Below are 57,671 nucleotides of genomic sequence, written 5' to 3'. Positions count from 1 at the left end.
AATTATTGGATTTTGCGTAGGACTTGTACTATTTTTAGGATCATTACTAAGTAGTAATAATGAAAAAGTAAAATAGTTTTAGCTTAGTAGGTTATAAAAGTAGAGAAAATGGTGCTATATTAAGCTTAATAGAACTATACTTGATTTGCCATATACTAAGGTAGATAAGTAAAAATGGTGCCCTTTATTGGCACCATTTTTTTTATTTCTTCAATTTTAAAACGAGTTCTTCATCAGGTGTTACATAAACTGTATTGTTTTGTTCGTATATGACAAAACCTGGTTTGGAACCATTGGGTTTTTTAACATAGCGAATTTCCGTGTAATCAACTGGGACCGAGCTTGATTGACGTGCTTTACTAAAATATGCAGCGATAATAGCTGCTTCTTTAATCGCAGTTTCACTAGGATCCTTAGCACGAATGACAACATGGGAGCCCGGGATATCTTTTGTATGAAACCAAAGTTCGTCTCTACTTGCAAGTTTATTTGTTAAATAATCATTTTGTTTATTATTTTTACCGACTAATAATTGTTCACCAGTAGTAGAGATATATTCATCTAATGTAACTTTTTGTTTGTTAGACTTTTGGGCTTTTTTCGATTTTTTCTTTCTTATATAACCAGTCTCCACTAGTTCTTCTCTAATTTCTTCTAAATCTCGTGGTGAAGCAGACTCGATTTGCTGAATAACTGTCTCTAAATAATCATTTTCTTCTTTTGTTAATTTAATTTGTTCTTCAATATGTGCGACAGAATTTTTAAGCTTAGTATATTTGGTGAAATAAGCTTGTGCATTTTCAGAAGGTGTTTTTAATGGCGATAAAGGAATGACCATTGTGGCACCATTTTCGTCATAGTAATTAATTACTTCAATTTCTTTCATACCTTTTTGTAGTGCAAACATATTTGCAGTAAGCAATTCGCCTTGTAACTGAATTTTATCTGCTTTATCAGTATCTTCAAGACTTTTGTGTAACTTTTTAATTTTTTTCTTATTTTTTGTCAGTTCATTTTGTAACAGTTTTTCTAAATCTCCGCTTTGTTGTTTTACACGGTCACGTTCGGCTTTACCAAAGTAATAAACATCTAACAGCTCACTTAAGCTGTCGAAAACAGTTTGTTCGGCTTGTAAGTGAGTTAAATTTATGAAATAAAACATTTCTCTCGATTCTAAGCGGAAAAGTGAAGGAGTAAACTTTTTTAGTTGTATTTCATTCATGATTGTTTTAAATGAATTATACACATCTTCTTTTCCATTATAGACAATTTCATTTGCGAGTAATGGAGAGATTCCGGAGAAATGTTGAACAATTGCTTCGGATGGTGATTGATCACTTTGAATAATAAATTGATTAAACTCCTCTTTGGAAGTGATCTGAAATGGATCATGTTTTTCTTGATTAGGAGGAGAAATATAAGTAGCACCGGGTTGTACTATTCGATGGCGATTAACAGCCATGGGTACATGCTTTATACTATCTAATATTACTTGTTTTTCTTCATCAATTAAAAGGACATTACTATGTCTACCCATTAGTTCAATGATCAATGTTCGGTATTGTTCATCACCAATTTCATTTCTACTACGGACTTTAATGTTAACGATTCGCTCATGTTCTAATTGTGTAATGCTTTCAATGAACCCACCATTTAAATGTTTTCTTAAGAGCATTGTAAACATTGATGGTTCTGATGGGGTATCGTAGTTTTGATTTGTAAAATGGAATCTTGCGTAACTAGGGTGAGCGCTTATTATTAGTTTGTAATTGGCACCATTTGCCCTCACAGTAAGGAGTACTTCATAGTTACTTGGTTGTACAATTTTTGATATTCTTCCGGTTGTTAGTTTAGAAGCTACTTCATTTGTCATAGCTCCTGTAAAAAGTCCGTCAAAAGACATATGTATCACGTCCTACTCTTAAAAACACTATTTTTTTAAAAATTTAACTTTTAATCATGATCTATAAAATGATGAGGTTATGTGACTTAATAATCTCAAAAAAGTACGTTGATTTCTACTCTAGAATGGACGAGATATATGGAAACGAAAAAATTTTAAATTACAAACTTTAAAAGACCATACAAACGTATTTTTAAGGTTTTTCCTCTAAATAACGATCCTAAAGTTTCAATTAACTTATTCATTATATTTCTCAATTCAACATAATTCTTAAACTGGCTCATATCCATTAAATAAACAATCAAGAAATTTCTCATGGAATTCAATCATACAATATCTTGATTGGTCTTGTCACAATTCTAGTTGGTTAAAAGCTAGATTTATTTTCATCATTATATCATTTATTTGGACGAGTCTGAATATGCTTTTATGAGAGGTAAGGGGGACAACTTACCTAATGTTTAATTAGGGGTGAACGCGGGTATGAATTTTTATCGGATGAGAGCGGAAGAAGTCGTGCAAGTAACGAATACAAATGTTTCCTCCGGTTTAACTGATGAGGAGGTAAAGAAAAGGCGAGCAACTTTTGGGGCAAATGAATTAAAGGAATCAGAGAAAACTTCCAAACTCGTTTTATTTTTAAATCAGTTTAATGATTTTATGGTATTTGTTCTTTTAGGCGCAACGATTATATCAATCTTTTTAAAGGAAGTAGTAGATGCAGTTGCGATTATGGCAATTGTATTAATTAACGGGATTTTAGGATATTTTCAAGAAGCTAAGGCAGAGAGATCATTAGAAGCTTTGAAAGAATTGGCTGCTCCACAAGTAAATGTTTTGCGTGATGGGCAGTTTGTTAAGCTACCTTCAAGAGATTTAGTGGTCGGGGATATTATTAAGTTTTCAAGTGGCGATCGGATTGGTGCTGATATTCGCATAATCGAAGCATCAAGTTTATACATAGAAGAATCAGCGCTAACAGGTGAATCTGTACCGGTTCAAAAAAGATTTGAATCAATTCAGTCAGATGATATTGGTATTGGTGATCAAGATAATATGGGCTTTATGGGAACACTCGTTACGCGTGGTAATGGTAAAGGTGTTGTAGTTTCGACAGGAATGAAAACAGCGATGGGGCAAATTGCGAATTTACTTCAAAATACAGAAACCATTGTTACACCTTTACAAAGACGATTAGAACAATTAGGTAAAATATTGATTATTTTAGCATTATTTTTAACAGCTTTAGTTGTATTTATCGGTGTTTATCAAGGGAATGAATTATATCATATGTTTTTAGCGGGTGTGTCACTTGCAGTTGCTGCGATTCCGGAAGGTTTGCCAGCAATTGTAACGGTTGCTTTATCACTTGGTGTGCAACGGATGATTAAAAAGAAAGCAATCGTTCGAAAGCTTCAAGCGGTTGAAACATTAGGGTGTGCTTCAGTCATTTGTTCAGATAAAACAGGGACTATGACAGAAAATAAAATGACTGTTACAAATATTTGGTCGGGCGGATCTAGTTTTGAAGTATCTGGAAACGGATATGCAATCGATGGAGAATTTACGAATAAAGAGAGAACGATTAATCCGACTTTAAATAAACAATTATTTCAAACTCTTGTATTCGGATCTATTTGTAGTGATGCAGAATTAATTCAAAAGAAAAGAGAAATCGTACTAGATGGTGATCCTACTGAAGGTGCAATTGTTGTTGCAGGTTATAAAGCTGGGATTGATCGTGAATATGTAAATTCGAATTTTACTAGAATACATGAGCTTCCTTTTGATAGTACACGGAAAATGATGTCGGTCGTTGTAAAAAATCGATCAGGTGAACAATTTGTAATTACAAAGGGTGCACCAGACGTTTTACTTTCAAAATGTAATACAATTTTATGGCATGAAAGAGAAGAACAATTAAATACGTTTAGACAAAATTCAGTTGAAAGTACAATCGAAACATATGCAAATAATGCACTTCGTACGATTGCGATTGCTTTCAAACCATTAAATCCAAATTCGATCATTGATGAAAGGGAACTCGAAAGCAATTTAACTTTTATTGGTTTACAAGGGATGATTGACCCACCAAGAGCAGAAGTTGCACAAGCTGTTCAAGAATGTAAAGAAGCTGGTATAAGAACGGTTATGATTACTGGGGATCATAAATTAACAGCTTCTAGTATTGCTAGAAAACTAGGAATCTTAAGGGATAACGGTAGGGTTGTAGAAGGAAAAGAATTAGATGCACTTTCTATAGAGCAGATCCAGGAATTTGTTGAAGATGCTGCTGTATTTGCCCGAGTTTCACCTGAGCATAAATTGAAAATTGTAAAAGCACTTCAAGCGAATGGACATATTGTAGCAATGACTGGTGATGGCGTAAATGATGCACCAGCCATTAAAGCAGCGGATATTGGAATTTCAATGGGGATTACTGGTACAGATGTAGCAAAAGAAGCTTCAGCATTAGTTTTACTTGATGATAATTTTGCGACAATCAAATCTGCAATTAAAGAAGGTCGCAATATTTATAGTAATATTCGTAAATTTATTCGTTATTTATTAGCTTCAAATGTAGGTGAAATTTTAGTTATGTTGTTTGCAATGCTATTAGCTTTACCGCTACCTCTTGTTCCAGTACAAATTCTATGGGTAAATCTAGTGACTGATGGTTTACCTGCAATGGCATTAGGTGTTGATTCAGCTGAAGATGATGTAATGAATAGAAGTCCTCGTTCATTATCAGAAGGGATTTTTGCAAGAGGTTTAGGATGGAAAATTATTTCAAGAGGGTTTTTAATTGGATTTGTCACACTTTTAGCATTCATTATTTCCTATAATCAACATCCGAATCAACTAGAATACGCACAAACGGTAGCATTCTCTACTTTAGTATTAGCTCAATTAATTCATGTGTTTGATTGTAGGAGTGAACGTTCTATTTTCCATCGAAATGTATTTGGAAATTTATATTTAATTGGTGCTGTGATCGTTTCAATGCTATTAATGCTAGTTGTTATATACTACCCACCATTACAACCAATATTCAAAACGATTCCGATCGTGCCTAGAGATTGGTTCTTAATTGGAGGTCTTTCATCAATTCCAACTTTTATGCTTGCAGGTGCATTATTTACTAAGAAAAAATAATTTACGAACAAAATGGATAACCAACCTAAAATATGTTATAATTCCTAAAGGTAGTAGAGGTATGCTCTATTACCTTTTCTCTTTTACATATTGAATGAAATTTGGGTAATAAATTAGAGAGAAAATTAGTGTATTGGAAGTGAAACAATGGTCGTAAGTATGACAGGGTATGGTAAAGCCATTTTGTCAAATGAACAGTACAAAATACATATTGAAATGAAAGCAGTGAATCATCGATACTTAGAGACAATCGTTCGAATGCCAAGGCAATTATTAGCATATGAAGATGCAATTAAGAAAATTGTAGCTGAGTATACTAGTCGAGGTCGAGTTGAGGTTTTTGTTACAATTGAGGGCTTATTACAACGTACATTACAAATAGATGAAGGTTTAATTCAACAATATAAAAAAGCGATTGAAAATCTTTCGGGTGAAGAGCAAAATAAATCTTTTTATAATCCAATCGATTTATTAAAGCTACCTGAAGTTACTACAGTAAGTGAAGTAGAACAAATCAATCATAATTTTGAAGAATTATTATTAACGACTACTGAAAATGCATGTCAGCAATTTTTTGATGTTAAGTGCAAAGAAGGTGGACAACTTAAAAAAGATTTAATAGAAAGATTAACAGCAATTGAAGAATGTAAAAAACAGATTATTGTTCATTCTCCTCTTGTTATGAAATCATATCGTGAAAAACTTCAATCTAAATTAGCGGAAGTTGAATTAACAGCGGTTGATGAGCAAAGATTATTAACAGAAATTATGCTCTTTGCAGATCGATGTGACATATCTGAAGAATTAGTTCGACTAACTAGTCATTTAGAATTGTTTAATGAAACTTTACAAATAAAAGAATCAATTGGGCGAAAATTAGATTTCATCGTACAAGAAATGAATCGAGAAGTGAATACGATTGGTTCTAAGGCAAACTCATTAGATATTTCTAAACAAGTTGTTGAAATTAAAAATAATCTTGAAAAAATTAGAGAGCAAGTTCAAAATATTGAATAATGTAAAAGATTTGTTTATAGTTGCAAAGGTCCGGTAACAATGTGAAGTAGAAGACTAATTAATTTTTTATTAATTGACTCTGACACACAGGAAGTAACAGTAGATTGACCTTTAATAAATTAAACTGTCTAGAATTAGAAGGGTAGGGTCATAAATGAGGCATGAAAGAGGCTTATTAATCGTACTTTCTGGTCCATCAGGAGTAGGTAAGGGTACGGTGCGTAAAGCTATTTTTGATAATAAGGACTTAGATCTGCAATATAGTATTTCGATGACGACAAGAAATCCTCGTGAAGGTGAAGTACATGGAGTAGATTATTTCTTTACATCAAAAGAAGATTTCAAACAGAAAATAAATGAAGATAAGTTTCTTGAGTGGGCAGAGTTTGTAGGTAATTACTATGGAACGCCAATTGATTATGTTGAAAAAACATTAAGTGAAGGAAAAGACATTTTCCTAGAAATTGAAGTTCAAGGTGCCCTGCAAGTAAAAAAAGCTTTTCCTGAAGGAATTTTTATTTTCTTAGCCCCTCCGAGTATGAGAGAATTACAAAATAGAATTGTAACAAGAGGTACAGAAACTGAAGATGTGATTATGAATCGTATGAATGCAGCAAAAGAAGAAATTGAAATGATGGATGCTTACGATTATGTAGTTGAAAATGATCAAGTTGAATTAGCTTGTGACCGTATTAAAGCAATTATTTTAAGTGAACATTTAAAACGTGAACGAGTTGCAAATTATTATAAAAGAATGATGGAGGCTGAATAAACTATGTTATATCCTTCGATTGACCGTTTATTAACAAAATTAGACTCAAAATATACGCTGGTAACAGTTGCTTCAAAGCGTGCTCGCGAAATGCAAGTAACTAAAGATACTCGTGTTGAAAAACCAGTGTCTGATAAATTTGTTGGAAAAGCATTAGAAGAAATTAATGCTGGATTATTATCTTATAGAAAACTTGAAGAATTTAAAGAAGATTAATATTTAACTGTGTGATGAGGCTGTCCCAAAACATTTGCTAATTTTCCATATGACTAAAAAGGACAACGTGGTGTTTAACACCTCTCCTAAAAGTTTCGTGGTGATTAGAAATGGGGGCAGTCTTATTTTTGTGATAAAATGGCCGAGTAGTTTAATCGACGAAAAGTCCTGACTTTAGAAAATAGGATAAGTACAACTAAGCTTATGACTTTGACGATCAGCTCATTGGCGAGCTTTTTTTTAGAAGAGCCTATTACAGTTATTTCAATCATATTTGTGGTATCTTAGACATAGAACGTCCAAAAGACCTATTTTTTGACATAATACATAGAAAGAATAAAATTTGAAAGGGTGAAGGTGAGTGGAACAAAAAAAGATTCTCCTATGTGTTACAGGTGGAATTGCAGTCTATAAAGCAGCAGCACTTACAAGTAAACTAGTACAAGCAGGATATGACGTTAAAGTTATGATGAGCTTATCCGCTACAAAATTTGTGACACCTTTAACGTTTCAAGCTTTATCAAGAAATGATGTTTATATAGATACTTTTGATGAAAAAGATAGTTCAAAAATTGCTCATATCGATTTAGGTGATTGGCCTGATTTAATCATTGTTGCTCCAGCAACTGCTAATACAATTGGAAAATTAGCAAATGGCCTTGGAGATGAAATGATTCAGGCAACATTACTGGCTGCAACAAAACCAGTTTGGATCGCACCAGCTATGAATGTTAATATGTATAACCATCCAATTGTTCAAAAGAATATGAACACATTGAAAGAGATTGGTCATCGATTTATTGAGCCAAATGAAGGATATTTAGCATGTGGCTATGTTGGAAAAGGTAGATTAGCAGAGCCGGAAGAAATCGTTCAATTCGTGAATGAACATTTTCAAAGAGAAGAAGGTTTATTAAAAGGTAAAAAAATTATTATTTCTGCTGGCCCAACCGTTGAAAAAATTGATCCAGTTCGCTTTGTTTCAAATCATTCAACGGGTAAGATGGGTTATAGTATCGCAGAAGTTGCAGTTTCTTTAGGAGCAGAGGTAATTCTCGTTTCTGGACCAACTAATTTAACACCACCTAAAGGGTGTCAATTTATCCAAACCGAGTCTGCTGAGGAAATGTTTGAAGCGATTTGGTCTTATTATAATGAAGCGGATGTTGTAATAAAAACAGCAGCAGTTGCTGATTACACACCTTCAATTACTTATGATCAGAAAGTGAAAAAAGCTGATGGTGATCTTTCAATTGCTTTTAAACGTACGAAAGATATACTTCTAACTTTAGGTCAACATAAAACACATCAAATTTTAGTAGGGTTTGCTGCAGAAACTGATCAAGTAGATGAGTATGCAAAAAGTAAACTTTTAAAGAAAAATGCAGATATGATCGTTGCTAATGATGTAACAAGAGCAGGGGCTGGTTTTGGATCTGATACGAATATTGTAACCATTTTTAAGCGTAATGGTGAAGTTAAGCCACTTCCTATAATGAGTAAAAAAGAAGTAGCAGAAGAAATACTACTTGAAGTTCATCACTTATTAAATGAGGTAGAAAGATGACATACGCATCAGTTTTAGTTGATGTATCAGTCAGGCAAACAGACCGTCCTTTTGATTATAAAGTACCAACTAGATGGCAGGATGCAATACAACCTGGAATGCGAGTAATTGTTCCATTTGGACCAAGGAAAATTCAAGGATTCGTATTGTCTATAAAAGATACGACTAATTTAGAGAAGGTTAAAGAAATTGAAGAAGTTCTTGATGTCATGCCAGTTTTAACAGAAGAACTTCTTCTTTTAGGTTCTTATCTATCTCAAAAAACACTTTGTTTTTTCATTTCTGCCTATCAAGCAATGCTTCCGACTGCTATTAAAGCTGTATATAAAAAACATGTTCAAGTAACATCTGAAGAAGCTCTAGATCAATTAGTTCCTGAATTAGCAAATCTATTCTCGATCGTAAAAAGAAGAGAATGGACTGAAATAGAAAGTCTTGTTAGTAAAATTTCATTAGTTCAACGAGCAATTAAAGAAGGTTTGCTTGAAATTGAATATGAAGTAAAAAATAAAGCAAATAAAAAGACAGAACGTGTAGTTTCTCTATTAAAGGTATTAGACGAAGAATTACCTATAATCAAATCTCCACAGCAAAAAGACATTATTGAATACTTACGTATGAATGGTCAAACAAGTGTGAAGGAGTTAAAAGAATGTCTTGGTATCACTGATTCACCTATAAAGACATTGGAGAAAAACGAGGTAATTTCAATTAAAACAGTTGAAGTTTATCGTGATCCTTATGAAGGTAGGGAAATTGAACGATCTAAGCCTTTACCACTAATAGAAGAACAACAGATTGCATTTGAGCAGATCGTTTCATCATTTCATGAAAGAAAGAATAAGATCCATCTTTTACATGGCGTAACAGGTAGTGGAAAGACAGAAGTTTATTTGCAAGCCATTCAAGAGGTCCTGTCTGTTGGGAAAGAAGCAATCGTATTAGTACCAGAAATTTCACTTACCCCACAGATTGTAGGTCGTTTTAAAAGTAGATTCGGAAATGATGTTGCAGTTCTACATAGTGGTCTATCTATTGGTGAGAAATATGATGAATGGAGAAAGATTCAGAGAAAAGAAGTTAAAGTAGTAGTGGGTGCCCGTTCAGCAATATTTGCACCATTTGAAAACATTGGAATGATCATCATTGATGAAGAACATGAGACCACTTATAAACAAGATGAACATCCAAGATATCATGCAAGAGATATTGCAATTTGGAGAGGAGAATATCATCATTGTCCAATCGTTTTAGGAAGTGCGACTCCTACACTAGAATCATTTGCTAGAGCTAGTAAAGGTGTTTATGAGCTAAATACGATGTCAAAAAGGGTTAATCAAGGCCCATTACCCGAAGTGGAAATAGTCGATATGAGAGAGCAGTTAAGAATCGGTAATCGTACGATGTTTTCTACAGCTTTACATGAAAAAATAATAGATCGATTAGAGAAGAAGGAACAAATCATCTTATTTTTAAACCGTCGAGGCTATTCTTCATTTGTAATGTGTAGGGATTGTGGTTACACAATTCAGTGCCCCCATTGCGAGGTTTCCTTAACTTATCATAAACATAACCATCATCTAAAATGTCATTATTGCGGATATGAAACCTATATGCCAAAACAATGCCCATCTTGCCAAAGTGAACATATTCGATTTTTTGGAACTGGAACGCAAAAGGTAGAGGAAGCTATTACAAAAACCTACCCAGAAGCACGAGTCATTAGAATGGATAATGATACGACTAGTCGTAAAGGTGCCCACGAAAAAATGCTTAAGCAATTTGGTAACGGTGAAGCTGATATATTATTAGGCACTCAGATGATTGCAAAAGGACTTGATTTTCCAAATGTTACATTGGTTGGTGTATTAGCAGCAGATAGCTCACTTCATTTACCTGATTTTAGAGCAAGTGAGCGAACATTTAGCTTATTGACACAAGTAAGTGGAAGAGCTGGTCGTCATGAAAAACCAGGTGAAGTAGTTATACAAACATATTCACCAGAGCATTATAGTATTGAATTAGCTAAAACACAGGACTATGTTGCGTTTTATGAAGAAGAAATGAAAATAAGACGCTCATTTCGATATCCACCTTTTTATTATTTAGTTTTAATATCAATAGCACATAATGATTTGATAAAAACAGTAAAAGTAAGTGAACAAATTGCAGGCTATTTAAGAGAGTACTTATCAGAAGGATCAATTGTACTCGGCCCAGTAGCATCACCAATCGCAAAAATAAAAGACCATTTTCGTTATCAATGTGTGATAAAATACAAATCTGAACCTGCACTCTATGACGTACTAAATCGAATCCAACAATACTACCAAGACGAAACGGACAAAGGCAAACTACAATTAACAATCGACTTTCAACCTACTATGTTTATGTGAAGAAAAGTGGAAGGCGTTTGCTCAGCCCCGACAAGCATAAGACAAAGACCGAGAAAGGTTGGTTTTTAACCTTTATTGGGCTTTGGCTTATGACCTCGAGGGGCTAACGCCTGGAACTAGACAGTACGAAAAGCGGAAGGCGTTTGCTTATCTCCGAAACCTCGAGAGGCTAACGCCTGGAGCTAGACAGAACGAAAACAGGAGGCGACTAGTCAGCCCCCAACAAGCATAAAACGAAGGTCGTTTTTAGAAATTAAATTTTAACGTACAATCAAGATAGGAGTTGTGAAATTGGCTTTATTAAATATAGTAGAATATCCAAATGAAGTTCTTGAAACACCTTGTGAAAAAGTGACGTCATTTGATAAAAACTTAGTAAAACTTTTAAATAATATGTATGAGACAATGCTGGCAGCAGATGGTGTTGGTTTAGCAGCTCCACAAGTTGGTATTCTGCAGCAAGTAGCTGTTGTTGATGTTGAAGATGAGAATGGAAGAATTGATTTAATTAATCCGATCGTAATGGAAACAAAAGGCGAGCAGACTGATGTTGAAGGTTGTTTAAGTTTCCCTAACTTATATGGTGATGTAACAAGACCTAGCTATGCAAAAATCAAAGCACAAAATAAACGTGGAAAATATTTTATTATAGAAGCCCGTGGATTTTTAGCTCGTGCACTTTTACATGAAATTGATCATTTAAATGGAGTTTTATTCACTTCTAAAGTCTCGAAATACTATGAAGAAAGTGAATTAGAAGGGTAGGCAAAAAAATGACAAAGATTGTTTTTATGGGGACGCCAGATTTTTCTGTTCCTGTTTTAAGAAGATTAATCGAAGAAGGATATGATGTAGTAGGTGTTGTAACTCAGCCAGATCGCCCTGTTGGTCGAAAAAGAGTGCTAACTCCACCTCCTGTTAAAGTAGAGGCTTTAAAACATAATATCCCAGTTTTACAACCTGAAAAAATTAGACTTCCAGAAGAAACAGAAAAAGTATTAGCATTAAAGCCAGATTTAATTGTAACTGCAGCTTTTGGACAAATTCTTCCTACAGATATTCTTGAAGCTCCTAAATTTGGTTGTATAAATGTACATGCTTCATTGTTACCAGAATTACGAGGTGGGGCTCCAATTCACTATTCGATTATTCAAGGAAAGAGTGAAACTGGTGTAACAATTATGTATATGGTAGAAAAGCTAGATGCTGGTGATATGTTAGCCAAAGTCGTTGTTACGATTGAAGAAAAAGATCACGTTGGAACGCTTCACGATAAATTAAGTATTGCTGGTTCAAATTTACTTTCAGAAACAATTCCACCATTATTAAAGGGTGAAATTAATGCAGTGAAGCAAGATGAAAGTAAAGTTAGCTTTGCAAAAAATATTAAGCGTGAGGAAGAACAAATAAATTGGTCAAAAACTGGTGAAGAGATTTATAATCACGTAAGAGGTTTACACCCTTGGCCAGTAGCTTATACTACATTAAACGGAGAAGTTTTAAAAGTTTGGTGGGGTGAAAAAGTAAATACGAATCAAAATTCTACACCAGGTGAAATAATTGATGTTTTAAACGATGGCATATTAGTAGCGACAGGTAATCATACTGCTATCAAAATTACTGATTTACAGCCTGCAGGTAAAAAGCGTATGGAAGCGAAGCAATATATTAATGGTGCAGGTTCTTTTATTGAACGTGGAATGAAGTTAGGAGAATAACATGAGTAAAAATGTACGAGAGATTGCCTTGGAGGCTCTTCTTTCAGTTTATAAAAATCAATCATATAGTAATTTGTTAGTAAATAACTATATTCAAAAGAATGATTTATCTTCGGCTGATTCGGGACTATTAACAGAATTAATCTATGGAACAATCCAAAGAGATCAATTATTGGATTTTTATTTAGAACCATTCATTAAAAATCAGAAGAAATTAGAAGAATGGGTTTATATATTAATAAAACTTTCATTATATCAATTGCATTTTTTAGATCGTGTACCTCCTCACGCAGTTTTAAATGAGGCTGTTAATATTGCTAAAAAGCGCGGACATAAAGGAATTGCTTCTTTAGTAAATGGGGTATTAAGAAATATTCAAAGAAATGGTTTACGATCAATCGATGAAATAAAGGACCCGATCGAAAAGCTTTCAATTGAAACGAATCATCCAAAGTGGTTAATTGAACAATGGGTAAAAGAATTCGGAGAAGAAGAAACGAGAAAAGTTTGTGAAGAGAACATACTTCCACCGTTTCAAACTGCAAGAGTCAATACAATGAAAGCAACAAGAAAAGAAGTACTTAAAATGCTTGAAGATGAAGGAGTCCAGGTTAAGGAAGGAAAACTGTCTCCATTTGCAATAGAAATCCAAAAAGGAAATGTTGCTCATACGAATGCATTTAAAGAAGGTTTCCTTTCAATTCAAGATGAAAGCTCGATGTTAGTTGCACAAGCACTTGGAGTTGAAAAAGGTGAAGATATATTAGACACATGTGCAGCACCTGGAGGGAAATCAACACATATTGCTGAGTTGTTAGGCGGTACTGGATCAGTTACTTCATTAGATTTACACAAGCATAAAGTAAAGTTAATAAAAGAACAAGCTAATCGTTTAGGGTTAGATAATATAGAAACAAAAGCTCTAGATGCAAGAAAAGCACCTGAAGAGTTTGAAGGAAGATTATTTGACAAAGTATTAGTAGATGCTCCGTGTTCTGGTTTAGGGGTTATTCGTCGTAAACCAGATATTTTATTAAAAAAGAATGCTACTGATGTAACGAATTTACAAAGAGTTCAGAAGTCTATTTTAGACGAAGCTTCAAAGTTAGTTAAGCCAGGTGGAACTTTAGTATATAGCACTTGTACAGTTGGACATGAAGAAAATATTGATGTGGTCGAAGCTTTTTTAGATGAGCATCATGATTATGAATTAGATCATTCATTAATTGATCATGTTCCGGAAAAATTAAATGAAAATAAATTGGTTCAAAAAGGGTATGTACAGCTACTACCACATTATTTTGGAACGGATGGATTTTTTATTGCAAGATTAAGGAAGAAGGTGTAACGTTGAAATTAGAAAATACTACAAATTCAGTCAAAATAGAAAAAACTCATAAACCCTCAATTTACTCGTTAAAAGTGAGTGATATAGAGGATTGGTTAAAGGCGCAAAAGCAGCAGGCTTTCCGTGCAAAGCAAATTTATAATTGGCTATACGTTCAACGAGTTGAAAGCTTTGAAGAAATGCAAAATATTCCAAAAGAGCTACGTATGTTACTTGAAGAGAATTTTACAATAACGACATTAAAAACATTGGTTAAACAAACCTCTTCAGATGGTACGATGAAATTTTTATTTGAATTACATGATGGATATTCGATTGAAACTGTTTTAATGAGACATAATTATGGCAATTCTGTATGTGTAACGACACAAGTAGGTTGTCGAATTGGATGTACTTTTTGTGCATCGACTCTTGGTGGTTTAAAACGAAATCTTGAAGCAGGTGAAATCGTTGCACAAGTATTAGAAGTACAACGTGCTATTGATGAAGTTGAAGAAAGAGTTAGCTCAATCGTAGTTATGGGTATAGGCGAACCATTTGATAACTATAATGGTTTAATGGATTTCTTAAGAATTGTTAATTCTGAAAAAGGTCTTAACATTGGTGCAAGACATATTACAGTATCAACAAGTGGAATCATTCCAAAAATCTATAACTTTGCCGATGAGGGACTTCAAATTAATTTCGCGATTTCATTACATGCTCCTAACAGTGAGTTGCGTTCTAAATTAATGCCAATTAATCGTGCATACAAATTACCGGATTTAATGGACGCTGTTCGTTACTATGTTGAAAAAACAGGTAGACGTGTAACGTTTGAATATGGTTTATTCGGTGGTGAAAATGACCAAGTTGAGCATGCTGAAGAACTTTCTAAGTTACTTAAAGGAGTTAAATGTCATGTTAATTTAATTCCAGTTAACTATGTACCTGAAAGAGATTACGTAAGAACACCTAAGGAACAAATTTTTGAATTTGAAAAAGTACTTAAAAATAATGGTGTTAATGTTACAATTCGTCGTGAACAAGGTCATGATATAGATGCAGCTTGTGGACAGTTGCGTGCAAAGGAGCGTAAAGAGGAGACGAGGTGAAACAATGCAAACTTTTTTTCAAACTGATACGGGGAAAGTTCGAGAGCATAATGAAGATAGCGTAGGTATATTTACGAACGATTCAGGAATCGTATTAGCTGTAGTTGCTGACGGTATGGGTGGCCATTTAGCTGGTGAGGTTGCAAGTATGATGGCGATCAATTTCCTTGAAGCAGAGTGGAAAAATACTAGTAATTTTGAAACACCGGTAGAAGCCGAATCATGGCTAAAAAATATTGTAGCACAATTAAATACAAACTTATTAGTTCATTCTGAGCAAAATGAAGAGTGCAAGGGTATGGGGACAACCCTTGAAGCGATTATTTGTACTCCTTTATTTTTTACGATTGCACATATAGGTGATAGTAGAAGTTATTTGAGAAATGATGAAGGGTTTAAGCAAATAACAGAAGATCATACTTTTGTCGCTGAACTTGTTAAATTTGGGCAAATTTCTATGGAGGATGCAGAAATTCATCCTCGTAAAAATGTTATAACGCGAGCACTTGGTACTGAGGAAACAGTTGATGTTGATATTAAAACTTTAACTTGGGAAGAAGATGATTTAATCATTTTATGTTCAGATGGTTTATCGAATAAAATATCAAATGAACTATTTAATGAAAAATTAAATGAAAATCTACCAATCGATCTTCTCGGTAACCAGTTGATTTCAATCGCAAATGATCTTGGTGGAGAAGATAACATCACGCTTGCCATTATTAAGTTTGAGCCTAGAAATATAGAGAAAGGGTGATGATGAGCGTGATGATTGGTAGACGCCTAAACGACCGATATAAGATCTTAAAATTAATTGGTGTTGGCGGTATGGCAAACGTTTATTTAGCCCGTGATATGATTTTAGATCGAGATGTAGCAGTAAAAATGTTAAAAGCTGATTTTTCAAACGACCCTGACTTCTTAAGAAGATTTCAACGTGAAGCATATTCAGTTACTTCGCTATCTCATCCGAATATCGTAAGCTCATATGACGTTGGGGAAGAAGATGGATTGCAGTACATCGTCATGGAATATGTTGAAGGTGAGACTTTAAAGGAGTATATTCAGCATCATACACCTATAAAGCCAAAAGAAGTATTGAGGATTATGGAACAATTAGCCTCAGGATTAGCTCATGCGCATCATTTTCAAATCGTTCATAGAGATGTAAAACCGCAAAATATTTTAATCAATAAAGAAGGAAATGTAAAAATTACTGATTTTGGTATTGCAACAGCTTCGACAGCTGCAACAATTACACAAACAAATTCAGTACTTGGTTCTGTTCATTACCTTTCACCTGAACAAGCAAGAGGTGGAGTTGCGAATAAAAAGTCAGATATTTATTCTTTAGGAATTGTAATGTTTGAGCTTTTAACTGGAAAACTACCATTTTCTGGTGAGAGTGCAGTAGCGATTGCATTAAAACATTTGCAAAGCGAAGTTCCACCACCAACAAAATTTAATCCAGAAATACCACAAAGCCTTGAAAATATCGTTTTAAAAGCTACTGCTAAAGATATCTTTTATCGATATGATACTGCAGATGAGATGAAGCTAGATTTACAAACTGCTTTAGATAGTGATCGTTTGAATGAAAAACCTTTTGTGATTCCTACAAATGATGATGAAACGAAGATAATTCCGATCATAAAGGATATTCCTGTATCAACTAATGATGATACTGTTGTCGTACCAACAAAGAAAAAAGCAAATAAAGAAAAAGAACCTAACAAAAAAGAAACTGTCAAAAAAGAACCTATCAAAAATGAACCTGATAAATTAAAACGGAAGAAGAAAAATTCTTTTGCAAAGTTTATTATAGGTACATTTATTGCACTTTTAATTGGTGGTTTATTAGCGATAACATTGATACCTGCATTATTTTTGCCTGAAGACGTAGAAATTCCAGATGTTAAGGATATGACATACGAAAGTGCGGTTACGTTGCTTGCTTCAAAAGGGTTAAAAATAAGCGATCCTAAAGAAATTTTTGATGATGAAGTTGATGAAGGAAAAGTAGTTAAAACTTCTCCTAATATTGGGGAAACTGTTAAAGAAAATTCATCGATAACGATTTATAAATCAAAAGGTAAAAAAAGTAACGAGATGGAAGACCTTAAAGGGTTCCAATACAACACGATAAAATCTCGATTACAAGACGATTATCGCTCTGTTACAACGCATTTTATCGAAAGTGATGAACCAGAAGGTGAAATAATCGACCAATCTCCGAACGTTGGGGCTGAAGTCGTTCCATCAGAAACGGATTTAAATGTATGGATTAGTAAAGGGGCATCTACGATCACTCTTCGTGACCTAAAAGGATGGTCTAGAAAAGATGTTGAAACCTATGCAGGTGACAATAACCTAAAGCTTAACGTAACGAAAGAAGATTCTGGAACAGTTGCTGAAAATCGTGTTATTTCTCAATCTCCATCTGCTAACGTTGCAGTAAAAGAAGGGGATACATTAAATGTCGTTATTTCTTCTGGAAAACAAAAAGAAAAGACGAAAAAAGTAACAATCAATATACAAGTACCATATACCCCAACCAATCCTAGTGCACCTCAGCTAATTGAGGTATATATTAGAGATAAAAATAATAATGGTGAAAATCCTGCAATTTCAAAATCGATCACCGAAACAACTACTATACCAGTAGAAGTGACAATTGATCCTGGACAAACTGCTTCCTATAAAATTGTTAAAGATGGTCAAGTTATTGCAGAAAGAGATGTACCTTATCCATCGAATTAAAGAGCTGTAGGAGTGAGTATATGCCAGAAGGCAAAATCATAAAAGCATTGAGTGGATTCTATTATGTCGAAACAGATGAGACAGTTGTTACTTGTCGTGGTAGAGGAAATTTTCGTAATAAGAAAATAACACCTCTAGTTGGAGATGAAGTAGAATATCATATCGAAAAAAGTGGAGAAGGTTATCTACTTGAAATTAAAAAGCGAAAGAATGAACTTGTTCGACCTCCCATTGCAAATGTTGATCAAGCAATTTTAGTTTTTTCAGCAGTAGAGCCCGATTTTTCTCCAATATTATTAGATCGATTCCTAGTATTAATTGAGTTTAATGAAATTAAACCTTTAATTGTAATTACAAAGATTGATTTGTGTCCAGAAGCACAATTAAAATTAGTGTATGAATACGTTTCTTATTATCGCCAAATTGGATATGAAGTATGTTTAACTTCTTCAAAAACTGAGGAAGGATTAGAAAAAGTACTTCCACATATGTCAAATAAAATATCTGTATTTGCAGGACAATCTGGCGTTGGTAAGTCAACTTTACTAAATGCAATTAATCCAGAGCTAGATTTAAAAACGGGAATTATTTCCTCTCATTTAGGTCGAGGAAAACATACAACTAGACATGTTGAATTAATAAAAATTGGACAGGGGCTGGTTGCAGATACTCCTGGTTTTAGTTCATTGGAATTTATGGGAATCGAATCTGAAGATTTATCGTATTGTTTTGTAGAAATGAGAGAAAAAAGTCAAGAATGTAAATTTAGAGGTTGTACCCACTTAAAAGAACCAAAGTGTGCTGTAAAAGCTGCGGTTGAAAGTGGGGAAATTTCTCCTAAACGATATGATCACTATGTATCATTCATAGAAGAAATAAGAGATAGAAAGCCGAGGTATTAATCATGGTTAAAATTGCACCATCAATCCTTTCAGCGAATTTTGCTAAACTTGGAGAAGAAATTTTAGATGTAGAACGTGGAGGAGCAGATTATATTCACGTCGATGTAATGGATGGTCATTTTGTACCAAATATTACAATTGGACCACTAATTGTAGAAGCAATTAGACCAGTGACGAAGCTTCCACTTGATGTACATTTAATGATTGAAAAACCTGATCAATACATAGAACAATTTGTAAAAGCTGGAGCGGACATTATTACGGTTCATGTTGAAGCTTGTACACATTTGCACCGCACGATCCAAACAATTAAATCATTTGGTATTAAAGCAGGTGTAGTTCTTAATCCAGCTACTCCAGTTTCAACAATTGAACAGATTATTGATGATGTCGACATGGTCCTTTTAATGACAGTAAATCCTGGCTTTGGCGGACAGAAATTCATTCATTCAGTTGTTCCTAAAATTAAACAAGTTGCTAATTTGATTAAAGAACGCAATTTATCAGTTGAAATCGAAATAGATGGTGGCGTTGACGAGCATACGGCTAAAATTTGTATAGAAGCAGGTGCTACCGTATTAGTAGCCGGTTCAGCAGTTTATAATAAGGAAGACAGAAAAGAAGCTATAGAGAAAATTAGAGGATAATGTGATCATCTAAAATTGCATTGAAAATCTAATTATGAAACAAAAAATGCAATCGACATTCGATTGCATTTTTTTAAAGGTGGAAAAAAAGTTGATTATACATATTGTAGGTGCAGGACCGAAATCGAATACAATTACTGAAATTACTCAGAAAGACGAAAATCAGTTACTGATTGGCGTAGATAATGGAGCTCATTACTTAATTGAAGAAGGATTAATTCCAGAGGCAATATTCGGTGATTTTGATTCTTTAAGCGATGAGAATTTAGAAAAGATAAAAAGGCTTGTCCCAAATGTTTTTATTTATCCCCCTGAAAAAGATGAAACAGATTTAGAACTTGCTATTCAATGGGCAATTAAACAAAAACCAAAAAAAATTTTTATCCATTGTGTAACCGGAAAACGTTTAGATCATGAATTTGGCAGTATGTCATTATTAATAAAATTTATGAATTCTGGTGTTCCAATAAAAATCGTGGATGAATATAACGTAATATATGTCATTCAGGAAGGTACCCATTTCATTAGTAAACTGCAGCATTTTAAATACGTATCCTTTTTTTCTTTAGGTGCTAAAGTAGAAAATTTAACTTTAAAGGGCTTTAAATATCCACTAACTAATCATTTATTGGAGATTGGATCATCACTATGTGTAAGCAATGAACTGCTAGAGAGTGAAGGGTCTATTTCATTTAGCGAAGGCATAGCATTAGTAGTAAGGAGCAAAGATTAACAATTTCATGTCATAGTTTTCGCTCATCGCAAGTAGAATGTAATAGGATTAATCTTTTCCTTAAAAATGCTAGAAAGCTTGTAGGAGGGAAAGCATGAGATTTTATACGATTAAATTACCTAGATTTCTTGGCGGACTTGTTCGCGCCATGCTGAGTACATTTAAAAAAGACGCTTAGCTTAATTGGAGTAGAGTTTTTTTGTTAGAGGCAACAGGCATCATAAAAAAAAGTAAAAAAGCATAGCGGGTCGCTATGCTTTTTAGTACGTTAATAAATTAAACGCGCTCAATTTTACCTGATTTTAAAGCTCTCGCTGAAACGTAAACACGCTTTGGTTTACCGTTTACTAAAATACGAACTTTTTGAAGGTTAGCACCCCAAGTACGTTTTGAAGCATTCATAGCGTGAGAGCGACTGTTACCAGAACGAGACTTTCTTCCTGTGATTACACAAACACGAGCCATCTATTTCCCTCCTAACAAAAAACGGAATAACATTTCAATGATTATTTTCATTCAAACACTACTATAATTTATCATACCGCTCTGCTTAATGCAACAGTTATTGGTAAGTTGTTCAAGAAAAAAACCTTGACATCGAAATGTATGATATACTAATTATTAAAGAGGGGCCTCCAGACTTATTGAAAAGAAATTCAGTAAAAATTGTATTTTCTATAATTAACCATGAATATTATTGAAATGCTAATAATAGTAGTGAGTCAATAGAATTATTTTGGAAAAAGGTATACAATAATAAGTAAGTAGTATAACTAACTATACTTGGATTATCCAATAAGGGGGACCAAATTATGTCATTAGAAATGAAAACTCAATATGGAACAATCGAGATTGGTACAGATGTGATCGCTACAATTGCTGGTGGAGCTGCCATTGATTGTTACGGTATTGTTGGAATGGCTTCTAAGAAACAAATTAAGGATGGTCTTACAGAAATCCTAAAAAAAGATAACTTTACAAAAGGTGTTATTGTTCGCCAAGTAGGTGAGGACGTTAATATCGATATGTACATAATTGTAAGCTATGGTACGAAGATTTCTGAAGTTGCTAATAACGTACAAAATAAAGTGAAGTATACTCTTGATCAAACATTAGGCTTGTCAGTTGACTCAGTTAATATTTTTGTTCAAGGTGTGAAAGTAGCTAACCTGTAAAGACGCATTAAGGAGGAGAATTTGTGTCGATAAAACGTATTGACGGTAAATTATTTGCAGATATGGTGATTCAAGGTGCAAATAACTTAACGAAAAATGTAAAATTTGTAGATTCATTAAATGTATTCCCAGTACCAGATGGTGATACTGGAACAAATATGAATCTTTCTATTACTTCTGGATCAAAGGAAGTAAAAGAAAAACCAAATAGTCATGTAGGGAAAGTTGGTCAAAGCTTTGCAAAGGGCTTATTGATGGGGGCGCGTGGAAATTCTGGTGTAATCCTTTCTCAATTATTTAGAGGTTTTTCTAAATCAATTGAATCAAAGGATACAATTTCAACAACTGATTTTGCTTTAGCATTAGAAGCAGGGGTAGAAACTGCTTATAAAGCTGTTATGAAGCCTATTGAAGGAACAATTTTAACAGTTGCACGAGAAACAGCAAAAAAAGCAGTTGTCATAGCAAAAACACATGAAGAATTTATTCCTTTTCTTGAGGAAACAATTATTGAAGCAAATGCATCATTAAACCGTACGCCAGACTTACTGCCTGTGTTAAAACAAGTTGGTGTAGTCGATAGCGGAGGTCAAGGTTTAGTACTAGTCTATGAAGGATTCTTAGCATCATTAAAAGGTGAAGAAATTTCCCTAGAAGGTGCTGAAGCGACTCTTTCACTTGAGGAACTTGTTGAAGCAGAACATCGAAATGTACAAAGTATGTTAAATACTGAAGACATTGTTTACGGATACTGTACTGAATTTATGGTGCGATTTGAAAAAGATAAATTAAATAAACATCCTTTTGACATAGACACTTTCCGTAAAGAGCTAAGTGCATGGGGTGATTCTTTATTAGTAGTTGCTGATGATGAAATTGTAAAAGTTCATATTCATGCTGAGTACCCTGGGGAAGTATTTAATTTAGGTCAACGATTTGGAAGCTTTTTAAAACTAAAAGCTGAAAATATGCGCGAACAACATACTAACTTACTACATGAAGAGGTTTCAAATGAATCTCCTTCTAAAAATGAGTCAACACCATCTACTGAAAAACAAGAATTTGGTATCGTTACGGTAGCTATGGGATCAGGGATTAAGGCATTATTTGAAAGTATTGGGGCAACTGTTGTAATTGAAGGCGGTCAAACAATGAATCCTAGTACAGAAGACATTGTAAAAGCGATTGAACAATGCAACGCAGAAAATGTTATTGTACTTCCTAACAACGGAAATATCGTGATGGCTGCTGAGCAAGCTGCATCTGTTACAGAATGTAATGTGGCAGTTGTAACGTCTAAAACAGTACCTCAAGGTATGTCAGCTTTATTATCATTTAATCCTACTGCATCATTAGATGAAAATAAATCAGGAATGCAAGATGCATTAAAGACAGTTAAAACAGGTCAAATAACTTATGCGGTTCGAGATACTGAAATTGATGGTGTAGAAATAACAAAAGATCATTTCATGGGAATCCTTGAAAGTAAAATTGTTACAACAGACGCAAATCAATTAGAGGCAGCAAAGAAATTATTACAAGATATGATTGATGAAGATTCTGAAATATTAACAATCTTATATGGCCAAGATGTATCAGATCAAGAAATTTCAAAATTAGTTGAATTTGCCGAAGAGAGCTTTGATCATTTAGAAGTTGAAGTTCATAACGGAAATCAGCCTTTATATTCATATATTTTTTCAATTGAATAAGATAAAATATAGCAAGATAAAAGAGGAAGTGTGATCACTTCTTCTTTTTTTTTGTACTTTATTTAAAGACTAATGTAAAATAACGTAGAACTCTGTAGAATTTCGTATTACACTATAAGGTGGACATTGTTTTGTCCATAATACCAACTTTTTATATAAATGATTTGTTGTAACAAAACAAAAACTAAATATAATACGCTTTTACAATAACGTATTGGGGGAAACGTAATGAAATATAAAAGTGTTTTTGACATAATTGGTCCAATTATGATTGGCCCTTCTAGTTCACATACAGCGGGAGCGGCTAAAATTGGTCGTGTAGCAAGAAATCTTTATGGAAAAGAACCAAAAAAGATTTTGATTTCATTATATGGTTCATTTGCTAAAACATATCGTGGACATGGTACAGATGTTGCGCTTATTGGTGGACTATTGGATTTTGATACGTTCGATGAGCGTATTCCAGAATCATTAAATATTGCACAATCAAAAGGGATGTCAATTGATTTCGTTGAAGAAGATGCAGTAACGGAGCATCCAAATACAGTGAAAATTTCAATTCTCGATGATGACCAACCATTTGAATTAGTGGGAATTTCAATCGGTGGTGGAAAGATTGAAATTATTGAATTGAATGGATTTGAACTTAAACTTTCGGGTAATTATCCTGCAATCCTTGTTGTTCATAATGACCGTTTTGGTTCGATTGCTGGTGTAACAAATGTCCTAATGAAATATTCTGTAAATATTGGCCATATGGAAGTTTCACGTAAAGAAGTCGGACAAATTGCTTTGATGGCAATTGAGGTCGACCAAGATCTAGATGAAAAAATTATTAAAGAAATTGAATCTTTACCACATATCATTCGCGTTACGAAAATGGTTGATTAAGGAGAGGGGGAATTTAAATGTTTAAAAATGTTGCTGAATTAGTTGAATTAGCTGAATCAAAAAATGTTAAAATTTCAGAAATAATGATCCAACAAGAGATGTTTTTTACAGGAAGAAGCCGTGAAGAGATTATTGGTAAAATGGAGCAAAATCTTGTTGTTATGGAAAAGGCAGTTGAAAGAGGTCTTGCAGGTGTTCACTCGCCAACAGGTTTAACAGGAGGGGACGCTGTATTACTTCAAAATTACATTGCAAAAGGTAATTTCCTTTCAGGCCATTTACTTTTAGATGCTGTTAGTAAAGCGGTTGCTACAAATGAAGTAAATGCTGCAATGGGTACGATTTGTGCAACTCCTACAGCAGGTTCAGCTGGAGTAGTTCCTGGAACTCTTTTTGCAGTAAAAGAGAAATTAAATCCTACTCGAATGCAAATGATTGAGTTCTTATTTGCATCTGGTGCTTTCGGTTTTGTTGTAGCTAATAATGCATCAATTTCAGGTGCTGCAGGGGGCTGTCAAGCGGAAGTAGGCTCTGCAAGTGGTATGGCAGCAGCTGCGATCGTTGAAATGGCTGGTGGTACTCCAAGTCAAAGTGCTGAAGCATTTGCCATTACATTAAAAAATATGCTTGGTTTAGTATGTGACCCGGTTGCAGGTTTAGTCGAAGTTCCATGTGTTAAGCGAAACGCAATGGGTGCTGCTAACGCAATGGTAGCAGCAGATATGGCATTAGCAGGTATTACAAGTCGAATTCCATGTGACGAAGTAATTGATGCTATGTATCGAATTGGACAAACAATGCCATCTGCGCTAAGAGAAACTGCAGAAGGAGGACTAGCGGCAACGCCAACAGGACGTGAATTGGAAGCAAAAATATTTGGTGTTTCGCTAAAAAAATAGTGAGTATTGAACTTGAACAAAAAGTATCTGTATTAAGTGGTGTCGGTGAGGAAACTGAAACACAATTAAATGATATGGGTATTTTTACTATAAATGACTTAATCGAATATTTACCGTATCGATATGAGGATTTTCGAAATAAGGATTTATCAGAAGTGAAGCATGAAGAGCGCGTGACTGTCGAGGGGATTGTTCATAGCGCTCCTCTTCTTCAATTTTTTGGCAAAAATAAATCACGACTAACATTTCGACTTTTAGTTGATCGATACTTAATTACTGTTATTTGTTTTAATCGACCGTATTTTAAAACAAAGCTAAACTTAAATGAGCATGTAACTGTTTCTGGCAAGTGGGATCAACATAAACAAACCATTTCATTATCAGACCTTGTATTTGGGTCTCGTACGAATAGTCACGAAATTGAGCCTGTCTATTCAATTAAGGGGAAAATGTCTATAAAAACAATGCGTAAATTTGTTGAGCAGTCTTTTAAAAAATATGGACATTTAATAAATGACTTAGTGCCAAACGAACTAATTCAAAAATATAAACTTTTAAATCGTTCAGAAACAATGAGATTACTTCACCACCCAATTGATGCGAATAGTCTAAAACAAGCTAGAAGAAGCTTTGTTTATGAAGAGTTTTTTCTTTTTCAACTAAAAATGCAAGCACTTCGCAAAATTCAGCGTAATCAATCAAAAGGCATCCCAAAAACATTAAACATTGAAAAAATTCAACAACTAATCCAATCCTTACCATTTCCTCTGACATCAGCTCAAAATAGAGTTGTACAAGAAATATTCACAGATTTAGAAAGTCCTTATCGAATGAATCGCTTATTACAAGGTGATGTTGGGTCGGGAAAAACCGTTGTCGCTACCATTGCATTATATGCATGTACACTTAATGGTTATCAAGGTGCATTAATGGTGCCTACAGAAATTTTAGCTGAGCAACATTTTGAATCTTTAGCCAAAATGCTACAACATACAGAAGTAAATGTTGAGCTTCTTACAAGTTCTGTAAAAGGTAAAAAGCGTCGTGAAATCCTAGAACGATTAAAAAACGGTGAGGTACATATTTTAGTCGGTACCCATGCATTAATTCAAGATGAGGTTCAATTTAATAAATTAGGCATTGTTATAACAGATGAACAACATCGATTTGGTGTTGGTCAAAGAAGAGTTTTAAGAGAAAAAGGTTATTTCCCTGATGTTTTATTTATGACAGCAACTCCAATCCCAAGAACTTTAGCAATAACAGCTTTTGGTGAAATGGATGTATCGATTATTGATGAATATCCGGCTGGTCGTAAAAAAATAGAAACGTATTGGGTTAAACAAGAAATGTTTGATCGCGTTTTAGATTTTATCGGTAAAGAAATTAAAAATGGACGACAAGCATATCTAATCTGTCCACTGATCGAGGAGTCAGAGAAATTAGACCTTCAGAATGCATTAGATTTACATAGTGTTCTATCTTTTCATTATCAAAATGTGGCGAAGGTTGGATTGATGCATGGAAAGCTTTCATCAACAGAGAAGGATGACGTGATGAAGGCATTTGCAGCTAATGATGTTCAAATATTAGTATCAACGACAGTTGTAGAAGTAGGTGTAAATGTACCAAATGCAACTGTGATGGTTATTTATGATGCAGATCGCTTTGGACTATCACAATTACATCAGCTAAGAGGACGAGTTGGACGAGGTTCAGAACAATCTTATTGTATTTTAGTTGGCGATCCAAAAAGTGAAGTAGGAAAAGAAAGATTAACAATCATGACAGAAACAAACGATGGTTTTGAGCTAAGTGAAAAGGATTTAGAACTTAGAGGACCAGGAGATTTCTTTGGAAAACAACAAAGTGGTGTGCCCGAATTTAAAATGGCTGATATGGTACATGACTATCGTGCATTAGAAGTTGCTCGAAATGATGCAACATTATTAGTTAATTCAGATGTATTTTGGAAAGCTAATGAATATCAAGGATTAAGAATGTACTTAGACAGAACGGGATTATTTAATTCAGAAAAATTAGATTAGTACTAGGTATTAAAAGTTTGTCAAAAAACTATTGTAATACATGGATTTTTAATATAAACTGTATTTAATACCTGGTCACAAATTAGTAGTTGAGGTATGTAATATGAGAAGAAATAAAAAAGATCGTCATGAATTGTTAAAAAAAATTATAAAAGAAAATCCGTTTATTACAGATGAAGATTTAGCTAATCAATTATCTGTGAGCATACAAACTATTCGTCTTGATCGTCTTGAATTATCTATTCCTGAGTTAAGGGAACGCATCAAAAATGTTGCCACTCAGCAATTAGAAGATGTAAAATCACTACCAGTAGATGAAATAATCGGTGAAGTTATTGATATTCATTTAAACGAAAGTGCCATTTCTATATTTGACGTTAAGGAAGAGCATACTTTTAGTAGAAATGGAATTGCCCGAGGTCATCACTTATTTGCCCAGGCTAATTCTTTAGCAGTTGCAGTTATTCATGATGATTTAGCTCTTACAGCTAAATCAAATTTTGTTTTTATTAAACCAGTAAAAACAAATGATCGAGTAATTGCGAAGGCAAAGGTTTTACCGCAAAAAGAAGATCCGAGGCGTACTACAGTTGATATCAATGGCTATGTTGAAAAAGAACATGTATTCCATGGCTTGTTCGAAATGTACCACCGAAGTATTGAAGAATAGGAAGTGAACAAGATGAAATTAGCGATCGATGCAATGGGTGGAGATCATGCCCCAAAAGCAATCGTTGAAGGTGCGATGCTTGCAGTTGAAAAATTGAATGATATACATATTACTTTAATTGGTGATGAATCAAAAATTAAACCATTCTTAACGAATGATAAAAATATAACGATTATCCATACAGATGAAGTAATTGAAGGAACTGAAGAGCCAGTTAGAGCGGTTAGAAGAAAAAAGAATGCCTCTATGGTCTTAATGGCAAACCAAGTAAAAGAAGGTAATGCTGATGCATGTATTTCTGCTGGAAATACTGGAGCATTAATGACAGCGGGACTATTAGTTGTTGGTCGCATGGAAGGTGTAGAACGACCTGCACTTTCACCAACAATGCCTACTTTAGATGGAAAAGGCTTTGTTTTCCTAGATGTAGGTGCTAATGTTGATGCAAAAGCAACTCATTTACTTCAATATGCGATTATGGGGTCTGTATATGCCCAAAAAGTAAGAGGTATACATAATCCGACTGTAGGATTACTAAATGTCGGTACGGAAGATAAAAAAGGTAATGAACTTGCTAAACAAACTTTCCAGTTACTAAAAGAAAGTAATTTGAATTTTATAGGAAATGTTGAAGCTAGGGACTTAATGAACTCAGTAGCAGATGTAGTAGTTACAGACGGGTATACTGGAAATGTAGCTTTAAAAGCGATTGAAGGTACTGCACTTGCAATGTTTTCATTAATTAAAGAAGCGATGCTTACTAATTTTACATCAAAGCTTGCAGCAGCTGTATTAAAACCAAACTTAAAAGGTGTTAAAAAGAAAATGGATTACTCTGAGTATGGTGGAGCAGCGTTATTTGGCTTAAAATCACCTGTTATTAAGGCTCATGGAAGTTCTGATGCTATGGGTATTTTTAGTGCAATTAAGCAAACGCAAACGATGGTTGAACATAATGTTGTAAAACTAGTAAGTGATTATATGGAGAAAATCGAATCAAATGCATAAGGGGGTCACTCCAATGGGTAAAGTGGCGTTTATTTTTCCTGGACAAGGATCACAAAAAGTTGGAATGGGTAAAGATGTAGCTGAGAGCTATAATGAATGTGGATCTATTTTTGAAACTGCTAACGAACAAATTGGTTTTAGTCTTTCTGAAATTATTTTCAATGGAACTGATGAAGAGTTAACTGCTACATATCATGCACAGCCAGCGATCTTAACAACTTCAATTGCTATGCTTGAGAAGATTAAATCAGCTGGAATTAAACCAGACTTTGTCGCTGGTCATAGTTTAGGTGAGTTTACAGCGCTGGTAGCAGCAAATAGCATTACATTTGAAGCCGGTGTTAGATTAGTACATAAACGTGGTCAATTAATGGAGCAAGCTGTACCAGTAGGACAAGGTGCTATGGCAGCTGTATTATTTTTAGCTCCAGATAAAATTGAAGAAGTTATTTCTGAAGTGAATAAAAATGGTCATTCTGTAGGCATTGCAAATTATAATTCTCCTACACAAGTAGTTATTACTGGAGATGCAGAAGGCGTACAAATTGCATCTGGTTTACTAAAAGAAGCTGGAGCTAAACGTGTATTACCTTTAAAAGTAAGTGGTCCATTCCACTCATCTTTAATGAAACCTGCAAGCGAAGAATTCCAAAACGAGCTTGGTAAAATAAATGTAAATGATTGTGTAACGCCATTAATTTCAAATGTTACTGCTAAAGTTGTGACAGATGCAAATGAAATTAAGGAATTATTAGTTAATCAATTATATTCTCCGGTAAAATGGAACCAATCTATTCAAGAATTAGTTGACCTTGGTGTTGATACATTCGTTGAAATTGGTCCTGGAAAAGTTTTAACTGGATTAGTAAAAGCAATCTCTCCATCATCAAAATTAGTAAATGTTTATGATGTTGAAACATTAAACCAATTTCTAAATGAATGGGAGGAAATTAAATCATGCTAAATGGTAAAGTTGCATTAGTTACAGGTGGATCTCGAGGTATCGGACGAGCAATCGCATTATCTTTAGCAAAAAATGGTGCGAATGTAGTTGTTAATTATTCTGGGAATGAAGCGGCTGCTCTTAAAGTTGTAGAAGAAATTACAGCTCTTGGAGTTAAAGCTATTGCATATAAAGCAAATGTATCAAATGGTGAAGAAGTTGCTGCATTAGTAAAAAATACTGTTGATGAATTTGGTAGTATTGATATACTAGTAAACAACGCAGGTATTACAAGAGACGGTCTTTTATTACGTATGAAAGATGCTGATTGGGATGATGTAATTGATACAAACTTAAAAGGCGTATTCAATTGTATCAAAGCAGCAGCGAAGTTTATGACTCGTCAACGTAATGGCCGCATCATTAATATTAGTTCAGTTGTTGGACAAATTGGTAATCCAGGACAAATGAACTATGTAGCTGCAAAAGCTGGCGTATTAGGTTTAACAAAAACAGCAGCAAAGGAATTAGCTTCTAGAAATATTACAGTTAATGCAATTGCACCTGGTTTTATTGAAACTGATATGACAAATGAATTAAATGAGCAAATCAGAACACAAATGTTATCGAATATTCCATTGCAATCTTTTGGTCAACCAGAAGATATTGCAAATGCAGTAGTATTCTTAGCAATGGATGCAAGTAGATACATTACTGGACAAACAATCAATGTTGATGGTGGACTTGTAATGAATTAGTTTGGCGTTTGCCACATTTTTATGTATAATGCATAAGTAGACAATCTTTGGGGGGAGGTGAATAATAATGCAAGATGTATTAGAGCGCGTATCAAAGATTATTGTTGACCGTTTAGGTGTAGAAGAATCTGAGATCCAAATTACAAGCCGTTTCAAAGAAGATTTAGACGCAGACTCATTAGACGTAGTTGAATTAGTAATGCAATTAGAAGATGAGTTTGAATTAGAAATTTCTGACGAAGATGCTGAAAAAATCGTCACAGTTGGTGATGTTGTGAACTACATAGAGAGCAACATGTAATGAGAAAAGTCCCGTATTTTATACGGGACTTCTCATCATTTTCTTGACTAGTAGGTTTAGCAGCATATCAAACTGCTTTTTAGTTGGAGGTAAATATGCCGCATTCAAGAAGAGTAAGAGAATATAAACTTTCTGATGTTGAAATAGAGAATTTTGTAAAATTACAAAAACAAATAAATATTATGTTTAATAATGAGGGCTTGCTAATTCAAGCGTTTACACATTCATCCTATGTGAATGAGCATCGTAAAAAACCATATGAAGATAATGAGAGATTAGAATATTTAGGGGATGCTGTTTTAGAGCTTACCGTTTCACAATATTTATTTCAAAAATATATTACTATGAGTGAAGGCGAGTTAACAAAATTACGTGCCGCAATCGTTTGTGAACCATCACTTGTGAAATTTGCGAATGAATTAGATTTTGGTCGATATATATTACTTGGTCGCGGAGAAGAATTGACAGGTGGTCGAACACGTCCAGCATTACTTGCGGATGTTTTTGAAGCATTCATTGGATCATTATATTTGGACCAAGGATTACAAACAGTTATTAACTTCTTATCTCTTCATATATTTCCAAAAATAAACGATGGTGCTTTTTCGCATGTGATGGATTTTAAAAGTCAATTACAAGAGTATGTACAAAGAGACTCCACAGGTTCAATTGAGTATAAAATACTTCAAGAAAAAGGACCAGCTCATAACCGAGAATTTGTTTCAAAAGTATTATTAAATGGTGAAACATTAGGAATCGGTAGTGGTAGATCTAAAAAAGAAGCAGAGCAACAAGCAGCTAAAGAAGCATTATTAAAATTAAAAGAGTCAAGTAAATAGATTAACTAATAAATCTAGTAGAAACTTGTCAATTAAACGAACAAACTTGATTTTTAGACTGATTGCAAGCGCTTGACTCTTGAGTGTTGAAGCCTGTTGAGGAGCTTAAGTTCCCTAAGGCGGAAAAGAGTACCGTTAGACAGGTGAAGAAACGAAGAAAGCGAGCGTTTGGCGGGCAGTCTGCTCCCCCTTTTATGGGGGAGTTTTTGTGTATATAATTAAATCAAAAAGGGGGAATTCAGTTGTTCCTCAAACGACTAGATATAATTGGATTTAAATCATTCGCTCAGCGAGTTACGATAGATTTTGTAAAAGGTGTTACAGCAGTTGTAGGACCAAATGGAAGTGGTAAAAGTAATATTACAGATGCCATTAGATGGGTTCTAGGCGAACAGTCAGTCAAATCATTACGAGGAGCGAAGATGGAGGATATCATTTTTGCTGGTAGTGATGGAAGAAAGCCTTTAAATTATGCAGAAGTTACGCTGACTTTAGATAATGAAGATCAACAATTACCACTTGAGTATAGTGAAGTAAGTGTAACCAGACGTGTTTACCGTTCTGGAGATAGTGATTTTTATATTAATAAACAATCTTGTCGATTAAAAGATATTGTTGATTTATTTATGGATTCTGGGCTTGGAAGAGATGCATTCTCTATTATTTCTCAAGGGAAGGTTGAAGAAATATTAAGCAGTAAGCCAGAAGAACGAAGAGGAATTTTTGAAGAAGCAGCTGGAGTATTAAAGTATAAAAACCGAAAGAAAAAGGCTGAAGCAAAATTATTCGAAACGCAAGAAAACTTAAATCGAGTTGATGATATTTTATTTGAATTAAGTTCCCAAATTGAACCATTAAGAATGCAAGCTTCAATTGCAAAGGAATACATAGAACATAGAGATGAGCTAGAAAAGGTTGAGGCAGCTCTCTTAGTATACGAAATTGAATCGCTTCACCAGAAATGGGAGGGACTTAAACTAGAAATTGCCCAAAACTCTGATCTAGAGATTGCGTTATCGACAGAGATTTCGACTGAAGAATCAAAACAACACGAATTACAAGAGAAATTAAATGCAATAGATGAATCAATCGATCAATTGCAGCAAGTTTTATTAACCGTTACGAAGAACTTGGAAAAATATGAAGGTCAGAAAGAGCTAATGAAGGAGCGAAAAAGAAATACTTCAACTCAATCTGAACAATTAAGAAAACAAATTGATGAAGTTACTAAACAAATAAATGAGACATCTAAATTAATCGAAACAGAAAAAGAACAAGAAAAACTTTCTCGCCAAAATGTAAACAAAACGAAAATAAATATTGTTGAGATCCAAAATGAGATTACATCTTATGAGGGTGATATAGAAGAGCAAATCGAATTAATAAAATCTGACTATATTGAGCTTTTAAATAATCAAGCATCGATTAAAAATGAAAAAACGATGCTTGAAAAGCAAAGCCAACAATACTCAGTAAAATCGAGTCGATTAGATTTAGAAAACGAAAAATACATTCGTCAACGAGAGCAATTACAGAATAGAAAAACTGAATTGCTTAATGAGAAAGAACAATTTGATTTAACATTTAAAGAGTTAAATGAAAAATTTGAAACTTTGAATAAGCAACATGATGAAACCTCAACAGTTTTAAAGGAAAAAGAAGAATTACTAAATAAAGCTTATCAGTTTATTCAACAAACAAAATCAAGAAAAGAAACACTTGAAGAACTTCAAGAAGATTTTGCTGGTTTTAATCAAGGTGTTAAAGAAATATTGAAAGCAAGAGGCACAAGATTAGAAGGTATTAAAGGTGCAATTGCTGAACTAATTACAACAAACAAACAATACGAAATTGCGATTGAAATTGCACTAGGTGCAGCTACACAACAAATTGTTGTTGAAAATGACGAGCATGCTAGAAGAGCAATTCAATTTTTAAAGCAACAACGATTAGGCCGAGCTACATTTTTACCAATGAATATTGTTAAAGCGCGTTTTGTACCCGCTAATGTTATTGAAGGATTAAAAAGAAATTCTTCCTTTATTGGAGTTGCATCATCACTTGTTAGTTATTCAGGCGAGTATGAGCAGGTGATCCAAAACTTACTTGGAACTGTTTTAATCGCACAAGACTTAAAAGGTGCTAATGAACTGGCTAAACTCGTTGGACATCGCTATCGCTTTGTCACGCTTGAGGGTGATGTAGTTAATCCTGGTGGAGCGATGACTGGTGGGGCTGTCCGAACAACGAATTCTTCACTTATAGGAAGACAGCGAGAGTTAGAAGAAATCACCGTAAAGCTAAAGGATATGCAAGAAAAGACGAACGCGCTTGAGAGTGAGGTTCAAATCCTTAAGGCTTCAAATCTAGAAAGTTCTACTAAAGCTCAAACATTAAATGATGAAATTCAAAAGGTTAAGCAAATAATTGTTTCAATTATGGAACAGCTAAAAAGTATCGAATTTGAAGAAAAAAATATAAACGATGCTTTAGCAATCTATGATTTAGAAATGGGAAGTTCAGCAAGTGATTTATTAAAAGTTAAAGACCGTCTAGAGGAATTATCATCGTTAAATGCTAATGTGAAAAATGAGATCATTTCAAAAGAACAAAAGATCAATGAATTAACTGAGCGGAAACTAAATCAAAAGGAAATTAAAGATGAATTACAATCAAAGTTAACTAGTCTGAAAATTTCTCTAGCACAAGAAGAGCAAAAGTTAAGTTATAGTAACGAAAGAATCCGCCAGTTTGAAGAAAATTCTATCAAACAAAAGCAAATTCTTGAAGAAACGAAAGAAAAAATCATCTTCTTATCAAGTGAACTTATGACGAATGAAAATGGTAAGGAAGAGCTCGAGAAAATAATTTCGGATACTCGAATTGAATTTTCAAAAACGACAGAAATTATTTCGAAACGTCGAGAGCAACGAATTGCTTATCAAACAGAGCTAGAAGATTATGTTCAATCATTACGTGAAAAGCAACGTCAATATAAGTCACTTTCTGATTTACTAAAGCAGCAAGAAGTAAATAGTAATCGACTTGATGTAGAACTTGAAAATCGTCTTGAACAACTGAATGTAAAGTATATGACTACTTACGAAGCGGCAAAAATGAAATATACACTAGAAATGACAGTTGATGATGCAAGTAAACGAGTTAAACTATTAAAGCGTTCAATTGAGGAATTAGGAACTGTTAATATTGGTGCAATTGATGAGTATGAACGTGTATCTGAACGTCATGATTTCCTTCAAGAACAAAGAACTGATTTAAATGAAGCAAAAATCACACTTTACAATGTAATTAGTGAGATGGATGAAGAGATGACAAAACGTTTTGAAACAAGTTTTAGTGCAATTCGTGAAAAATTCCAAGTCGTCTTTACTCAGTTGTTTGGTGGAGGTAGAGCTGATTTAGTTCTAACAGATGAGGAAAATTTATTGTTAACAGGTGTGGATATTGTTGCTCAGCCACCAGGTAAAAAGCTTCAAAATTTAGGTTTATTATCAGGAGGCGAACGAGCGCTTACGGCAATCGCGCTACTTTTTGCGATTTTGCAAGTACGTCCAGTACCTTTCTGTGTACTTGATGAGGTTGAAGCGGCACTTGATGAGGCCAATGTAGCTCGATTTGCAAAATTCTTAAAATATTTTAGTGAACAAACTCAATTTATTGTTATTACACACCGTAAAGGTACAATGGAAGAATGTGATGTATTATACGGTGTTACAATGCAAGAATACGGGGTTTCTACGCTAGTATCAGTTCGTTTAGATGAAGGCGAAGCATTATTATCGAATGGTAATTAGAAAGGATTGAAATTATGAGCTTTTTTAAGAAATTAAAAGAAACAATCTCGAAGCAAACGGAGTCAGTGACTCAAAAATTTAAATCTGGATTAGAGAAATCAAGAAATAACCTGACAGAAGGGTTAAACGATTTATTTGCTAGATACCGTAAAGTAGATGAAGATTTTTTTGAAGAACTTGAAGAAATTCTAATTATGGCTGATGTTGGTGTAAACACAGTAATGGAATTAGTAGAGGACTTGAAATTTGAAGTTAAACGAAAAAATATTCAAGATCCAAAAGGTGTACAAGAGATTATTTCTGAAAAATTAGTTGAATTGTATAAAGGTGATGATTCAACTGATGATTCATTCGAGTTAAATTTAAATCCTGATGGTTTAACAGTTGTTTTATTTGTTGGAGTTAACGGAGTAGGAAAAACAACTTCAATTGGTAAAATCGCTCATAAACTAAAAACTGAAGGTAAAAAAGTACTACTTGCTGCTGGTGACACATTTAGAGCCGGAGCAATTGAACAGTTAGAAGTATGGGGTCAACGTGTTGGTGTAGATACAATTAAACAAGGTGAAGGATCAGATCCAGCTGCAGTAATGTATGATGCAGTTCAAGCTGCAAAAGCTCGTAAAGTAGATGTTTTACTTTGTGACACAGCTGGTCGCCTACAAAATAAAGTAAACTTAATGAAAGAACTTGAAAAAGTACGTAATGTCATTGCTAGAGAAGTACCTGGTGCACCTCACGAAGTATTACTAGTAATTGATGCAACAACGGGCCAAAATGGACTTGTTCAAGCAAAAACATTCTCCGAAGCTACAAATGTTTCTGGTATCGTTTTAACGAAACTAGATGGAACGGCTAAAGGTGGTATTGTTTTAGCAATCCGAAACGAACTAAAAGTACCAGTTAAATTCGTTGGACTTGGAGAACAAATGGACGACCTACAACCATTCCAAGCAGAACAATTTGTATATGGCCTATTTGGAGATTTAATGAATAAAGAAGCATAATTTAAAAATTATGAAATGACGTGGATATGTTTTAAATTGAAAGACATATCCACTTTTTTAAAATTGTGTGAATAGAGAGATTAGTAAGACCAAGATGAATGCAGGGATGGCCCATAAAAAGGATGCACCCCACAGTTGAAATTAACTAACAAATAACGAGAATTTCAACTTTGCTAAGTTAAAACAATTAGGATAAAAGTTCAATTTAATTATGCTGTTTTGATTTTTATTAATCGTCAAGTAAAAAACTTGACAGATATTTGTGTATTAGGTAAACTAGCATATGTAAAGGCAATTCACTTAACAAAGGAGTGATAGTTTTGGCAGATCATACAATGTTAGATAAGACGATGAGAATCAATTATCTATATGATTTTTATCATTCTCTTTTAACTCCAAAACAACAAAGCTATATGTCATTATATTACTTAGATGACTATTCTTTAGGTGAGATTGCGGAAGAGTTTAACATTAGTAGACAGGCGGTTTATGATAATATAAAACGTACTGAAGCTATGTTAGAAGAATACGAAGAGAAATTATTACTTCTAAAAAAATTTCAACAACGAAATGAACTTTTAAATCATTTGAAAACTTATGCTAAAAAAGGTAAAGTTGTAGATGACGAGTTTCTTCGAGAGATCGATGCGTTAGAGAAATTAGAATAATAAGGAGGACGGTTTTATGGCATTTGAAGGATTAGCCGACCGACTTCAAAAGACATTACAAAAGGTTCGAGGCAAAGGTAAAGTATCTGAATCTGATGTCAAGGAAATGATGAGAGAAGTTCGTCTTGCTTTACTAGAGGCGGATGTTAACTTTAAAGTTGTTAAAGATTTTGTGAAACGTGTTTCTGAACGAGCTGTAGGACAAGAAGTATTACAAAGCCTAACGCCTGGTCAACATGTTGTAAAGGTAGTTCAAGAAGAACTAACGGCATTAATGGGTGGAGAACAAAGCAAAATTGCTGTTGCAAATCGCCCGCCGACTGTTATTATGATGGTTGGTTTACAAGGTGCTGGTAAAACAACAACGACAGGTAAATTAGCGAATTTACTTCGAAAAAAGTACAATCGTAAGCCACTTTTAGTTGCAGCAGATATATACCGTCCTGCCGCGATTAAACAGCTTCAAACATTAGGTAAACAAATAGATTTGCCAGTATTTTCATTAGGTGATCAAGTAAGTCCGGTTGAAATTGCGAAACAAGCAATTCAACACGCTAAGGATGAACATCATGACTATGTCCTAATTGATACTGCAGGTCGTTTACATATTGACGAAGGTTTAATGGAAGAACTTGCACAAATTAAAGAACTTTCAAAACCTGAAGAAATCTTCCTAGTTGTTGATGCAATGACAGGACAAGATGCAGTCAATGTGGCACAAAGCTTTAATGATCAATTAGGTTTAACTGGAGTCGTTTTGACGAAGCTTGATGGCGATACTCGTGGTGGTGCAGCATTATCAATTCGTGCAGTGACGAATACTCCAATTAAATTTGTTGGACTTGGTGAAAAACTAGATGCAATTGAGCCGTTCCATCCAGAACGAATGGCATCACGTATTCTAGGAATGGGTGATGTGCTTACTTTAATTGAAAAGGCACAAGAAAACGTAGACCAAGAAAAAGCAAAAGAGATGGAACAAAAATTAAGAAATGCATCTTTTACTTTAGATGATTTCTTAGACCAACTTTCTCAAGTTAAAAAAATGGGACCACTTGGTGATATTTTAAAAATGATGCCAGGTGCAAACAAAATAAAAGGATTGAATGATGTGCAAATTGACGATAAACAAATCGCTCATGTAGAGGCAATTATTCAATCAATGACAAAGCAGGAAAAGCTTACACCAGATATTATTAACTCAAGTCGCAGAAAGCGAATTGCTAGAGGTTCTGGTCGCCCTGTACAAGAAATAAACCGTTTATTAAAACAGTTTGAAGAAATGAAAAAAATGATGAAAATGATGGGCGGCATGCAAAAAGGGAAGAAGAAAGGTTTTAAATTTCCGGGCTTATTCTAACCTATTTGTATAATTTTCCAGCATTTAAACATCATTTAATAAAAAATTATGCTGTTAAGAAATTTTACTTTACAAACAGTATTGGTTTTTGATAATATATAAATCGTTGTAAATATTTTCGGAGGTGCTTTAAAAATGGCAGTTAAAATTCGTTTAAAACGTATGGGAGCTAAAAAATCTCCTTTTTACCGTGTAGTAGTAGCAGACGCTCGTTCTCCTCGTGATGGACGTTTCATCGAGGAAATTGGAACTTACAATCCAGTTGCTCAACCAGCTGAAATCAAAATTAACGAAGAAGCAGCATTAAAATGGTTAGGAACAGGTGCTAAACCATCTGATACAGTTCGTAACTTATTCTCTAAAGCTGGTATCTTAGAGAAATTCCACAACGCTCGCAACGGCAAGTAATTATGGAAAAAAAGATGAATACACTCATAAATGCAATTGTTTCAAGTCTTGTAGATCATCCAGAGGATATTTCACTTCAAGTTAAAGAAGATGAGAATAATCTATACTTTCATTTACAGGTAAATCCTGAAGATGCTGGTAGAGTGATTGGCAAACATGGTAAAATTGCTAAAGCGATTCGTACGGTTGTATATGCAGCAAGTAATGAACACGCAAAACGTATTCACTTAGATATTCAGTAATGTAAAACGGTCCTTGGCTATAGCTAAGGGCCGTTTTCAACATTACAGAGATTTACGGGAAAGCCAATAAAATGTGGTGTGTTAGTCCCTATTTATGAATAGATGTAAGACGTTTGGGCAAGTGGTAGCTTTTTTGATGCTTTAATGATTTTAAGATATGCTATACTTGGTATTAGGTAAGCTGTTTTAACCGCCTATGGTCTCAGGTAGACATATATACAATCGAAATGGTCAAACTAAAAATGAACATAGAAATTTTAATATAGAGGTAAAAGAATGAAAAAATATTTAAATGTCGGAAAAATTGTAAATACACATGGAGTTCGAGGAGAGGTTCGTGTTATTTCTAGAACTGATTTTCCAGAAAAACGTTACGTAAAAGGTAATACATTATATTTCTTTAAAGAAAATGAATCGACACCAAATGAATTAATCATAACAAGTCACCGTGTACATAAAAATTTTGATTTACTTACATTTGAAGGGTATGAGTCTTTAAACGCTGTAGAACCACTTAAAAATGGGATTTTAAAGATTACTGAAGATCAATTACACGAGCTAGATAAAAATGAGTACTATTACCATGAAATTATAGGTTGTGTTGTTGAGACAATTGATGGAGAAGAAATTGGAAAAATTAAAGAAATATTATCTCCAGGTGCAAACGATGTTTGGGTTATTCAAAGAAAAGGTCAAAAAGATGCCCTTATTCCTTATATCGAGCAAATTGTGAAAGAAATAGATGTAGCGAATAAAAAAGTTAAAATCGAATTAATGGAAGGTCTATTATGATGAAATTAGACTTTTTAACTCTTTTCCCAGAAATGTTTGAAGGAGTTTTAAATTCTTCTATTTTAAAAAAAGCACAAGAAAAAGAGGCTGTTAAGTTTCGTTGTGTAAATTTTAGAGATTTCTCTACGAATAAACATTCAAATGTTGATGACTATCCATATGGTGGTGGCGCTGGTATGGTACTAGCTCCACAGCCGATTTTTGATGCAGTTGATGAATTAGTATCAAAAAGTGAAAATAAGCCGAGGGTAGTCCTTCTATGCCCTCAAGGAGAGCGATTTAATCAACGTAAAGCTGAAGAGCTTGCAAAAGAGGAGCACTTAATCTTTATTTGTGGACATTATGAAGGCTATGATGAACGAATTCGTGAACATGTAGTGACGGATGAAATCTCAATTGGGGATTATGTATTAACAGGTGGAGAACTTGGTGCTATGGTCATTGCTGATAGCGTTGTTCGTTTATTACCTGGGGTACTTGGTAATACTACTTCAAAAATTGAAGATTCATTTAGTACAGGATTATTAGAGCATCCTCATTACACGAGACCTGCCGAATTTAGAGGCCATAAAGTACCTGATGTTTTATTATCAGGAAATCATGCGAAAATCGAAGAATGGCGAACAAAACAATCTTTTAAACGAACGATAACGCGTCGTCCAGATTTACTCGAAAACTACTCTCTTTCTGAAATAGAGTCAAAATGGATGGATCAAGTAAAAGAAGAATTAAAACAAGAAAACTAGTTGCGTGCACTAATAGAATATGTTAATATAACTTGTGGCTTGAGTAAATACTTAAGCCTTTATTCTCGGTGTTCCGCTGCGAGTCACTAAATCTTGTAAGAGCATCGGTTGGAAAAGGAGAGCATACATTATGCAAAATTTAATCAACGAAATTACAAAAGAACAACTAAGAACTGACTTACCAGCATTCCGTCCTGGTGATACTGTACGAGTTCACGTTAAAGTTGTTGAGGGTACTCGTGAGCGTATCCAATTATTCGAAGGTGTAGTTATTAAACGTCGTGGTGGCGGAATTAGCGAAACTTTCACAGTTCGTAAAATTTCTTACGGAGTTGGTGTTGAACGTACGTTCCCAATTCACACTCCAAAAATTGCTAAATTAGACGTTGTTCGTCGCGGTAAAGTACGTCGTGCTAAACTTTACTACCTACGTGCACTTACTGGTAAAAAAGCAAGAATTAAAGAACTTCGATAGTCTTTTGAAAGGAGCTTGTATTAAACAAGCTCCTTTTTTTCCAATATTTGTAGATTATGGATATAATAAAAAGTAAAATAGAATACATAAATAAAGTTATTAACTTAACTGGTTAAAACTGCAAAACGTATGGTTATAAAATGGAGGGATTAGGTTGAAAGAAAGCAATAGTGGTGGAATTTGGGAATTAGTTAAAACAATTTTTATTGCGCTTGTACTTGCACTTGGTATTCGAACATTCCTTTTTACACCGGTTTTAGTTGACGGTATCTCAATGATGCCAACACTACAGGATCAAAGTAGAATGATTGTAAATAAAATCGTATACAAACTACATGAACCTAGACGTTTTGATATTGTAGTCTTCCATGCTACAAAGGAAAAAGATTATATTAAACGAGTTATTGGCTTACCTGGTGACACAGTAGAATATAGAAATGATGTCCTATATGTTAACGGTAAACCGTATAAAGAACCATATTTGAACGAATATAAAAAAGAAACGACAGATGGTCCTCTAACTGAAGACTTTAAGTTAGAAGAGATTACGGGTAGAAAAACTGTACCTAAAGGACAAGTATTCGTTTTAGGTGATAATCGTCGTTTAAGTAAAGATAGTCGTATTATCGGAACAGTTAGTCAAAAAGAAATTTTAGGCCGAGCAAGTTTTGTTTTTTGGCCGTTATCTGAGGTTGAAATGGCGAAATAAAAGCCAAATTAATCTTGATTATTCAATGTATAAGAAGGTGGCAACATGACGATTCAATGGTTTCCTGGCCATATGGCAAAAGCTAGAAGACAAGTTACTGAAAAGCTATCATTAATTGATGTTGTAATTGAATTAGCGGATGCAAGGGTACCTGCAGCTTCTAGAAATCCAATGATCGATGAAATAATTTCAAATAAACCAAGATTGCTTTTATTAAATAAAGCAGATTTAGCAGATCCAAGAATTACTCAGCAATGGTTAGCGCATTATGAAAAACAAGGCGTAATGGCAATTGCTATTGATGCAGCATCTGGACAAGGGTTAAAAGCGATAATTTCTTCCTGTGAAATACTTGTAAAAGAGAAATTTGATAAAATGAGATCAAAAGGGATTAAACCTCGCGCAATTAGAGCGTTAATTGTTGGGATCCCGAATGTTGGAAAATCGACCTTAATCAATAAGCTCGCACGAAAAAATATTGCTAAAACTGGTGACCGTCCAGGCGTAACGCAAGCACAGCAGTGGATAAAAGTAGGGAAAGAAATTGAACTGCTTGATACACCGGGTATATTATGGCCTAAATTTGAAGATCAACTTGTAGGTCTTCGTTTAGCTACTACAGGAGCAATAAAAGATAGTATCATTAACCTACAAGAAGTAATGATTTACGCGATTAAATATTTAAGAGAGTTTTATCCAAATGTATTAAAAGAAAGATATGACATGAATGAGGAAGTTTTATTTTCTGAAGAAGTCGTTGATATTTTTGATCATATTGGAAAGAAACGAGGATTACTTATGTCAGGCGGAATTATAGATTATGATAAAACATCTGATTTATTTTTACGTGAGCTAAGAGCAGGGAAATTAGGAAGATTAACTTTCGAAAATCCATCAATGCTTGAAGTAACAACTGATGAAATATTAGAAGAAAGTGCGCAAGAATAAGCGTACTTTCTTCTTTTTTAATGAAATTTTATGGTCTAAACAGAACACGTTATAAAAGGAGTTCAAAATTATGCCTCTGAAAATAGATGAAATAAAAAATATACTAAGTGAATTAACTGACCCAACGAATGAACTCTTAAAAGAATTTGAAAGTGATCAAAGAATTGGTGTACAAAAGCTAGTAGCTAAATGGTATAGAGAACAAGAAAAAAGAGATTTAGCTAGAGAGAAATTCCTTAAAATGATGGAATATGAACAGAATCTTTATAGCCAAAATATAAAGTTAATTGCAGGAGTAGATGAAGTTGGTAGAGGTCCATTAGCTGGTCCTGTTGTAGCAGCGGCAGTAATTTTAGCGGAAAATACTGAGCTAATTGGATTAGATGATTCCAAAAAATTATCTAAAGAAAAACGACAGTATTTCGTAAAGCGAATCAAGGATGAAGCAATTTCTTATGGGGTTGGTATGGCCAGTTCAACTGAAATAGATGAAATCAATATTTATGAAGCGACTAAATTAGCGATGAGACGTGCGATCGAACAACTTACTCATTCGCCTGAACATTTATTAATTGATGCAATGAAACTTCCGCTGGATATTTCTCAAACATCAATCATTAAGGGTGATGCAACGAGCATCAGTATAGCAGCTGCATCTGTACTTGCAAAAGAAACAAGAGATTCTTTAATGTGCGAACTTAGTTTAAAGCATCCGAACTATGGATTTGAAAAGCATATGGGATATGGAACTAAGGAACATTTAAAAGCGATCGATGAGCATGGAATTATTAATGAACATAGAAGATCCTTTGCACCAATCAAAGAAAAAGTTTGATTGTAAAAATAATTGGTAATTAGATTACATCAATTTACTGAAGTGGTCTAAAATATATTAGATTAACGGCGTTTAAAATTACATAACATTTTAAGTTTGTATTAAATAGTTAAATGAATCGAAATGATGTAAACCTAAAATCAAAATGATACTAATTGTCGTTAATCTATTTTTAAAGGATAAAGATAAATTATTGGTAAAATAATATTGTAATATGATAAACTACATTAACTATTGTATATGAAAGGGTTTTCTATATAAAAACATAGAATATTTAATTCTTTTCTACTAAAGTATTTACAGTATATTCTGTAAGAGATACAATAGGTATGTGTTTTAATTTGTCTTGTTCTAAAAGGGGAGGATGGATCATGAATATCCATGAGTATCAAGGGAAAGAAATCCTACGAAGCTATGGCGTAAAAGTACCAAATGGTAAAGTTGCATTCACAGTTGAAGAAGCAGTAGAAGCAGCTAAAGAATTAGGTACAGCTGTATGCGTAGTAAAAGCTCAAATTCACGCTGGTGGCCGCGGTAAAGCGGGTGGCGTAAAAGTAGCGAAAAATTTAGATGAAGTAAATACATATGCTAGTGAAATTCTAGGTAAAGTATTAGTTACTCATCAAACTGGACCAGAAGGTAAGGAAGTTAAGCGCTTACTTATCGAAGAAGGCTGCGATATTAAAAAAGAATATTATGTTGGTTTAGTTTTAGACCGCGCTACTTCACAAGTTGTATTAATGGCTTCTGAAGAAGGTGGAACTGAAATTGAAGAAGTAGCTGAAAAAACACCTGAAAAAATCTTTAAAGAGTATATTGATCCAGCAGTAGGTCTACAAGGCTTCCAAGCTCGTCGTATTGCGTTCAATATCAACATTCCAAGCAACTTAGTAAACAAAGCTGTTAAGTTCATGATGGGCTTATATAGTGCGTTTATCGAAAAAGATTGCTCAATCGCTGAAATTAACCCATTAGTAGTTACAGGTGATGGAGAAGTAATGGCATTAGATGCAAAGTTAAACTTTGACTCAAATGCTTTATATCGTCATGCAGACATTTTAGCTTACCGTGACTTAGAAGAAGAAGATCCAAAAGAAATCGAAGCTTCTAAGTATGACTTAAACTATATTTCTTTATACGGAAATATCGGATGTATGGTTAATGGTGCTGGTCTAGCAATGGCTACAATGGATATCATTAAACACTACGGTGGAGATCCCGCTAACTTCCTTGATGTTGGGGGCGGTGCTACAGCTGAAAAAGTTACAGAAGCGTTTAAAATCATCCTTTCTGACCAAAATGTTAAAGGTATTTTCGTTAATATCTTCGGTGGCATCATGAAGTGTGATGTTATTGCTGAAGGTGTAATCGAAGCAACTAAACAAGTTGGTTTACACTTACCATTAGTTGTTCGTTTAGAAGGAACGAATGTTGAATTAGGTAAGAAGATTCTTAATGAGTCAGGCTTAAACATTGTTGCAGCAGATTCAATGGCGGATGGCGCTGAAAAAATCGTTGCACTTGTAGGCTAAGAAAGGGAGGATAAAAATGAGCGTATTCATTAATAAAGATACAAAAGTCATTGTACAAGGTATTACTGGTTCACAAGGCTTATTCCATACAACTCAAATGTTAGAGTATGGTACTAAAATCGTTGGTGGTGTAACTCCTGGTAAAGGTGGAACTGACATTGCTGGCGTACCTGTATTCAATACAGTTAAAGATGCAGTTGAAGCTACTGGTGCTAATGCATCTGTAATCTACGTACCACCAGCATTTGCTGCTGATGCAATCATGGAAGCAGTTGATGCAGAATTAGATATCGCGATTTGTATTACAGAAGGTATTCCAGTACTTGATATGGTAAATGTTAAAAGGTACATGGAAGGCAAAAAGACTAGATTAGTTGGTCCTAACTGCCCTGGTGTAATCACTCCAGATGAGTGTAAAATTGGTATCATGCCTGGTTACATTCATAAAAAAGGTCATGTAGGAATCGTATCACGTTCTGGTACATTAACTTATGAGGCTGTACATCAATTAACTCAAGCTGGTATTGGTCAATCTACAGCTGTAGGTATTGGTGGAGACCCTGTAAATGGAACAAACTTCATCGATGTATTAAAAGCATTCAATGAAGATCCAGAAACTTATGCAGTTATTATGATTGGTGAAATCGGTGGAACTGCAGAAGAAGAAGCTGCTGAGTGGGTACAAGCTAATATGGCGAAACCAGTAGTAGGATTCATTGGCGGTCAAACAGCTCCAGAAGGTAAACGTATGGGACATGCTGGTGCAATCATCGCAGGCGGTAAAGGTACTGCTAAAGAGAAAATGGCTACAATGGAAAGCTGTGGCATTAAAGTTGCACTTACTCCAGCAGTAATGGGCGAAACTTTAATTGGTGTATTAAAAGAGCGTGGCTTATATGAACAATGTAAGACACATGAAGCTTTAGTATAAGAATAATAAAACAAGTAGCCTCCGTTAGGAGGCTACTTGTTATTAGAAGAAAGGAGAATACATGAAAAATAAAATTCGACTTATTCATTTGCATCATTTTTTATTTGAAAACTATCAGGCAATCAAGAAGATTCTTCTCTATGATCCACATTTAGAAAACCTCTATCAATATTCACCCTCTACATTTAAAACTACATTTCAAATGACTTCGAAAGCAGCTGAAAAATTATATGATCAACTTCATTCAACTTCCATTTTTGATATTTTAAAAGAAAGCTATAAAAAAAATATTAAAATTATTACAATTTATGATGATGTATACCCGGATTTGTTAAGAGAAATATGTGACCCTCCCTTTGTTTTATATTTGAAAGGTAATCAAAATATCCTTAATAAACAATTTATGTTGAGTATAATTGGAGCTAGAAAACCAACTTCATTTGCAAAAATTATTTGTGATTCATTAATATTAGGTCTGATAAGAGAAAATTGTGTTATTGTAAGTGGAATGGCATCCGGATGCGATTCGATTGCACATCATTCAGCTATTTTTCACAACGGAAAAACGATTGCAGTTGTCGGATGTGGGTTAGACTATATTTATCCGAAAGAAAACGGTAACTTATTTAACGAAATTTCTTTAAATCATTTAGTTATTAGCGAATATCCATATTATATTAGACCGGAAAAAAGATATTTTCCTAGAAGAAATAGAATTATTGCTGGTTTATCAAAAGGTTTAATCGTTTTAGAGGCTAAGGAGAAGAGCGGCACGATGATTACTGCAAATTTTGCAATTCAATATAATAGAGAGGTATTTGCAGTGCCAGGTCCGATTATAATGGAAGAATATAAAGGAAATCATCGATTAATTCAGGATGGAGCGAAATTAATTACATGTACAAATGATATTTTAGAGGAATTTTAGGAATATACTAAAAAATAAAAAAATATGTTTATATTACAAAATATTGACAATACTAATGCGACTTGTGTTATTTTATATCTAAATAAAATTTGACTAATGTATAGAATAAACTATACAATTTGAAATTGTATGAAGGAAAATCAAAAATATAAATTGAACTCTTCTTATTATGAATCTATTTGAGAATACATAAGAATAAAAGAAAGAAATAAGGAATACAGAGAGTAATGAATAGGAAACTCTCGGGAGGCTTAAAAGATGGCAGAAAATTTAGTTATAGTGGAGTCCCCTTCAAAGGCTAAAACAATAGAAAAGTACTTAGGTAAAAAATTCAAAGTAATCGCATCAATGGGACATGTTCGAGATCTACCTAAAAGCCAGATGGGGATTGAAATAGAAAACGATTACAACCCAAAATACATAACAATCCGTGGAAAAGGTCCAGTTTTAAAGGATTTAAGATCTGCTGCGAAAAAAGCAAAAAAAATCTATCTAGCAGCCGATCCAGATCGCGAGGGTGAAGCAATAGCATGGCATATTGCGAATACACTCAATATCGATACATCATCGGATTGTCGTGTAGTGTTTAATGAAATTACAAAAGATGCTATTAAAGAGTCTTTTAAAAAACCTAGACCAATTAATATGAATTTAGTAGACGCACAGCAAGCAAGACGTGTACTAGATCGCTTAGTAGGGTATAACATAAGCCCATTACTATGGAAGAAAGTGAAAAAGGGCTTAAGTGCTGGTCGAGTTCAATCTGTCGCTCTTAGACTAATCATCGAAAGAGAAAAAGAGATTGAAATCTTCCAACCTGAAGAATACTGGACAATTAAAAGTAAAGCATTAACAAAGAAAGAAACATTTGATACTTCTTTTTACGGAGTTAATGGTAAAAAATTGGAATTGAATTCTGAAACTGACGTGAAAAATGTTTTATCAAAAATTAAAGGTGATCACTTTGAAGTTCAAAGTGTTACTAGAAAAGAACGTAAACGTAATCCAGCAACTGCTTTTACTACTTCCTTACTACAGCAGGAAGCAGCTAGAAAATTAAATATGCGTGCAAAGAAAACGATGATGATTGCACAGCAATTATATGAAGGAATTTCATTAGGTAGTGGAGGACAGGTCGGATTAATCACATATATGAGAACTGATTCGACTAGAATATCCGATGTTGCCGCTGAGGAAGCAAAATCTTATATAATTGATACGTATGGTGCAGATTTTATTGCTACAAATAAAAAAAGTGAAAAGAAATCAGATAAAATACAAGATGCACACGAAGCAATTAGACCGACAGAAACTTTACGTTCGCCTGATACAATCAAAGCACATGTAAGCCGTGATCAATATCGACTTTATAAATTAATATGGGAACGATTTGTTGCTAGTCAGATGGCATCAGCAGTACTCGATACGGTTAAAGTTGATTTAATTAATAATGATGTAATATTTAGAGCTAATGGGTCAGTAGTTAAATTCCCTGGTTTTATGAAGGTGTATATAGAAAGTAATGATGATGGCACAGAAGAAAAAGATCGTATCCTTCCACCGTTAGCTGAAGGTGAAAAGGTTAAATTAGAAGATCTATTACCTGAACAACATTTTACTCAACCACCTCCTCGTTACACGGAAGCAAGATTAGTAAAAACGCTTGAAGAGGTAGGGATTGGTCGACCATCAACTTATGTACCAACTTTAGAAACGATTCAAAAACGTGGATATGTTTCGTTAGATAATAAACGATTTGTACCTACTGAACTAGGTCAAATAGTATTTGATTTAGTCGTTGAGTTTTTCCCAGAAGTAATTAATATCGAGTTTACGGTTCAAATGGAAGGTGACCTTGATAAAATTGAAGACGGCAATGTAAACTGGATTCAAATCATCGATCAATTTTATAGAGGTTTTGAGAAACACTTAGAAATAGCTGAGAAAGAAATGCAAAAAGTTGAAATTAGAGATGAACCTGCTGGTGAAGACTGTGAATTATGTGGAAGCCCAATGGTATTTAAAATGGGCAGATACGGTAAGTTTATGGCGTGCTCAAACTTTCCAGATTGCAGAAATACAAAAGCAATCGTAAAAGATATTGGTGTTAAATGTCCTACATGTAAAGATGGGAATATAATTGAACGTAAATCGAAAAAGAATCGAATATTCTACGGATGTACGAATTATCCAGAATGTGAATTCTTATCATGGGATAAGCCAATTGCAAGACCTTGTCCGAAATGTGAAAACTTACTAGTTGAAAAGAAAATGAAAAAAGGTATTCAAGTTCAATGTGTATCTTGTGACTACAAAGAGGATCAACAAGTGTGAGTAATTAATTTAACTCACTTCAGACATCAGTCTGAAAATCAAATTTATGGGACTTTGTCTAAATACAAGTGTGAGCAATTAATTTGCTCACTTTTACTTTTCATATCAACTTTTAATTAAGAAATCTTTAAGAAAAAAATTATAAAATATTATTACGTAATTTTGATTGAATCAGCGTAGAAGGAGTTAACAATGAAAGAACAATTTATTAATGTAATTGGAGCAGGTTTAGCAGGAAGCGAGGCTGCTTATCAAATCGCAAAAAGAGGAATTAAAGTACATTTATACGAGATGAGACCAGTTAGACAAACACCTGCTCATCATACTGATAAGTTTGCTGAATTAGTTTGTAGTAATTCACTAAGAGCGAATACATTAACGAACGCTGTTGGTGTATTAAAAGAGGAAATGAGAAGATTAGATTCAGTTATAATTCGATCTGCTGATGAGTGTGCTGTACCAGCAGGTGGTGCGTTAGCTGTAGACCGACATGAGTTTGCTAGCCGTGTAACTGAATATGTAAAAAATCATCCAAATGTAACAGTGCATAACGAAGAAATGACTAAAATTCCTGAAGGACCAACAGTTATCGCAACAGGACCTTTAACATCACCTGAATTATCACAGCAATTGAAGGAATTAACGGGTGAAGATTATTTCTATTTTTATGATGCAGCGGCTCCAATAGTAGAAAAAGAAAGTATTGATTTAAATAAAGTATATTTAAAATCAAGATATGATAAAGGTGAAGCAGCTTACTTAAATTGTCCAATGACAGAAGAGGAATTTGATCGTTTTTATGAAGCATTAACTACAGCAGAAACAGTTCCTTTAAAAGAATTTGAAAAAGAGATTTTCTTTGAAGGCTGTATGCCAGTTGAAGTAATGGCTAAACGTGGAAAGCAAACATTATTATTTGGACCAATGAAACCAGTAGGCCTAGAGGATCCAAAGACTGGTAAGATGCCGTATGCAGTTGTCCAACTACGTCAGGATGACAGTGCTGGAACTTTATATAATATAGTAGGATTCCAAACGCATTTAAAATGGGGGCCTCAAAAAGAAGTTTTACAATTAATACCTGGCCTAGAGAATGCTGAAATTGTAAGATATGGTGTAATGCATCGAAATACGTTTATAAATTCACCGAATCTATTAGAGGCAACATATCGCTTTAAAGGTCGTGAAGATTTATTCTTTGCAGGTCAAATGACTGGAGTGGAAGGTTATGTAGAATCTGCAGCATCTGGTTTAGTAGCGGGAATAAATGCAGCTAGATACGTAATGGAAAAAGAGTTAGTCGTATTCCCAGCAGAAACTGCAATTGGAAGTATGGCTAATTATATAACGACAACAAGTGCGAAACACTTCCAACCTATGAATGCTAATTTCGGACTATTCCCTAGGCTTGATGTCAAAATTAAAAGAAAACAAGAACGATATGAAGCTTATGCAAACCGTGCATTAGAATCAATTATGAATTTTGTAGAATGTTAAGAAAATAAATTGCAAATAGCTACTTAATATGTTAGTATGTAGTGGCTTGTGAGGAGAAATTACCTTGAATATTAAAATATTGTGTCAATTATTCATTCAGTATTTACAATTAGAGAAAAACTCTTCACAATACACATTAAATAGTTATAAAAAAATTGTTGAACAATTTCTAGTTTTTATGGAGCAACAATCCATTATTTCATTTTCTTCAGTTACTTATTCTGATGTTCGTCTCTATTTAACAACTTTGCATGACAAACAGCTATCAAGACGTACAGTCTCAAAGCATATTTCTTGTTTAAGAAGTTTCTATCGTTTTCTTATGAGAGAAAATGAAGCAAAAGAGAATCCTTTTGTATTAGCGTCACTTCCTAAAAAAGAAACTATGATACCAAGATTTTTATACAAGGAAGAACTTGAAAAACTATTTAAGATTAGCGATCTAGATACGGAACTTGGACAAAGAAATCAAGCTCTTTTAGAATTGCTATATGCTACCGGAATCCGAGTAAGCGAATGCTGTAATTTGAAATTAAAAGACATAGATTTTCAAATTGGGACTATTTTAGTAACGGGCAAAGGGAATAAACAGCGGTATATTCCCTTTGGCAGTTATGCAGAAAAAGCTCTTCATACATATATAGAAGATGGCCGAAATAGACTGATAGTAGCTAACAAGCAAATGAATGACGATCTTTTTTTGAATCACCGTGGTACAAAACTAACGGCAAGAGGTGTCCGTGGTATTTTAGAAAAAATGATCAAAGATACTTCGTTGACTAATAAAATCTATCCACATATGTTAAGGCATACCTTTGCTACGCATATGCTTGATAACGGTGCTGATATTCGTAGTGTTCAAGAATTACTTGGACATGAGAATTTATCATCTACTCAAATCTATACACATGTAACGAAGGAAAGATTACAAAAAGTATACAATTTACATCATCCTAGAGCATAAATTCGCTCAATTTTAGAAATTAATCGACATTTCTAAGGAGGATTCACATGTCCAATTTTCATGCTACAACGATTTTCGCAATCAGACACGATGGTAAAAGTGCCATGGCTGGTGATGGCCAAGTAACTTTTGGAAATGCAGTAGTAATGAAGCATACTGCAAGAAAAGTTAGAAAGCTTTTTAATGGAAAAGTTTTAGCTGGCTTTGCAGGATCTGTTGCAGATGCATTTACTTTATTCGAACTTTTTGAGGGCAAGTTAGTTGAATATAATGGTAATATTCAACGAGCTGCTGTTGAATTAGCAAAAAAATGGAGAACAGATCGAGTATTACATAAACTTGAAGCATTGCTAATCGTAATGGATCATAATTCATTATTATTAATTTCTGGTACTGGTGAAGTAATTGAGCCTGACGATGGAATTCTTGCAATCGGTTCTGGAGGGAATTACGCCCTTGCAGCAGGCCGTGCGCTAAAGGAAAACGCAGGGGAAAATCTTTCAGCAAAACAAATTGCATATGCTAGTTTAAAAACTGCAAGTGATATTTGTGTTTATACGAACGGAAATATAATTTTAGAAGAATTAGAATAGGAGAGTGTATTATGAGTACTTCTTTCACGCCTCGTCAAATTGTTGAAAAACTTGATCAATATATTGTTGGACAGCAACAAGCGAAAAAAGCAGTAGCAATTGCACTCAGAAATCGATATCGTAGAAGTTTACTAGAAGAGTCATTCCGTGATGAAATTTCACCAAAAAATATTTTAATGATTGGTCCAACTGGTGTTGGTAAAACTGAAATTGCTAGAAGGATGGCAAAACTAGTTGGCGCGCCATTTATTAAAATTGAAGCTACTAAATTTACAGAAGTTGGATACGTTGGTAGAGATGTAGAATCAATGGTTCGTGATTTAGTCCAAACTTCTATTCGAATTGTAAAAGAAGAGCGTATGAATAAGGTGAAAGATCAAGCTGAAAAAAATGCGAATCAAAGATTAGTAAAACTTCTAGCACCAAGTATGAAAAAACAAGCTTCATTCAAAAACCCACTTGAGATGCTTTTTAATCAAGATTCACAAAACTCGAATGCTGAACAAGAAGAGAATGACACAGAATTAACATCTAAAAGAAGAAATATAGAATTTCAACTATTATCTGGAAAACTAGAAGAAGAACTTGTGTCTATTGAAGTAGAGCAACAACAAGCTCCGATGCTAGATTTTATGCAAGGAACTGGAATGGAACAAATGGGAATGAACTTCCAGGAGTCATTAGGGAGTCTATTTCCAAAGAAAACTAAAAAAAGAAAACTTACTGTTAAAGAAGCTCGTAAGATTTTAACGAATGAAGAAGCTCAGAAATTAATCGATATGGATGAAGTAGCTCAAGAAGCAGTTTATAGGGCTGAGCAATTAGGTATTATTTTCATTGATGAAATTGATAAGATTGCAAGCAAACAAAACTCTACTCAAGATGTTTCGAGAGAGGGAGTACAAAGAGATATCTTACCAATCGTTGAAGGAAGTACAGTTGTGACAAAATATGGACCGGTTAAAACGGATCATATCTTATTTATTGCAGCTGGTGCATTTCATATTTCAAAACCATCAGATTTAATACCTGAATTACAAGGTCGCTTCCCAATTCGTGTAGAATTAGGGAAATTATCTGTTGAAGATTTTGTTCGTATTTTAGTTGAGCCTGATTTTTCAATTATTAAACAATATAAAGCTTTATTGTCTACAGAAGGTATACAAATCGAATTTTCTGACGATGCTATACGTAGAATAGCAGAAATAGCATTTGAAGTTAATCAGACTACAGACAATATAGGAGCAAGAAGATTGCATACTATTATGGAAAAGCTTCTTGAAGACCTATCGTTTGAGGCTTCTGAAATTCAAATGGGAACAATTATGATTACACCTCAATATGTAAATGAAAAGCTCGCAAATATTGCAAAAGATAAAGATATAAGTCAATTCATTTTATGATTTAGCTAAAGAACATTTTGAATTCAGCCATGAGATTGCTAAGAAGTTCAAAGGAAACGTACAATTAAATAGGAGGCATTTAGAAAGATGCAATTATTAGAAAAAACAAGAAAGATTAATAAGTTATTACAACAATCTGCAGGGAAGCCAGTTAACTTTAAAGAAATGGCAGATACATTAGAAGAAGTTATTGAATCGAATGTATTTATTTTAAGTCGTAAAGGGAAATTATTAGGTTACGGTCTGCACCAAAAAATCGAAAATGAGCGTATGCAAAAAATGTTCAGCGATCGCCAATTCCCTGAAGAATATACACAAAACCTATTTAATATTAATGAAACGTCATCAAATATAGACATCAATAGTGAACATACTGCATTCCCAGTTGAAAATAAAGATTTATTTTCTGGCGGTTTAACAACTATTGTACCAATTATCGGTGGTGGTGAGCGCTTAGGTACTCTTGTTCTAGCTCGTATTAATCATGATTTTGAAAATGATGATTTAATCTTAGCTGAATATGGCGCTACAGTAGTAGGTATGGAAATTCTACGTGAAAAAGCAGAAGAAATTGAAGAAGAAGCTAGAAGTAAAGCTGTTGTACAAATGGCTATTTCATCTCTTTCTTATAGCGAATTAGAAGCAATCGAACATATTTTTGAAGAATTAAATGGCTATGAAGGTTTATTAGTAGCAAGTAAAATTGCTGACCGAGTAGGAATTACAAGATCTGTTATCGTAAATGCACTACGTAAATTAGAAAGTGCTGGTGTTATCGAGTCAAGATCACTAGGAATGAAAGGTACTTATATTAAAGTACTAAATGACAAATTCTTATTAGAGTTAGAGAAATTAAAATCTAACTAATTAATAAAATCACTTCATAAAGAAGACTAAAAGATAAAATTAAGTATAAACCTTTTCTCAATGAATAATTGGGAAAAGGTTTTTTTGTCTTTATTATGTTTAAAATTTTGCATATTTCTATATTGGAATAAAAGGATTAAATAAATAGTGACTATTTCCTATTGGAAATTATGGTATGATTAAAAAATATTTACTTGATTATAGTGATAAAATTTAATAATTATTTGTTTTTTTCGGATACAATTTTTAGAGTGAATTTGATAATAGTATTGTAATGGTATTTTCTACTTTTATACTGTTGGCTGTTTTGAAATATATTGTTGTTTTTAGTATATGTCTGTTTATTTCCACTCTAGATACATACTCTCCTTAAGACGAAGTTAAAGAAGTAAAATAACAAGTAAGTAGGGAAGTTTTCTAGATCTACCCTACTTTCTTTTGTCTTAATCCAATTTTTATGTCTACCTCGTTAAATTTAATAAATTTTTGACGTAAAAAGTTAATTACTGAACAACAATATTCAATAAAGGTTACTTTTTTACTAGTATAAATTAATGAATTTAGTACTGTTTAAATTTGTTCTTTATTAAGTAAAACTAAAATCATCTTAAAAAAACATCTATTATATTAAAAATAGATTTCTGGAATATAGGAACAATTATTTTAAAAAAATGAAAAAATATATTTTTTTATTGTGTTATAAAAAGTTTCACATTATTTTAAAGAATGGGTGAATAAATTAAAGAGTTTTAATAATATAATTTTTAAAAGGATAGAAATGAGAGCAATTGAGTTTTTGTCATACTTGAGGCATAAGCACGCGAAATGGATTGATTCGTAAGGAATATTCAATAAAATTAATAGATTCATATTTATTACTATTTAGCCGTTTAATAATAGGGGAATTGAAAGGCTAAATAGTAATAAAAGAAGAATTTGATGAATTGATTCTAGATTTATTGTAATCTCCTTTGATGATTATTTGATTAGAACGAAAAGGTAGCTCACTCGACTCCTTGGGAGACATGATATTACATATTTAATTGGGAACTGCATATTCAATAGTAAGAATTAAACTTGAGTAAAGTTTTAATTCCTTTTATTAAAATGTTGCCTAAAAAATTAATTTACACCAAAAATCACTATTTAAAAACAAATTGTCAATCAAGTATTAAACATAATATGGTAATTCGCTGAGGTGAAAGACGTGTTGCAAGTTCAAAAAAATGTTTCACAAAGTTATTGGAAAATGTGGATTGAAGATCGTGATTTAAATGCCGGAGATGCGTTAATGCAGATCTATATGCCACTTGTTCACTTTCAAGTAAATCGTATAGCTCAAAGATTACCTTCAAGTGTCAGCAGAGATGATTTACACAGTTTAGCGATGATGGGCCTATATGACGCACTAGAGAAATTTGACCCGAAAAGAGATTTAAAATTTGAAACATATGCTTCAATTAGAATAGGTGGTAATATATTGGATGGTCTACGTAAAGAAGACTGGTTACCTAGATCAATTAGAGATAAAGCAAAAAAAATTGAATGTGCAATTGAAAAGTTAGAACCGGCTCTTGAACGAAAAGCTACACCTGAAGAAATAGCACTTTATACTGGTTATTCTTCGATGGAAGTTGTTAATGTCATAAATGATGTGTTTTTCTCAAATATGTTGTCTGTTGATGAACAAATCAAAGATGCTGGAGATGGACAAGTTAATTTTATTCATACAATAAAAGATCATGAAACATTAACACCAGAAGAAATGCTACTGAAAGATGAACAAATAAGGTTGCTTGCCAAGACGATTGTAACTGAATTAAATGAGAAAGAGCAGTTAGTAATAAGTTTGTATTATCATGAAGAATTAACATTTACTGAAATTGGAACAATTATTAATTTATCGACTTCTAGGGTTTCTCAGATCCACGCTAAATCTATTTTTAAATTAAGGGATCTTTTAAGTAAAAATAATATATAGGAGCATTGTAAACTCTACGTTGAATTCATTTAGGATTTTTAATTCTAGTTAGAAATGATTAGTATAATGCTTTTTAAGACTATTTATATTTGTATAGTGGGAATCAACCTCACATTACTTACTATATTGACAATTTCTTATTTAACTATTTACTAAATTATGAAGAAGAATACGATTAAGTTGAATAAATTAACAAAAATTCCCAATACTGATAAAGATTCAATTGTTGGTACAGGTGAATTCTCAATTCTAAATCACTTAATTTATTGCTTTCAAGTGTTAATCATTTCGTATGGAAGAATAGCCCCAATTCGAAAAATAGCAGTTCGATGATCTAAAAATAACTTTCTATGGATGAAAATGGAAGAAGGATTTATTTAGTGATAAGGAAAAGCCACCATTGTTGAAACTTCGACAATAATTTCTCGTTTTCTCTTGATAATTAATGATGTATATGCTATAGTAGTCCATGGTGTTAATACACACGCTTGCCGATTTTCTTATTGGTGCTACCCAGTTTGGGAGTGATAGGAGAAGAAGACGTGAGCGGAGGAAAAAGAACCATTAGGAGGAAATAAAATGTCAGTAATTTCTATGAAGCAATTATTAGAAGCTGGTGTTCACTTCGGTCACCAAACACGCCGTTGGAACCCAAAAATGAAACGTTACATCTTCACTGAGCGTAACGGTATCTACATCATCGACCTACAAAAAACAGTTAAAAAGGTTGAAGAGTGTTACAACGTAATGAAAGGTATCGCTGCTGAAGGTGGAAACATCCTTTTCGTTGGTACTAAAAAACAAGCTCAAGAAGCTATTAAAGATGAAGCAATCCGTTCTGGTATGTACTTCATTAACCAACGTTGGTTAGGTGGAACGTTAACAAACTTCCAAACAATCCAAAAACGTGTTAAACGTTTAAAAGATATCGAAAGAATGCAAGAAGATGGCACTTTTGAAGTGTTACCTAAGAAAGAAGTTATTCAACTTAAAAAAGAATTAGAACGTCTTGAAAAATTCTTAGGCGGAATTAAAGACATGAAGCAACTTCCTGATGCATTATTCGTAGTTGATCCTCGTAAAGAGCGTATCGCTGTTGCTGAAGCTCGTAAGTTAAACATTCCTATCATCGGTATTGTTGACACTAACTGTGATCCAGATGA

Annotated in this window: 54 protein-coding genes (2 of these 54 running past the window's edge); 52 read left to right on the top strand and 2 right to left on the bottom strand. The window is 33.7% G+C overall.

Annotation, left to right across the window (positions count from 1 at the left end):
- A protein-coding gene (locus CN946_RS14530) for a hypothetical protein (protein ID WP_098861828.1) crosses the window boundary here: on the top strand, positions 1-76 show its 3' end. 110 nt of this gene lie to the left of the window's left edge; the window shows 76 of its 186 coding nt (coding positions 111-186); its start codon lies off the left edge, out of view; the stop codon is at positions 74-76.
- 126 nt (positions 77-202) lie between these two features.
- On the opposite strand, the gene CN946_RS14525 is transcribed toward CN946_RS14530, so the two are convergent.
- Entirely contained in the window at positions 203-1,903 is a 1,701-nt protein-coding gene (locus tag CN946_RS14525; RefSeq protein ID WP_098861827.1) for an Rqc2 family fibronectin-binding protein, read from the bottom strand.
- A 483-nt stretch (positions 1,904-2,386) separates the two neighbouring features.
- Between CN946_RS14525 and CN946_RS14520 the strand changes: the two genes are divergently transcribed.
- The 16 genes from CN946_RS14520 (at position 2,387) to spoVM (ending at position 20,407) form a co-directional block, all read left to right on the top strand.
- A complete protein-coding gene (locus CN946_RS14520) occupies positions 2,387-5,059 on the top strand; it encodes a calcium-translocating P-type ATPase, SERCA-type (protein WP_098861826.1) in 2,673 nt (890 codons plus the stop codon).
- A 147-nt stretch (positions 5,060-5,206) separates the two neighbouring features.
- Positions 5,207-6,076, top strand: coding sequence for a YicC/YloC family endoribonuclease (locus CN946_RS14515; RefSeq protein ID WP_098861825.1), 870 nt, complete (start codon positions 5,207-5,209; stop codon positions 6,074-6,076).
- A 154-nt stretch (positions 6,077-6,230) separates the two neighbouring features.
- Positions 6,231-6,848, top strand: coding sequence for a guanylate kinase (gene gmk, locus CN946_RS14510; RefSeq protein ID WP_098861824.1), 618 nt, complete (start codon positions 6,231-6,233; stop codon positions 6,846-6,848).
- A gap of 3 nt (positions 6,849-6,851) precedes the next feature.
- Positions 6,852-7,064, top strand: a complete 213-nt coding sequence (rpoZ, locus tag CN946_RS14505) for a DNA-directed RNA polymerase subunit omega (RefSeq protein ID WP_098861823.1) — start codon at positions 6,852-6,854, stop codon at positions 7,062-7,064.
- Positions 7,065-7,425: 361 nt separating this feature from the next.
- A complete protein-coding gene (gene coaBC / locus CN946_RS14500; protein ID WP_098861822.1) occupies positions 7,426-8,631 on the top strand; it encodes a bifunctional phosphopantothenoylcysteine decarboxylase/phosphopantothenate--cysteine ligase CoaBC in 1,206 nt (401 codons plus the stop codon).
- Positions 8,628-11,027: a primosomal protein N' gene (gene priA, locus CN946_RS14495; RefSeq protein ID WP_098861821.1), complete on the top strand. Its 2,400-nt coding sequence runs from the start codon at positions 8,628-8,630 to the stop codon at positions 11,025-11,027. Before coaBC ends, priA begins: the two co-directional genes overlap by 4 nt.
- 291 nt (positions 11,028-11,318) lie before the next feature.
- A complete protein-coding gene (gene def, locus CN946_RS14490; protein ID WP_098861820.1) occupies positions 11,319-11,792 on the top strand; it encodes a peptide deformylase in 474 nt (157 codons plus the stop codon).
- A gap of 8 nt (positions 11,793-11,800) precedes the next feature.
- On the top strand, positions 11,801-12,745 hold the full coding sequence (gene fmt / locus CN946_RS14485; RefSeq protein WP_098861819.1) for a methionyl-tRNA formyltransferase: 945 nt from the start codon (positions 11,801-11,803) through the stop codon (positions 12,743-12,745).
- Position 12,746: 1 nt separating this feature from the next.
- On the top strand, positions 12,747-14,093 hold the full coding sequence (gene rsmB, locus CN946_RS14480; RefSeq protein WP_098861818.1) for a 16S rRNA (cytosine(967)-C(5))-methyltransferase RsmB: 1,347 nt from the start codon (positions 12,747-12,749) through the stop codon (positions 14,091-14,093).
- 2 nt (positions 14,094-14,095) lie between these two features.
- On the top strand, positions 14,096-15,187 hold the full coding sequence (gene rlmN, locus CN946_RS14475; protein WP_176547329.1) for a dual-specificity RNA methyltransferase RlmN: 1,092 nt from the start codon (positions 14,096-14,098) through the stop codon (positions 15,185-15,187).
- A gap of 4 nt (positions 15,188-15,191) precedes the next feature.
- On the top strand, positions 15,192-15,944 hold the full coding sequence (locus tag CN946_RS14470; RefSeq protein ID WP_098861817.1) for a Stp1/IreP family PP2C-type Ser/Thr phosphatase: 753 nt from the start codon (positions 15,192-15,194) through the stop codon (positions 15,942-15,944).
- Between the two features lie 8 nt (positions 15,945-15,952).
- Positions 15,953-17,947, top strand: a complete 1,995-nt coding sequence (gene pknB, locus CN946_RS14465; RefSeq protein ID WP_098862057.1) for a Stk1 family PASTA domain-containing Ser/Thr kinase — start codon at positions 15,953-15,955, stop codon at positions 17,945-17,947.
- 20 nt (positions 17,948-17,967) lie between these two features.
- On the top strand, positions 17,968-18,849 hold the full coding sequence (gene rsgA, locus CN946_RS14460; RefSeq protein WP_098861816.1) for a ribosome small subunit-dependent GTPase A: 882 nt from the start codon (positions 17,968-17,970) through the stop codon (positions 18,847-18,849).
- Between the two features lie 2 nt (positions 18,850-18,851).
- On the top strand, positions 18,852-19,496 hold the full coding sequence (rpe, locus tag CN946_RS14455; RefSeq protein WP_098861815.1) for a ribulose-phosphate 3-epimerase: 645 nt from the start codon (positions 18,852-18,854) through the stop codon (positions 19,494-19,496).
- A 91-nt stretch (positions 19,497-19,587) separates the two neighbouring features.
- Positions 19,588-20,229 carry a thiamine diphosphokinase gene (locus CN946_RS14450; RefSeq protein ID WP_176547328.1) on the top strand — a complete coding sequence of 214 codons (642 nt, stop codon included), beginning with the start codon at positions 19,588-19,590 and terminating at the stop codon, positions 20,227-20,229.
- 94 nt (positions 20,230-20,323) lie between these two features.
- Positions 20,324-20,407, top strand: a complete 84-nt coding sequence (spoVM, locus tag CN946_RS14445) for a stage V sporulation protein SpoVM (RefSeq protein ID WP_049813551.1) — start codon at positions 20,324-20,326, stop codon at positions 20,405-20,407.
- Positions 20,408-20,505: 98 nt separating this feature from the next.
- Here spoVM and rpmB read toward each other — a convergent pair whose 3' ends face one another.
- Positions 20,506-20,694, bottom strand: a complete 189-nt coding sequence (rpmB, locus tag CN946_RS14440) for a 50S ribosomal protein L28 (protein WP_025568947.1) — start codon at positions 20,692-20,694, stop codon at positions 20,506-20,508.
- Between the two features lie 347 nt (positions 20,695-21,041).
- Between rpmB and CN946_RS14435 the strand changes: the two genes are divergently transcribed.
- The 35 genes from CN946_RS14435 to rpsB form a co-directional block, all read left to right on the top strand.
- Entirely contained in the window at positions 21,042-21,404 is a 363-nt protein-coding gene (locus CN946_RS14435; protein ID WP_088012978.1) for an Asp23/Gls24 family envelope stress response protein, read from the top strand.
- A 23-nt stretch (positions 21,405-21,427) separates the two neighbouring features.
- Positions 21,428-23,116, top strand: a complete 1,689-nt coding sequence (locus CN946_RS14430; protein WP_098861813.1) for a DAK2 domain-containing protein — start codon at positions 21,428-21,430, stop codon at positions 23,114-23,116.
- Between the two features lie 228 nt (positions 23,117-23,344).
- Positions 23,345-24,007 carry an L-serine ammonia-lyase, iron-sulfur-dependent subunit beta gene (gene sdaAB, locus CN946_RS14425; protein WP_098861812.1) on the top strand — a complete coding sequence of 221 codons (663 nt, stop codon included), beginning with the start codon at positions 23,345-23,347 and terminating at the stop codon, positions 24,005-24,007.
- Positions 24,008-24,024: 17 nt separating this feature from the next.
- On the top strand, positions 24,025-24,906 hold the full coding sequence (gene sdaAA / locus CN946_RS14420; protein ID WP_098426999.1) for an L-serine ammonia-lyase, iron-sulfur-dependent, subunit alpha: 882 nt from the start codon (positions 24,025-24,027) through the stop codon (positions 24,904-24,906).
- On the top strand, positions 24,906-26,954 hold the full coding sequence (gene recG, locus CN946_RS14415; protein ID WP_098861811.1) for an ATP-dependent DNA helicase RecG: 2,049 nt from the start codon (positions 24,906-24,908) through the stop codon (positions 26,952-26,954). The genes sdaAA and recG overlap by 1 nt, the downstream gene beginning before the upstream one ends.
- Before the next feature lie 103 nt (positions 26,955-27,057).
- A complete protein-coding gene (fapR, locus tag CN946_RS14410; RefSeq protein ID WP_098426997.1) occupies positions 27,058-27,624 on the top strand; it encodes a transcription factor FapR in 567 nt (188 codons plus the stop codon).
- 12 nt (positions 27,625-27,636) lie between these two features.
- Positions 27,637-28,632: a phosphate acyltransferase PlsX gene (plsX, locus tag CN946_RS14405; RefSeq protein ID WP_098861810.1), complete on the top strand. Its 996-nt coding sequence runs from the start codon at positions 27,637-27,639 to the stop codon at positions 28,630-28,632.
- 13 nt (positions 28,633-28,645) lie between these two features.
- Entirely contained in the window at positions 28,646-29,596 is a 951-nt protein-coding gene (gene fabD, locus CN946_RS14400; protein WP_098861809.1) for an ACP S-malonyltransferase, read from the top strand.
- Entirely contained in the window at positions 29,590-30,333 is a 744-nt protein-coding gene (gene fabG, locus CN946_RS14395) for a 3-oxoacyl-[acyl-carrier-protein] reductase (protein ID WP_098861808.1), read from the top strand. The genes fabD and fabG overlap by 7 nt, the downstream gene beginning before the upstream one ends.
- 67 nt (positions 30,334-30,400) lie before the next feature.
- Positions 30,401-30,634, top strand: coding sequence for an acyl carrier protein (gene acpP / locus CN946_RS14390; protein WP_025568936.1), 234 nt, complete (start codon positions 30,401-30,403; stop codon positions 30,632-30,634).
- Between the two features lie 95 nt (positions 30,635-30,729).
- On the top strand, positions 30,730-31,473 hold the full coding sequence (gene rnc, locus CN946_RS14385; protein WP_098861807.1) for a ribonuclease III: 744 nt from the start codon (positions 30,730-30,732) through the stop codon (positions 31,471-31,473).
- Positions 31,474-31,715: 242 nt separating this feature from the next.
- Positions 31,716-35,288, top strand: a complete 3,573-nt coding sequence (gene smc, locus CN946_RS14380; RefSeq protein ID WP_098861806.1) for a chromosome segregation protein SMC — start codon at positions 31,716-31,718, stop codon at positions 35,286-35,288.
- A gap of 14 nt (positions 35,289-35,302) precedes the next feature.
- Positions 35,303-36,295, top strand: coding sequence for a signal recognition particle-docking protein FtsY (gene ftsY, locus CN946_RS14375; RefSeq protein ID WP_098861805.1), 993 nt, complete (start codon positions 35,303-35,305; stop codon positions 36,293-36,295).
- Positions 36,296-36,630: 335 nt separating this feature from the next.
- Positions 36,631-36,963, top strand: coding sequence for a putative DNA-binding protein (locus CN946_RS14370; RefSeq protein ID WP_098862056.1), 333 nt, complete (start codon positions 36,631-36,633; stop codon positions 36,961-36,963).
- 16 nt (positions 36,964-36,979) lie between these two features.
- Positions 36,980-38,323, top strand: coding sequence for a signal recognition particle protein (gene ffh / locus CN946_RS14365; protein ID WP_098861804.1), 1,344 nt, complete (start codon positions 36,980-36,982; stop codon positions 38,321-38,323).
- A 135-nt stretch (positions 38,324-38,458) separates the two neighbouring features.
- On the top strand, positions 38,459-38,731 hold the full coding sequence (rpsP, locus tag CN946_RS14360) for a 30S ribosomal protein S16 (RefSeq protein WP_025569022.1): 273 nt from the start codon (positions 38,459-38,461) through the stop codon (positions 38,729-38,731).
- Positions 38,732-38,745: 14 nt separating this feature from the next.
- Positions 38,746-38,973: a KH domain-containing protein gene (locus CN946_RS14355; protein WP_087998621.1), complete on the top strand. Its 228-nt coding sequence runs from the start codon at positions 38,746-38,748 to the stop codon at positions 38,971-38,973.
- A 276-nt stretch (positions 38,974-39,249) separates the two neighbouring features.
- The gene (gene rimM / locus CN946_RS14350; RefSeq protein ID WP_098861803.1) at positions 39,250-39,765 is read left to right on the top strand and encodes a ribosome maturation factor RimM; all 516 of its coding nucleotides are present in this window, start codon (positions 39,250-39,252) and stop codon (positions 39,763-39,765) included.
- Entirely contained in the window at positions 39,765-40,511 is a 747-nt protein-coding gene (trmD, locus tag CN946_RS14345; protein ID WP_098427112.1) for a tRNA (guanosine(37)-N1)-methyltransferase TrmD, read from the top strand. Before rimM ends, trmD begins: the two co-directional genes overlap by 1 nt.
- 130 nt (positions 40,512-40,641) lie before the next feature.
- Entirely contained in the window at positions 40,642-40,986 is a 345-nt protein-coding gene (gene rplS / locus CN946_RS14340; protein ID WP_025569026.1) for a 50S ribosomal protein L19, read from the top strand.
- A gap of 154 nt (positions 40,987-41,140) precedes the next feature.
- Positions 41,141-41,695, top strand: coding sequence for a signal peptidase I (gene lepB, locus CN946_RS14335; protein WP_056470894.1), 555 nt, complete (start codon positions 41,141-41,143; stop codon positions 41,693-41,695).
- Between the two features lie 45 nt (positions 41,696-41,740).
- Positions 41,741-42,643: a ribosome biogenesis GTPase YlqF gene (ylqF, locus tag CN946_RS14330; protein ID WP_098426988.1), complete on the top strand. Its 903-nt coding sequence runs from the start codon at positions 41,741-41,743 to the stop codon at positions 42,641-42,643.
- Between the two features lie 67 nt (positions 42,644-42,710).
- A complete protein-coding gene (locus CN946_RS14325; protein ID WP_286133948.1) occupies positions 42,711-43,478 on the top strand; it encodes a ribonuclease HII in 768 nt (255 codons plus the stop codon).
- A gap of 371 nt (positions 43,479-43,849) precedes the next feature.
- The gene (gene sucC, locus CN946_RS14320) at positions 43,850-45,010 is read left to right on the top strand and encodes an ADP-forming succinate--CoA ligase subunit beta (RefSeq protein WP_056470885.1); all 1,161 of its coding nucleotides are present in this window, start codon (positions 43,850-43,852) and stop codon (positions 45,008-45,010) included.
- A gap of 16 nt (positions 45,011-45,026) precedes the next feature.
- Entirely contained in the window at positions 45,027-45,941 is a 915-nt protein-coding gene (sucD, locus tag CN946_RS14315; RefSeq protein WP_098426986.1) for a succinate--CoA ligase subunit alpha, read from the top strand.
- Positions 45,942-46,002: 61 nt separating this feature from the next.
- Positions 46,003-46,869 (top strand): DNA-processing protein DprA, encoded by an 867-nt coding sequence (gene dprA, locus CN946_RS14310; RefSeq protein ID WP_098861801.1) that lies wholly within the window; start codon positions 46,003-46,005, stop codon positions 46,867-46,869.
- A gap of 258 nt (positions 46,870-47,127) precedes the next feature.
- On the top strand, positions 47,128-49,203 hold the full coding sequence (topA, locus tag CN946_RS14305) for a type I DNA topoisomerase (RefSeq protein WP_098861800.1): 2,076 nt from the start codon (positions 47,128-47,130) through the stop codon (positions 49,201-49,203).
- 192 nt (positions 49,204-49,395) lie between these two features.
- On the top strand, positions 49,396-50,700 hold the full coding sequence (trmFO, locus tag CN946_RS14300) for an FADH(2)-oxidizing methylenetetrahydrofolate--tRNA-(uracil(54)-C(5))-methyltransferase TrmFO (RefSeq protein ID WP_098861799.1): 1,305 nt from the start codon (positions 49,396-49,398) through the stop codon (positions 50,698-50,700).
- Positions 50,701-50,764: 64 nt separating this feature from the next.
- Positions 50,765-51,664: a tyrosine recombinase XerC gene (gene xerC, locus CN946_RS14295; protein ID WP_069034515.1), complete on the top strand. Its 900-nt coding sequence runs from the start codon at positions 50,765-50,767 to the stop codon at positions 51,662-51,664.
- Positions 51,665-51,711: 47 nt separating this feature from the next.
- Entirely contained in the window at positions 51,712-52,257 is a 546-nt protein-coding gene (gene hslV / locus CN946_RS14290) for an ATP-dependent protease subunit HslV (protein ID WP_056470870.1), read from the top strand.
- Between the two features lie 11 nt (positions 52,258-52,268).
- Positions 52,269-53,660: an ATP-dependent protease ATPase subunit HslU gene (gene hslU / locus CN946_RS14285; protein WP_098861798.1), complete on the top strand. Its 1,392-nt coding sequence runs from the start codon at positions 52,269-52,271 to the stop codon at positions 53,658-53,660.
- 87 nt (positions 53,661-53,747) lie between these two features.
- Entirely contained in the window at positions 53,748-54,527 is a 780-nt protein-coding gene (codY, locus tag CN946_RS14280) for a GTP-sensing pleiotropic transcriptional regulator CodY (RefSeq protein ID WP_056470865.1), read from the top strand.
- Between the two features lie 1,210 nt (positions 54,528-55,737).
- Positions 55,738-56,508 carry a FliA/WhiG family RNA polymerase sigma factor gene (locus CN946_RS14275; protein WP_286133935.1) on the top strand — a complete coding sequence of 257 codons (771 nt, stop codon included), beginning with the start codon at positions 55,738-55,740 and terminating at the stop codon, positions 56,506-56,508.
- 180 nt (positions 56,509-56,688) lie between these two features.
- Positions 56,689-56,841 (top strand): hypothetical protein, encoded by a 153-nt coding sequence (locus tag CN946_RS23510; protein WP_176547327.1) that lies wholly within the window; start codon positions 56,689-56,691, stop codon positions 56,839-56,841.
- A gap of 246 nt (positions 56,842-57,087) precedes the next feature.
- Positions 57,088-57,671, top strand: the 5' portion of a protein-coding gene (gene rpsB, locus CN946_RS14270; RefSeq protein ID WP_056470859.1) for a 30S ribosomal protein S2. It continues 115 nt past the right edge of the window; the window shows 584 of its 699 coding nt (coding positions 1-584); the start codon lies at positions 57,088-57,090; its stop codon lies beyond the right edge, outside the window.

The organism is Bacillus sp. AFS053548 (assembly GCF_002575105.1).
In the GTDB taxonomy this organism is placed as follows: Bacteria; Bacillota; Bacilli; order Bacillales; family Bacillaceae_G; genus Gottfriedia.
The sequence above is the reverse complement of the archived record's forward strand: the minus strand, read 5'-3'. Positions and strand labels throughout refer to the sequence as shown.

What these genes read in the sequence shown, in the direction of transcription:
- rpmB (WP_025568947.1), bottom strand. Translation starts at nt 20,694, where the DNA reads ATGGCTCGTGTTTGTGTAATCACAGGAAGAAAGTCTCGTTCTGGTAAC.
- sucD (WP_098426986.1), top strand. Translation starts at nt 45,027, where the DNA reads ATGAGCGTATTCATTAATAAAGATACAAAAGTCATTGTACAAGGTATT.
- fapR (WP_098426997.1), top strand. Translation starts at nt 27,058, where the DNA reads ATGAGAAGAAATAAAAAAGATCGTCATGAATTGTTAAAAAAAATTATA.
- ffh (WP_098861804.1), top strand. Translation starts at nt 36,980, where the DNA reads ATGGCATTTGAAGGATTAGCCGACCGACTTCAAAAGACATTACAAAAG.
- rplS (WP_025569026.1), top strand. Translation starts at nt 40,642, where the DNA reads ATGCAAAATTTAATCAACGAAATTACAAAAGAACAACTAAGAACTGAC.
- rimM (WP_098861803.1), top strand. Translation starts at nt 39,250, where the DNA reads ATGAAAAAATATTTAAATGTCGGAAAAATTGTAAATACACATGGAGTT.
- acpP (WP_025568936.1), top strand. Translation starts at nt 30,401, where the DNA reads ATGCAAGATGTATTAGAGCGCGTATCAAAGATTATTGTTGACCGTTTA.
- fabD (WP_098861809.1), top strand. Translation starts at nt 28,646, where the DNA reads ATGGGTAAAGTGGCGTTTATTTTTCCTGGACAAGGATCACAAAAAGTT.
- plsX (WP_098861810.1), top strand. Translation starts at nt 27,637, where the DNA reads ATGAAATTAGCGATCGATGCAATGGGTGGAGATCATGCCCCAAAAGCA.
- topA (WP_098861800.1), top strand. Translation starts at nt 47,128, where the DNA reads ATGGCAGAAAATTTAGTTATAGTGGAGTCCCCTTCAAAGGCTAAAACA.
- hslV (WP_056470870.1), top strand. Translation starts at nt 51,712, where the DNA reads ATGTCCAATTTTCATGCTACAACGATTTTCGCAATCAGACACGATGGT.
- trmFO (WP_098861799.1), top strand. Translation starts at nt 49,396, where the DNA reads ATGAAAGAACAATTTATTAATGTAATTGGAGCAGGTTTAGCAGGAAGC.
- rpe (WP_098861815.1), top strand. Translation starts at nt 18,852, where the DNA reads ATGGTTAAAATTGCACCATCAATCCTTTCAGCGAATTTTGCTAAACTT.
- hslU (WP_098861798.1), top strand. Translation starts at nt 52,269, where the DNA reads ATGAGTACTTCTTTCACGCCTCGTCAAATTGTTGAAAAACTTGATCAA.
- sdaAA (WP_098426999.1), top strand. Translation starts at nt 24,025, where the DNA reads ATGTTTAAAAATGTTGCTGAATTAGTTGAATTAGCTGAATCAAAAAAT.
- CN946_RS14525 (WP_098861827.1), bottom strand. Translation starts at nt 1,903, where the DNA reads ATGTCTTTTGACGGACTTTTTACAGGAGCTATGACAAATGAAGTAGCT.
- CN946_RS14355 (WP_087998621.1), top strand. Translation starts at nt 38,746, where the DNA reads ATGAATACACTCATAAATGCAATTGTTTCAAGTCTTGTAGATCATCCA.
- CN946_RS14370 (WP_098862056.1), top strand. Translation starts at nt 36,631, where the DNA reads ATGTTAGATAAGACGATGAGAATCAATTATCTATATGATTTTTATCAT.
- spoVM (WP_049813551.1), top strand. Translation starts at nt 20,324, where the DNA reads ATGAGATTTTATACGATTAAATTACCTAGATTTCTTGGCGGACTTGTT.
- rpoZ (WP_098861823.1), top strand. Translation starts at nt 6,852, where the DNA reads ATGTTATATCCTTCGATTGACCGTTTATTAACAAAATTAGACTCAAAA.
- rsgA (WP_098861816.1), top strand. Translation starts at nt 17,968, where the DNA reads ATGCCAGAAGGCAAAATCATAAAAGCATTGAGTGGATTCTATTATGTC.
- fabG (WP_098861808.1), top strand. Translation starts at nt 29,590, where the DNA reads ATGCTAAATGGTAAAGTTGCATTAGTTACAGGTGGATCTCGAGGTATC.
- CN946_RS14520 (WP_098861826.1), top strand. Translation starts at nt 2,387, where the DNA reads ATGAATTTTTATCGGATGAGAGCGGAAGAAGTCGTGCAAGTAACGAAT.
- sdaAB (WP_098861812.1), top strand. Translation starts at nt 23,345, where the DNA reads ATGAAATATAAAAGTGTTTTTGACATAATTGGTCCAATTATGATTGGC.
- ylqF (WP_098426988.1), top strand. Translation starts at nt 41,741, where the DNA reads ATGACGATTCAATGGTTTCCTGGCCATATGGCAAAAGCTAGAAGACAA.
- dprA (WP_098861801.1), top strand. Translation starts at nt 46,003, where the DNA reads ATGAAAAATAAAATTCGACTTATTCATTTGCATCATTTTTTATTTGAA.
- priA (WP_098861821.1), top strand. Translation starts at nt 8,628, where the DNA reads ATGACATACGCATCAGTTTTAGTTGATGTATCAGTCAGGCAAACAGAC.
- ftsY (WP_098861805.1), top strand. Translation starts at nt 35,303, where the DNA reads ATGAGCTTTTTTAAGAAATTAAAAGAAACAATCTCGAAGCAAACGGAG.
- sucC (WP_056470885.1), top strand. Translation starts at nt 43,850, where the DNA reads ATGAATATCCATGAGTATCAAGGGAAAGAAATCCTACGAAGCTATGGC.
- trmD (WP_098427112.1), top strand. Translation starts at nt 39,765, where the DNA reads ATGAAATTAGACTTTTTAACTCTTTTCCCAGAAATGTTTGAAGGAGTT.
- CN946_RS14515 (WP_098861825.1), top strand. Translation starts at nt 5,207, where the DNA reads ATGGTCGTAAGTATGACAGGGTATGGTAAAGCCATTTTGTCAAATGAA.
- CN946_RS14435 (WP_088012978.1), top strand. Translation starts at nt 21,042, where the DNA reads ATGTCATTAGAAATGAAAACTCAATATGGAACAATCGAGATTGGTACA.
- gmk (WP_098861824.1), top strand. Translation starts at nt 6,231, where the DNA reads ATGAGGCATGAAAGAGGCTTATTAATCGTACTTTCTGGTCCATCAGGA.
- rsmB (WP_098861818.1), top strand. Translation starts at nt 12,747, where the DNA reads ATGAGTAAAAATGTACGAGAGATTGCCTTGGAGGCTCTTCTTTCAGTT.
- fmt (WP_098861819.1), top strand. Translation starts at nt 11,801, where the DNA reads ATGACAAAGATTGTTTTTATGGGGACGCCAGATTTTTCTGTTCCTGTT.
- rpsP (WP_025569022.1), top strand. Translation starts at nt 38,459, where the DNA reads ATGGCAGTTAAAATTCGTTTAAAACGTATGGGAGCTAAAAAATCTCCT.
- codY (WP_056470865.1), top strand. Translation starts at nt 53,748, where the DNA reads ATGCAATTATTAGAAAAAACAAGAAAGATTAATAAGTTATTACAACAA.
- rnc (WP_098861807.1), top strand. Translation starts at nt 30,730, where the DNA reads ATGCCGCATTCAAGAAGAGTAAGAGAATATAAACTTTCTGATGTTGAA.
- CN946_RS14470 (WP_098861817.1), top strand. Translation starts at nt 15,192, where the DNA reads ATGCAAACTTTTTTTCAAACTGATACGGGGAAAGTTCGAGAGCATAAT.